Here is a 57,435-nt window from a genome sequence, read left to right as displayed (position 1 = left end):
GGAAAGCTTGCCGACGAACTCCTCCATCGAGGCGGCGCCGATGGCGCCATCGGCAACCAGGCCGGCAACGCTTGCCGGGTTGATGTCGTAGACGACGCATTCATGGCCGTCGCGCATCAGGCGGCGCACCATGTTGGCGCCCATCCTGCCCAGTCCCATCATTCCGATCTGCATGGTCTTGTCCTAGTCGCTTGAGGAAAGAAAATTGCTGGCGAGTTAGTTCTCAATGCCGACGGTGAAGTCGACATTCTCCCAACGGTCGCCGTCGGGCCAGAAAAAAGTGAAGACGATCGTATTACCTCGCGGAATATCGGCCACCGGCAGATCCGCCAGATGGACGCCAAAGACATTCACGGACGTGTTGATTTCTTGGCTGGTCTGCCACTGGTCGCCGCTCCAGCGGATCAGTGCCGGCTGCAGCAGTTCAACCCGCAGCGTCTTGCCGGCTTCCATGGTGCGCAGCCTGTTGTTGAAGCGCCATATCCTCAGCGGCGAGCCGGTCTTGTCCCTGACATAGCGCTTGACGCCTTGCGGCGGCATGTCGAAGACGGCGCCGTCGCGGAGCGAGCGCAACAGCTTGATGTGTTCCGAATGCGCCCAGACCAGCGGCATGGCGCTGCCCGACGGCCTGCCCAGCCACAATTCGCGCTCCGGTATGTCGGCGCGGTCCCAGACCTGTTCCGGCAGCAGACCGCCCACGCCAGCCGAAGCCTCGAATGTCCTGAGCAGGCTTGCCGCCTTGTCCTTGTTACCGGCGGCCAGCTCGTAGTGGGCGCGTTCGCCGGCCAGCAACGGCCAGGGCCGGCCCTGGCCGTTGCCGTCGAAGGGCGCGCCGTCGGCGTGTTCGCCATAACCGTCGCTGGTGTAGCGATACCAGAGAGGCCCTTGCGGCAGGTCGCAGCGCAGTTGCGCGTCTATGATCTTGACCGTGCCGACGATGCGCGGATCGTCCGCGGCCCTGAGGCCGAAGCGGACCAGCGCCAGCGCGTCCGGGCTGACAATCGCTTCGGCCGGCTTGTCGGTATCGCCCGGCGGACGGTTCTTGATCGGTACGAAGCCGTCCTTCGGCGATGCGGCGCCTGAACCGTCGGCCGGCGCGATGCGGATGTAGTAGCCGTCGACGCCAGCCTCGTGGCACTGCGGTGTGCCGTTGACATAGGTCCAGCGCTCGATCTGGTCGTTCCAGCAATCCGCGACCTCGCGCAAATAGTTAGCCGGTTCCGGTTTGCCGTCAACGTCGAACAGATCGGCGGCGCCAAGCAGTGCCGATATTTCGACGGCGAGCGTGAATGGGCTGTAGCCGGCATCCTCTTCCCAGCGGTCCTGCCCGGTGACGGGACCATTGCGCACGACATAGGACGCGGCCTTCTCGATCATCGGCATGAAGGCGGCGAGCTTGGCGCGCGGCAGGTGGCCGGCGCGGTGCAGCGCATCGGCAAGCAGCAGCGGGAAGGCGCATTCGTCCATCTGGATGCCCGGCCAATAGAGCGAGCCGTCGAGCCACACATTTTGTGGCCAGTGGCCGTCCGGCTGCTGGATGGAACAGAGATAGGCGAGGATCTCAAGCGCCTGCGCCGGATCGCCGGCGGCGAGGAAGCCGCCCGCGGTTTCCACAAGGTCGCGCGGCCAGACCAGATGATAGCCGCCAAGGTCGTCGTCGCCCTTGCTGAACCCCCAGGGGATCGACAGGCTGGCGACGGCCGCACCGGGCCTCGCCCCCCAGCGACAGGTGTGTCGCCAGCACCGCTGTGCTGACGCGGTAGGTGTTGAGGCCGGATGCATCATGGTGGTCGAGCGCCGTCAGGCCTGCCTGCCATTTCCGCCATTTCGCGACATAGGCCTTTGCCGCCGGCTCAAAACCGCGTTTCAGGCTGGCGGCGGCGTTTTCGGCCGCTTCATCCGGCGTTGCCCCAAACCCAAGCGCAAGCAAGGCTTTGCTGTTGCGTAAGGAAAAGCCGATCTCGCCGGTCAGCGCGACATTGCCGTCCTCCGCCCTTTGGCAGGCCGGATCGAGCCGGCCGGCGCGGCTGAGTTGCTGCCAGCCGTCGGAAAAGCCTGCATAGCCGGCCGAGCAATCACCCCAGGGCAGCGAGGATGCAAGCGCCAGGCAGGTGCCGCGCCCGGACGCGAACAGCATCGGCCTCCCCTTGTGCTCGTCGGTCCAGGCGGTGTTGCCCATGCCGGCACTGACCAGATGCGGCGCCAGCAGGGCGTAGACGCGGTAGTCCGTGGCCACGCCCTCGAGTGCCGTGAAGCTGGTTTCCTGCAGCAAGGCCGGGCGCGCCGGATCCGCCAGGATGCGCTTTTCGATCTGGTAACGCGCCGTCGCGTTGATCAGCCGGTAGGCGGGCACGCCGTCCTCGAACGGCTCGATGGCATGCGTGGCGTCACGCTTCTCCTCGGAGAACCAGCCGCCGGGACCGGTGACCAGCAGTCCCATGTCGCGCGTGCAGGCGCTGTCGAGGCCGGGATAATAGACCTCGTTGACGATGCCATGGCTGAGCGTGAACCAGACGCGGCTCGCCGGCGAAAGCGCGGCACCTACGCCGCTCTTGGCGCTTGACGTCCAGCGCGCCGGAATTCCGGGGGCGCCCATTCTTTTGGGTGCACTGGGGGGAAGGGTCGGCGGCATCGCTGCCATGCATGGTCTCCTGGACCCTTCCCTAGACCAGCACGCGAAGGCTTTTCAACCGCCGCACCTGAAGTTGATCGTCCAAGCGTGATCGATCGCAGTTGACAAGCGGGCGTATCTGAATTTGTCTGACAATAGATAAAAAACAGGCAGACAACGCCAAAACCATCTGCAACAGTCGGCGGGGCCGACAATCTATGGGAGGATTATGACATGAAGACACTGCTCGTCCTGAGCGCTCTGGCGGCGATGCTCGCCTCGGGCACGGCGCTTGCCGACACCAGCGGCAAGAAGATCGCCTTCTCCAACAATTACGCCGGCAATTCGTGGCGCCAGGCGATGCTCGACAGCTACGGCATCGTCACCAAGAAGGCGGTGGAGGATAAGATCGTCGGCGCCGCCGACATCTTCACCACCGCCGACAAGGAAGTGCCGACCCAGGCTGCCCAGGTGCAGAACCTGATCCTGCAGGGTTATGACGCCATCGTCATCAATGCCGCATCGCCGGATGCGCTGAACGGCGCCATCAAGCAGGCCTGCGATGCCGGCATCGTCGTCGTCTCCTTCGACGGGACCGTCACCGAACCTTGCGCCTACCGCGTCGTCGTCGACTTCAAGGACATGGGCAAGCAGGAAGTCGAGCAGATGGCCAAGTTCCAGCCCAAGGGCGGCAATTTGCTGGAAATCCGCGGCCTTGCCGGCACCTCGATCGACGATGCCATCCATGCCGGTATCTTGGAAGGCGTCGCCGCCCATCCCGAGTTCAAGATCGTCGGTTCGGTGACCGGCGACTGGGACCAGACGACGGCGCAGAAGGCGGTCGCGACGATCCTGCCTTCGTTGCCCGACATCGTCGGCATCGTCGACCAGGGCGGTGACGGTTATGGCGCGGCACAAGCCTTTGCCGCCGCAGGCAAGCCGCGTCCGACCATCATCATGGGCAACCGCCAGGACGAGCTGAAATGGTGGAAGGAGCAGAAGGACAAGGATGGCTACCAGACCTGGTCGGCCTCGATCGCGCCCGGCGTGTCGTCGCTGGCCTTCTGGGTGGCGCAGCAGGTGCTCGACGGCCGCACCGACATTCCGCATGACCTTTTGGTGCCGTATCTCGCCTTTACCCAGGACAATTTCGAGACCGAGCTGCCGAAAATCAAGGAGGGCGGCGTCGCCACCCACGAATACAGCCAGGAAGACGCAATCGCGGCGATCAAAGCCAATATCAAGTGATGCATTGCATTCATTGCCAGCGGCATGACCGACCGGATATCGTTGAGCATGCCTGAGGCCAATACGGACATCATCAGACTGGGCGGCGCCGAAAAACATTTCGGCGCCGCCCATTTGGACATCATCAGGCTGAACGGCGCCGAAAAACATTTCGGCGCCGTTCGGGCGCTTAACGGCGTCGACTTCCATGTTGTATCAGGCGAATGCGTCGGGCTGGTCGGCCACAACGGAGCCGGCAAATCGACGCTGATGCATATGGTGGCCGGTACGCTGCAGCCCGATGGCGGTGAGATCGCGGTGCGTGGCAATGCCGAAACCGACTACTCGGTGGCGCGCGCGCTGAAACTCGGCATACGCTGCGTGTTCCAGGAACTGTCGCTCTGCCCTAACCTCAGTATCGCGGAGAATACGCGCATCAACCATCCGGCGCTCACCGGCTTCGGCTGGCGACGCAAGGCGGCTGCTCTCATTGCCGCCAAGCTGGACGAAATCTTTCCGGATCACGGCATCTCGGCAGACGACATTGCCGGCGATCTCTCCATCGGCCGGCGGCAGATGGTCGAGGTGGCGCGCGCCTTCACGGTGACGCGCGATCCGCTCGACTTGGTCATTCTCGACGAGCCGACCTCTTCGCTGGACGCGCATACTGCGGGCCAGCTGCTTGCCTTCGTGCGCCGTTTCGTAGCCACCGGGGGCAGCTGCATCCTGATCTCGCATGTGCTGGGCGAGGTGCTGCAGAATGCCGACCGCATCGTGGTCATGCGCGACGGCAAGGTGGTCGCCACGGACGTTGCAAAAGCGTTCGACCGCGACCGGCTGGTGGCCACCATGGGCGGCGCGGAAGCGCGCGAGAAGATCGCGGCGGAGATCGCCGCCAGGCCGGCGGCGGGCCCGCTCAGGGTGCGGGCGCGGCCCGAGCGGCAGCAGGACGGCAAGGAGCTTGTCGCCCGCGCCGGCGAGATCATCGGGCTTGCCGGGCTTGCCGGCCATGGCCAGACCGACCTGTTGCTGGCGATCTTTGCCGCCGCGACGCGTAGAAGGCTTGATATCGAGGTGACCGCCCCGGTGGCGCTGGTGGCCGGAGACCGCCAATCGGACGGCATTTTCCCGCAATGGTCTATTGCCGAAAACATCGGCATCCGCTCGCTGGCGCGGCTGCGCAAAGGGCTGCTGATCTCGCCGCAGCGCGAGGCCGAGCTTGCCGAGTTCTGGAAGCAGAAGATCGGCATCCGCACGCCTGACATGACCAACAACATCTTCTCGCTGTCCGGCGGCAACCAGCAGAAGGCGCTGTTTGCCCGCGCACTGGGTTCCGATGCGCAGATCGTGCTGATGGACGATCCGATGCGCGGCGTGGACATCGGCACCAAGCTCGAGGTCTACGATCTCGTGCGCGAGGAGGCGGCCAAGGGCCGGACCTTCCTCTGGTACACCACCGAGACCGAAGAGCTCGACAATTGCGACCACATCCATGTCTTCAAGAACGGCCGCATCGTCGCCAATCTCACGCGCGACGAGCTGACCGAGGAAAAGATCATCCAGTCCTCATTCGGCGACGCGGCCTGAGATGACGGCAGTCGCTCCCGGCCCTACGTCCTCGCCGCGCAGCAGCGCGGCCCGCGCGCGCCTGCTGCGCAGCCTGTTGCCGGCGCTGTCGCTGGCGCTGGTGGTTATCGCCATCGCCTGGCTCAACCCACGCGCCATCAGCTATTTCGGCTTCAGCCTGATGTTGAACCTCGCTATCCCGATCGCGCTGGCGACGATCGCCCAGATGTTCGTCATCGCCGGCAATGAGCTCGATCTGTCGATCGGCACCTTTGTCGGCTTTGTCGGCTGCGTCACCGCGACCTGGCTGAAGGACGCGCCGCTGCTCGGCGTGATCATCCTGCTCGGCTCCATAGGCGTTTATGCGCTGCTCGGCGCACTGATCCATCTGCGCAATCTGCCGTCGATCGTGGTGACGCTGGGCATGAGCTTCGTCTGGCAGGGGCTTGCCATTCTGGTGCTGCCCAAGCCCGGTGGCAAGGCGCCGGACTGGCTCTTGTCGCTGATGGCCTTCAAGCCGCCCTTCATTCCGTTCCCTATCATCGCCGCGCTGGCGATCGCAGCGGTGGTGCATTTTGGGCTGATGCGCACCTCCTATGGCGTCATCCTGCGGGGATCCGGCGGCAATCCGGCGGCGCTCAGGCGCGCTGGCTGGTCGCTGCTTCGAACCAAGATCGTGCTGTTTGCGCTGACCGGCCTATTCGGCGTTCTGTCCGGCATGGCGCTGATCGGCATCACCACCTCGGCCGACGCTAATATCGGCAATGGCTACACGCTGCTGGCGATCGCCGGCGTCATCCTCGGCGGTGGCGAGTTCGTCGGCGGCCGGGTATCGCCGATTGGCGCCGTGCTCGGCGCGCTGACACTGGCGCTGGCGGCATCGCCTCTGCTCACCTTCATGCACATTCCGCCGGATTGGCAGGTCGCCGCCAACGGCGCCATCCTGATCATCGTGCTGGCAGCCCGCGTCCTGATCAGCCGCAGGGAGAGGTAGCGATGACGCTGGTTAAATCGCTGGCCGCCAAACCCTGGATATGGGCGTTCATCGGCGCGATGTTCGTCTGGCTGGCGACCATCGCTTTCACCGGCGGCTATGGCGGCGGTGGCATGGTCACGGCGGCACTGTCGCTGGCGGTGTTCACCGTCATCGTCGGAGTCGGCCAAATGTTCGTCATCACGCTCGGGCCAGGCAATGTCGACCTGTCGCTGCCGGCCAATATCGGGCTCGCCAGTGCCGTCGCCATGAAGGTCATGGGCGGCAGCGATTCCATGATCGTGGTCGGGCTGCTCGCCGCGCTCGCCTGCGGCGCCGCCATCGGTGCCGTCAACTATCTCCTGATCTGGGCGCTGAGGATCCCGCCGATCATCGCCACTCTGTCGGCCAGCTTCATCATCCAGTCGATCGACATCAGCTATGGGCGTGGCCTGCAGATCAAGCCGCCGCCCGGCTTTGCCGATTTTGCGAACTGGCAAATCCTGGGCATTCCAGTGCTGGCGATCCTTACCGTATTGTTCAGCATCGGTGCGGCCATCGCCTTGCAGCGCATGATCTATGGCCGCTCGGTGCTGGCGATCGGCCAGAACATCCGCGCCGCGTGGCTTGCCGGCGTCAATGTCGGCCGCACCCGCTTCCTGACTTACACGCTGTCGGGCGCGCTCGGCGGCATGGACGGGGCGCTGCTCGCCGGCTATTTCCGCGGCGCCAATGTCGATATCGGCAACGAGTACCTGCTGGCCTCGATCGCCGTCGTCGTCATCGGCGGCACCTCGGTCGCCGGTGGCAAGGCCAATGTTCCCGGTGTCTGGGGCGCGGCGCTGTTCCTGGTGCTGCTTCTGACCATGCTCAACACGTTCGGCGTCAGCGCCGGCGTTCGGCTGTTGCTGACCGGGCTGATCATCGTCGGCGTCATCACCGTAGCCGGCGGCGAGAAAGCGCTGCGCTAAAAGGCGTGAGCCCGGCAGCAGTCCCGCCAAATTTGACCATGTGGACAAAAGTCCGCACCCGTTCCATAGTTCCGCGTCTGATTTCGGAACAGTCGGCTCGACACGGCTGTCAAACAGAGGGGCACTAGATGGAAAACCGGAAAAACAAATCGCAATTGACCGGCCTGTCGCGGCGCGACGTGCTGGAACTCGGCGCACTTGGCCTGGCCGCAGCCATGCTGCCGGGTGCAGCCCTCGCCAAGGACAAGAAGCTGAAGGTGGCGGCGATCTTCGCCACGCCGATCGAGGAGCCGTGGGACAACCAGATCCACGTCGCCCTGCAGAAGGCCGAGAAGGAACTCGGCATCGAATACAAATGGTCGGAAAAGGTGCAGACCGCCGATTTCAGCCGCGTCATGCGCGAATATGCGCAAGGCGGGTACCAGCTGGTGCTGGGCGACGCCTTCGCCGCCGAGCGTGAATCGCGCCGCACGGCAAAGCAGTTCCCGAAGACGGCATGGCTGTTCGGCTCGGGCGCCGGCCCGGCCGAGCCCAATTTCGGCGTCTTCGACAACTGGATCCACGAGCCGGCCTATCTGTCCGGCATGATCGCCGGCAAGATGTCGAAGTCGGGCACGATCGGCGCGGTGGCGGCCATGGGCATTCCGGAAGTGAACCGGCTGGTCAACGCCTTCTTTGCCGGCGCCAAGGAGGTCAATCCCAACATCAAGAAGAAGGTCGCCTTCATTGGCTCGTTCTTCGATCCGCCCAAGGCCAAGGAAGCGGCGGTCGCCCAGATCGATGCCGGCGTCGATGTCATCTATGCCGAGCGCTTCGGCGTCATCGAGGCGGCGGTGGACAAGAAGATCCTCGCCATCTCCAACATGTCCGACCAGTCGAGCCTCGGCCCCGACACGGTCATAACCGGGCCGGTCTGGGACATGTACCCGACGGTCGAGCAGGCGATCAAGCTGGTCAAGGCCGGTGTCTTCACCGCGCAGGATTATGGCGATTTCTCGCGCATGGCCAAGGGCGGGTCGTTCCTGGCGCCCTACCATAAATTCGACAAGACGCTGCCGGCGGATGTGAAGGATCTGGTCGAGAAGAAGAAGGCCGAGATCCTGGAAGGCAATTTCCGGGTGGATGTGGATGAGAACACGCCGGTTTCGGATTAGCTCGGCGTACCCTCCCCCTTGAGGGGAGGGTGGCCCGCAGGGCCGGGTGGGGTCCTCCGCGAAGTGCTCCATTCTGCTAAGTCATGGGTTGAGGCAGTTGAGGTGACCCCACCCGCCTCGCTTCGCTCGGCACCCTCCCCTCGAGGGGGAGGGGTATCTCCGCAGGAGCATCCTTGTCCGCCCCTCTCATCGAAATGCGCGGCATCACCAAGAGCTTCGGCGCCGTCAAGGCGAATGAGGCTGTCGATCTAAGCGTCGCCCCAGGTGAGATCCTCGGCCTGCTGGGCGAAAACGGCGCCGGCAAGACGACGCTGATGAATGTGCTGTTCGGCGCCTATGCGCCCGATGCCGGCGAAATTCTTATCCAGGGCAAGACCGTGCGGATCACCAGTTCGGCCGATGCGCTGGCCGCCGGCATCGGCATGGTGCACCAGCATTTTCATTTGGCGCCAAGGCTGACGGTCCTGGAAAACCTTCTGATTGGCATTCCCGGCAAATCCGGCCGCATCGACCGCGCCGGCGGACTTGCCCGGTTGTCCGACATCAGCCGTCAGTATGGGCTGACGCTGGACCCCAACCTGCCTGTCTCCGCGCTGTCGGTCGGCGAGCAGCAGCGGCTCGAAATCGTCAAGGCGCTGTTTCGCGGCGCCAGGCTGTTGATCCTCGACGAGCCGACGGCGGTGTTGGCGCCGAGCGAGGTCGACGGGCTGTTTTCGGCGCTGCGCTCGATGGCGGCGCAGGGGCTCGGCATCATCTTCATCTCGCATAAATTGAACGAGGTGCGGGCGCTCACCCATCGCTGCACCGTGTTGCGGCACGGCCGCGTCGCCGGCCGTGTCGACGATCCGGCGAACACGACATCGGCAGAAATGGCGCAGCTGATGTGCGGCCATGAGATCGTGCCGCCGGCAAGAGGACCTTCGACCCCAGGCGCGGCGGTGCTGACGCTCGACGGTATTTCCACCTCACGGCATTCGGGGACGCCGCTGCGCGATGTATCGCTTGCCGTTCGCGCGGGCGAAATCCTCGGCATTGCCGGGGTCTCCGGCAATGGCCAGCGGGCACTGGCCGAGGTGATTTCCGGCACGCGCGCGCCCGACGCCGGCGCGATGACGATAGCCGGCAAACCTGTGACGCGGTTCTCCCCGCGCGAGGTGCAGGCGCTCGGCCTTGGCCGCATCCCGGAAGACCGTATGACGACCGGGCTGGTCACCAATCTGCCGCTCGCCGATTCCATGGTGTTGCCGCGCATTGGTACTGCGGCTTTCAGCAGCCGGGGCCTGCTCAAGCCAGATGCGATCCGCGCCTTCGCCGAAGAACAGATCAAGGCCTATGACATCAGGTGCCCCGGGCCGATGACCCGCGCCGGCGCGCTGTCGGGCGGCAATCTGCAGAAGGCGCTGTTGGCGCGCGAACTGGCTTTCGACCCGAAGGTGCTGATCGTCTCGCAGCCGACGCGCGGCCTCGACATCGGTGCCGCCCGCTTCATCCACGAAAAATTCCTCGACATGCGTGCCAAGGGCTGCGGGATCATCGTCATCGGCGAGGATCTCGAAGAGCTGCTGGTGCTCTGCGACCGCATCGCGGTGATGTATGAGGGCCGCATCGCCGGCACGCTGGACAGCGCCGATGCGACCATCGCGCGGCTTGGGCTGCTGATGACCGGGGCGGAGGGCCGAGCCTAGATGGACTTTCTCACTCGGTTCCTCGCAGAAACCTCAAATAATACTGCCCGCTTTTGGCTGACTTTAAGCGTCAGCGCTGCCCCTCACCTGCCTGCCGGCATCCTCTCCCCGCATAGAGACGGGGAGAGGGGCTCTCACCCATGGTTTCGCCAATCGCCACAGCTGCAAAGGGGAGCTGCCATAGGGCCCAGATCCGTGTCTATACGGGGAGAAGGTGCCGGCAGGCGGATGAGGGGCGGCGCGACCGTCTGGGCGGCGGAGGGGCATAGCTGATGTTCCGCCTCGAAGCCCGCAGTTCCACCCCCGCCTGGTTCAATCTCGCTTTGCCGCTGCTGGCCATCGGCGCAGCGCTGGTCCTGTGCAGCGGCCTCATCGCGCTGGCCGGCGCCGGCGTGCTTGAGGCCTATGGCGTGATGCTGTCGGCCTCGTTCGGCGACAGCTATGCCATCACCGAAACGCTGGTTCGCGCCGCCCCGATGATCTTCACCGGGCTGGCTGTGGCCGTCGCCTTCCGGGCCAAATTCTGGAACATCGGCGCCGAGGGCCAATTGCTGGCCGGCGCCGTGGCCAGCTGCTTCGTCGGCGCCATCCCGATGCCGGGCGCGCTGGCGATCCTGTCGATGGCGCTGGCGGGCGCTGCTGCCGGTGCCGCGGTAGCGCTGGTGCCCGCGACGCTCAGGGTCAAATTCAAGGTGGATGACGTCGTCAGCTCGCTGCTGCTCAACTCGGTCATCTACTATGCGCTGATGGCGCTGATCGAGGGGCCGTGGAAGGACTCGTTCAGCGGCTATCCGATCTCGCCGCCGATCGAGGATTCGGCGAATTTCCCGGTGCTGCTCGAAGGCACAAGGCTGCATCTGGGTGTCATCGCCGCGTTGATCGCAGCACCGTTGATCTGGTTCCTGATCGTGCGGACCACGCTCGGCTTCCGGATCAGGGTCACCGGCGAAAGCCCGGAAGCCGCCCGCTATGGCGGCATCCACGTCGAGCGGGTGCTGATCTCGACGGCGCTGCTGTCGGGCGCGCTGGCCGGGCTTGCCGGCGTCGGCGAGGTCGGCGGCGTGCATTTCCAGGTGATGAGCGACATTTCGCCGGGCTATGGCTATTCCGGCATCGTCGTTGCCATGCTGGCCAGGCTCAATCCGCTCGGCGTCGTACCGGCGGCGATCTTCCTGGCCGCCGTGATGACCGGCGCCGAAGCGATGTCGCGCGCCACCGGCGTGCCGGCGTTCCTCAGCGATGTCATCCAGGGCACGGCGCTGCTCGCCATGCTGGTGGCGCTGCTGTTCACGGCCTATCGCATCCGCCGCGTCGGCGCCTTATGAGCGCGGTGTTCGAACAGATCTTTCAGGTCGGCTTCCTCGCCGCCATTATCCGCATCGCCACGCCGCTGGCATTTGCCACGCTGGGCGAGATGTTCTCCGAGCGGGCCGGCGTGCTCAATCTCGGTATCGAAGGCATCATGCTGCTCTGCGCGATGACCGGCTTCACCGCCGCCAGCCTCAGCGGCAGCCTGTGGCTCGGCGTGCTGGCCGCGGTGTTGACCGGCATGGCGATGAGCGCGCTGCATGCGCTGTTCACGGTGGCGCTCGGCCTCAGCCAGCATGTCTGCGGCATCGGCGTTACTTTGTTCTCGTCCGGCCTTGCCTATTTCCTCTACCGTCTGACCTTCGGCCAGCAATCGGTGCCGCCCAGCATCAAGGGTTTTCAGACGGTGCCGATCCCGCTGCTGTCGGATATTCCGGTTCTGGGGTCAGCGGTTTTCAACCAGTTTGCGCTGGTCTACTTGGCAATCATTGCCATCCCGCTCGCTGCTTTCGTGCTCTACCGCACGCCTTGGGGGCTGTCGGTGCGGATGGTCGGCGAGAACCCGCGCGCCGCTGATTCCGCTGGGGTCAGCATCATCGCCACGCGCTTCCAGGCGGTCATCCTCGGCGGTGCGCTGATGGGGCTTGCGGGCGCCTTCCTCACCATGGCACAGTTCAACGCCTTCACCTTTGGTGTGGTGTCGGGCCGTGGCTGGGTGGCGATCGCGCTGGTCGTGTTCAGCCGCTGGGACCCGTGGCGCTCTGCGGGCGCGGCGCTGCTGTTCGCCTTCGTCGATGCGCTACAATTGCGCATGCAGGCGAGCGGCCTCGGGCATATTCCCTATGAGGCGTTCTTGATGCTGCCCTTCATTTTCACCATCGTCGCGATGGCCGTGATGTCACGCAACGCGGTTGCGCCGTCGGCGCTGCTGAAGCCGTTTCGACGAGAAGAGCGGTAAGGCGAGTAGGACTTGGCGCCCTTCCTCTCCCTCCGGGGGAAGAGGTGGCGCTGCGAAGCAGCGACGGAGCGGGGAACCACCTCGCCACTGTTGCCAACGGGTGCGCATGAATCTTCCTTGCGCCAAGGGTCGACCCCCACTCCGTCGAGTTGCGCTCGACACCTCTCCCCCGATCGACGGGGGAGAGGAAGGGCGCCAAGCCTGGGATACTCACATCGCCGTAAAACCATTATCGACAAACAGATGCGTGCCATTGACGAAGCTGGACTCATCGCTGGCGAGGTACAGCGCTGCCTTGGCCACTTCCTCCGGCTCACCGATGCGGCCCTGCTGTGCGGCCAATGCGGCGTCCGACACGTCGACGCCGAGCTTGCCGAGATCGGCGACCTCGCGCAGGCCGTGCGGCGTGCGGATGAAGCCGGGACAGACGGCGTTGCAGCGTATGTTGCGGTCGCGGAATTCGACTGCGATGGCGCGCGCGAACATGTGGCAGGCGCCCTTGGTGGTGTCGTAGAGCACCTCCATGGGTGTGGCCGCCACAGCCGAGATCGACGAGGTGCAGACGATCGAACCGCCACCGGCAGCGATCATGCCCGGCAACACGGCGCGCGTCATCAGGAACATCGAGCGGACATTGACCGCATGCAGCCAGTCCCATTCCTGCACTGTCGTCTCCAGGAACGGCTTTATCACGATGGTGCCGGCATGGTTGAACAACACCGTGGCCGGGCCGAGCCTGGCAGTCGCCGCCTTCACTGCGGCCTCGACCTGCGCCTCGTCCGAGACGTCGGCCACTCAGTGTTCGGCGATATGTCCCCGCGCGCGTATCGCCGCCGCAGTGGCTGCCGCCGCCTCGCCATTGCGGTCGATGATCGGCACCTTGGCGCCTTCGGCGGCGAACAATTCCGAGGCCGCTCCGCCCATTCCGGTCGCGCCGCCCGAGATGATTGCAATCTTGCCGGCTAGTCTTGTACCCATGTTCTGTTCCCGTTCCCGATCGAAATGATCCGCATTTGTGCCGGAATGGCGATGCTATCGCCTATGCAGACGTCGGCCAAGCTTGTCGCTCGCTTGTCGCCAGCAGGGGTCCCCCAGCAATCCAAAACCAAATAATAAGGCATACTGAGAAAATCGTTCTACATATCGCCAAAAAATAGCACTCGACAAAGTCTACTGATTTTATAGATTAATCCGCAAGACGGAGGTCGATATGTCCTATATCCAGAACGCCGAGACGGACCGCACCAGCCAGAGGCTGGCCAATAGCCAGGCTTTCCGCCCGGCCTATGCCGGCGCCTTCGCCTATCTCGTCTTTGCCCTTGCGTTCGTGTTCACCGGGGCAGTCGTGCTCGGCTTGATTCCCTGACCCGTTCAGGCCGAAGGGTGGCGACCTATCGCTTTCAGTGAGTGACCGGAGTTGATGAACCGAATGCGGATGCGCTTTGGCGCTGACCGCTTGTTTTTACGCATGTCGTCGTCTCAAAAACCGGGGCCACTTTTGGGCGACATACATCCAACGTGATGGAGGAGATGGCAATGCCGATCGAGTTCACGCATGTTCCCGGTAAAACGCATGCCGCCGACGCCGGTTCGGCCGTTCCGTTCTTCTATGATTTCGTCGAGACGGCGACAAAGCTGTCGCTGATCGAGGATTCCGGCTTCCAGAACATCGTCGTCGACGACCCGGCCGGGCTGTTGACCAATATGGACATCGCCGCCCAGGCGCTGGACCGCACCTCGTCGCTGGAAGTGGTGCTGACGCACTGGGCCGGCGTGATCGCGCCTGCGGTTGCGGCGCGGCAACTGGCGGCGCTCGACGCCAGGAGCGGCGGCCGGCTGGCGCTGAGGATGCTGAGCGAGCCGCTGGATGACGACGATGCCGAGACGCGTCCGGTCGGCCACACCGTGGTCTGGCAGCGCATCGACGAATATCTGGTGCTGCTGAAGCGGCTGTGGTCGAACGACCGGCCCTTCGACCATGAAGGTGCGTTCTACAGCATCAAGGGTGGCTATGTGCCGCGCAAGGGGCCGCATGGCGTCGATATCACCATCCGCATGGGTGGCCAGTCCGGCACGGCGCTGAAGGTCGCCGGCCGCCATGCCGACGTCTTCGAGCTGGCGCCTGGTTCGCCCGACGAGATCCGCCAGCTGATGGAACGGGCGCGCAGCGCCGCCGCCGAGCATGGCCGCGCCGGCAAGCTGCGTTTTGCGCTTCCGGTCCGGGTCCGCTCGGAGGGTGGCGCCTCTACCGTCGGACACAAGGCGGTCGAACTTTCCGGACCACCGGCGCAGATCGCCCTGTCGCTGCTGTCCTATGCGGCGCTGGGCATCAGCGAGTTCATGATCGTTGGCGTCGACAGGCCGCGCGAGATCGCCGGCGTCGGCCGCGAGACGATCGCGCTCTTGCGTAATTCGCTGGCACGCCGTGAGGCGGAGGTGCCGCAGCCCGGCGCGTTTGCCTCGCGGGGCGGGTCGGATATTCACGCAGCTGGGTAGCGAGATCGCGATCGGGAACGCCGGCGGGGACAGCACCCCCCTCTGTCCTGCCGGACATCTCCCCCTCAAAGGGGAAGATTGGCAGCTTGAGCGCCGGCTCTCAACGTTGGTAATTGGCGAAAGCCGACGTGATGTCTGATCGCCCTCCTTGCGGGGGATGCCCGGCAGGGCAGAGGGGTGCTGTCCCGCCAGCGTCTAATCACCACTCAGCACTGCCAGCGCCTCCAACACCGCGTCAGATTCCGTCAGCGTACCAAATACCCCGTCCTCCACCGTCACCATATGCAGCGCCGCGTCATGCGCGTATTGGTCGCCGCTGGCGCAGGCATCGGCGATGGTCAGGCACTGGAAATTGCGGTCGCAGGCCTCGCGCAGCGTCGTGTGCACGCAGACATCGGTCGTGCAGCCGGAAAAGATCAGATGGGTGATGCCGCGTGCGCGCAGCACAAGTTCCAGGTCGGTGTAGGTGAAGGCGCTGTTGCAGGTCTTGTCGACGATGATGTCGTGCGGCGCGACGTCGATGTCGGCGACGATCTGAAAGCCGGGGCCGGAGCGCAGCAGCACGTCGGTGCCTTCGAGACCCGCCCGCTTGCGGCGCCATCTCTCGTACGGCGTCATGTCGGCCATGTCGCCGCGATATCCCTGCCTGGTGTGAATGATGGTGAGGCCGGCCGCGCGTGCCGCTGATATCAGTCGGTTGACTGTCGGCAGGATGGCGCGCAGCGGCGCGGGGTCATAACCCTTCCTGGCGAAATAGCCGGTCGGCGAGAGGAAATCCTCCTGCAGGTCGATGACCAGCAACGCGGTGTTTGCCGGCACCAGCCGGCCGTCATAGGGGAAATCGAACGGTATCGCCTTGATCATCGCAGCCTGCCTCAATTGCTGCCCGGTATCGTGGCCCAGCAACCCTGCGGCCGTCCATCCCTCAGTGCGACGACACCAGGTAGACCGACGCCAGGACGATGTGCCGCTGAGACATCGCGCCGATAATCGTTGGCCAAAAAAGCCATCTTGTTTGTTGACTAGTAAACTCATGTTTTATAGTCAAGCAGGGCACTCGGCCGCCTGAATTGTTTCCAGCGGCTGTGCCGCGTTTGAGAGAAGCCAGAACCAGTGGCTGGATTTCCGGGGTCGACATTCCGTCACCGACCAGCCGATCGTACGTGCAATGACGAAGCGAGGAAGAAGCGTGTCCAGAAATGGTTTGTTGGCGGCGCTGGCCGCGGTCATGCTGTCGGCCGGCAGCGCTGCTGCGCAAGAGCAGCCAAACACGCAGCCCAGGGTGACGACGGAACCCGCTGCAGCTGCCCGGTCGGCGGCCCAGCCTTCCCCGGTCGCAGTCGAACGGCCCGCACCGGCTGCGCCTGTCGCGCCGGCTTCGCCAACTGCCGGGCAGGCGGCGCCGACCGCGCCACAGCCGGCAACCCAGCCCGGTGCATCCGCGCAGGCCGAGCCTTCGGCAATATCGCTGACGCTGCCGCACGATCTGTCGCCCTGGGGCATGTTCATGGCCGCCGACATCATCGTCAAGGCGGTGATGATCGGGTTGGCCTTCGCCTCGCTGGTCACCTGGACGGTGTGGCTGGCCAAATCGCTGGAGATTCTCTTCGGCAAGCTCGGCGCCCGTCGCGCTGCGCGCGCCATCGGCAATGCCGCCACGCTGCGCCAGGCCGGGCGCGCGCTTGGCAACAGTGGCGGCCCCGGTGCGCTTTTGGTGCGGGCGGCCGAGGAAGAGACTGCCCTTTCGGCCGGTGCGCTCGGCCATGTCACCGGCGACGGGCTGAAGGAACGCGTGACGTCGCGCCTGTCGCGCATCGAAGCGGCGGCGGCGCGGCGCATGTCGCGCGGCACCGGCGTGCTGGCGACGATCGGCTCGACGGCGCCCTTCGTGGGCTTGTTCGGCACCGTCTGGGGCATCATGAACGCCTTCATCGGCATCTCGCAGGCGCAGACCACCAACCTCGCGGTCGTCGCGCCCGGCATCGCCGAGGCGCTGCTCGCCACGGCGATGGGCCTGGTCGCGGCCATTCCCGCGGTGGTCATCTACAACGTCTTTGCGCGGTCGATAGCCGGCTACCGGCAGCTCCTTGCCGATGCCTCGGCCGGGGTCGAGCGGCTGGTCAGCCGCGATCTCGATTTCCGCACGGTGCCGCAGGCGCCCGCGCTGGCGGCGGAGTGATGGGCTATGGCGGCTAGAATTCGCGAGGCTATCGATGGCGATCTCGAGGAAAACCACGAGATCAATGTCACCCCGTTCATCGATGTCATCCTGGTGCTGCTGATCATCTTCATGGTCGCTGCACCCTTGGCGACAGTCGACGTCAATGTCGATCTGCCGGGTTCGACGGCGACGCCAGCACCCCGGCCGGAAACGCCGCTGTTCCTGACCCTGAAGGACGATCTGACGCTCGCGATCGGCAATGACAGCGTGCCGCGCCAGGCTTTCGCCGCGGTGCTCGACGGCAGAACCAAGGGCGACAAGCAGACCCGCATCTTCCTGCGTGCCGACAAGGCGGTCGGTTATGGCGAGCTGATGGAGGTGATGAACCTGCTGCGCGGCGCTGGTTATCTGAAGATCGCGCTGGTGGGGCTGGAGACGGTGCCGGCGGACGCATCCGCGGCGCACCGGGGCGCCGCCCCGTGACGCAACTGGCCGCCGCCGCACCCGCGGCCGACCCGCCACGCGCCGGCCTGCGCGAAATTGGCTTGTGGGCGGCTGCGGCCATTGTCATTGTCGGCGCGCATGTCGCGATCGCCTATGCCGTCCAGAGCTTCAGCCTGGCCAACATGGCCGATGGCGGCCCGCCGCCGGCTGTGGCTATCGAGCTGTCGCCGATGATGGTGGCGCCGGCGGTGCAGGAGGACTCGATGGCCGACGTGGTGACGCCTGAGCCGCCGAACCAGATCGAGGAGGCGGTTGCCGAACTGAAGCCCGTCGTGGAGCCCGAGCCCGGTCAGCCGGGGCCGGTCGCCGAGAAGACGGAAGCGGTTCAACCCGCCGCTCCGATCGAGACGGCAGCGGCCGAGCAGCCCGATCAATCGCCGCCGCTGGATGAGGTGGTGCCCGACATCGTCCCGACCATAGCGCCGGATGTGGTCATTCCGCCGCCCCAGACCAAGCCGGCGGAGACCAAGCCGGCGGAGACCAAGCCGATCGAGAAGGCGAAGAAGGCTGCCGAAAAACCCAAGCCGAAAGCAAAGAAAGAGAAGAAGGAAAAGGCCGCGCCGGCGAAAGCGGTCGTGACCGCCAGTGTCGATCAAAAGGCAGCGGCGAAGGCGTCGGCGCCGAAGGCTTCGCAATCGAGTGGATCATCAGTCAGTGCAAGCAAATGGAACTCCCAGCTGATCGGATGGATCAATCGGCACAAGCGCTACCCGAGCGCGGCAAGGTCGCGGCGCGCCGTGGGTACCGCAAATGTGACCTTCGTCGTCAGCGCTTCGGGCAAGGTGACCTCCGTCCGGCTGACCCGATCTTCGGGGGACGCCGATCTCGATCGCGCCGCGCTCGGCANCTTCGGGCAAGGTGACCTCCGTCCGGCTGACCCGATCTTCGGGGGACGCCGATCTCGATCGCGCCGCGCTCGGCATTCTGCAGGGTGCGACGGTGCCCGCGCCACCGCCTGAGAAGGCCGGTACGGCTGTCGTGGCGCCTTTGATGTTCACGCTGCGGAACTAGAAGCAGCCGGACAAGGCCGATCCCATGACCACGTACTTTCCCGCTTGACTGACCCGCCGGACCGAATACGCTAGCGCAAAATACCGGCCTTGGTCGCCGGGCGGCAAATATGCCTCGTATGCCTCGCCCTCCGGCGCTGGCTGCGGGGCATTGTCATTTCTGAGGATCGGTTTGAAACGGCGTATCGAGATCGGCATCCTGTATTCCCGCTCGGGCAGCTACCAGTTGGTCTCCGATGCGTGCCGGATGGGCGCCACGCGCGCCATCGCCGACATCAATGCCGATCGGAGCTATGGCATCGAACTGGTTCCGGTCGAGCGCGATCCGCAAAGTAATGCCGATCGCTACGCGACTTTGTGCGAGGACATTTTCAGGACCAGCAGCGCGCGCCATGTCGTCGGTTGCGTCACCTCGTGGAGCCGCAAGGAAACCATCCCGGTGCTGGAGAAGGCCGGCGGCATGCTCTGGTATGCCTGCCCCTATGAAGGGTTCGAGGCCAACGAGCATGTCGTCTACATGCACGCCTGCCCCAACCAGCATCTGGTTCCGCTGATGGCGCATGTCGTGCCGCGTTTCGGCGCCAACGGCTTCCTGCTCGGCTCGAACTACATTTGGGGCTGGGAGATGAACCGCGTGGCGCGCGACCTGATCGCGGATGCCGGCGGCAAAGTGCTGGGCGAGCGCTATCTGCGCATCGGCGAGACCGACGTGTCGCGGTTGATCGCGGAAATCCGGGCGACGAGGCCGAGCTTCATCCTCAACAATCTGATCGGCACCTCGTCGTATGCCTTCCTGGCGGCTTACCGCGAGTTGGGCGATGAGGATGCGGCATTCAGGCCGGAAAACTGCCCCGTCATCTCCTGCAACCTCACGGAAGGCGAGTTGCCGGCGATCGGCGAGACAGGGAAAGGGCATCTGTCGGTCGGGCCCTATTTCGCGCCCCGGCCGGCTGCCTTCGCTTCGTCCTTCGAGGCCTCCGCCTATGCCTCGGTGCAGGTGATGGCCGACGTGCTGTCGCGCAACACTGATGCCGGCCCGGCGGAATTTTCCAAGGCCTTCGCCGAGCGGCGCTTCTCCACCCGGCTCGGGCCGATCGCCATCGACGCCCACTCCCAGCACGCGACGCTGCCAGTGATCATCGGCCGGATCGCCGATGGCTTCTTCGAGGTCGTCAGCCAGGAGGATGAGGTCGCGCCGGATCCCTATCTGTCGCGCTACGACCCCGCCAAGACATTCGGCCGTCCGCGTCTGAGGGTGGTGTCATGACGCGGACGCGCATCCCCAATCTCGGCGGCGCGCGGGCTTTCATCCTGCATCGCCCGCATCCGACGGTGCAGGCCATCACCAGGCAATTGTCGGCCATCGGCCTGGCTACGATCGACTGCTGGCCGGAATTGCCGCCGGAAGCTCTCGCCGCCGATTTCGTCTTCTTGGATGCCGATCTCGGTTTCGACGAGCAGTTCCCGTGGGAAGCCGGTGAGGCGCCGATGCCGCTGGTGGCGCTGATCGGTTCCGAGGCGCCGGGGCGTATCGAATGGGCGCTGTCGCACAAGGCCGATGCGCAGCTGCTGAAGCCGGTCGGCAATGCCGGTGTGTACAGCGCATTGCTGATCGCAAGGCAGAGCTTCGAGGCACGCAAGCATTTAGCCGGCGAGATAGCGTCGCTGCGCCAGCGCGTCGCCGAGCGCCAGACCATTGTGCGCGCGGTGACGGCGCTGTCGAAAGGCAGCGATGACGAGCGTGCCTATGCACAACTGCGATCGCTGGCGATGAGCTGGCAGATCAGCGTCGAGGATGCCGCGCGCAGGATCGTGGCAATGACGGATGAGGAAGGCGGCGATGACCAGTCCCATCGCGCCTGATCTCCCGGTACGCATGCCGGCAAAACCGCGCGCCGGCGTCTGGCGTCGGCTGGTCAAACGCCGCCTGGCGCTGCTCGGGCTGGTCATCGTCGCCATTGTTGTCGCCGGCGCCGTGCTGGCGCCCCGGCTGACCGGCTACGATCCCAACGAGCAGATGTTCGACGGCCTGACCATCGAGGGCTCGCCGCTGCCGCCCAGCGCCCAGTATTGGCTCGGCACCGACCTGCTCGGACGTGACCTCTTGACCCGCATCCTCTACGGCGCCCGCACCTCGCTGATCATCGGCATCGTCGCCAATGGCGTGGCGCTTTTGATCGGCACTTTGGTGGGCGTCACCGCAGGCTATTTCCGCGGCTGGATCGGCAGTGCGCTGATGCGCTTCACCGATCTGATGATGGCGTTCCCGGCGCTGCTGCTCGCCATCTGCCTGGCGGCAGTGTTTCAGCCGAGTCTGTGGATCGTCGCCATGGTCATCGCGCTGGTCAACTGGGTGCAGACGGCGCGTGTCATCTACACCGAGACCTCATCGCTGGCCGAGCGCGAGTTCATCGATGCCGAGCGCAGCATCGGGGCGAGTGCGCCGCGCATCCTGTTTCGCCACATCCTGCCGCATCTGCTGCCGACCATCATCGTCTGGGGCACGCTCGGCATCTCGACCACGGTTCTGCTCGAGGCGACGCTTTCCTTCCTCGGCATCGGTGTGCAGCCGCCGACCGCGTCGTGGGGCAACATCATTTTCGAGAACCAGACCTATTTCCAGGCCGCGCCCTGGCTGGTGTTCTTCCCCGGCGCCGCAATCCTCGCGTTGGCGCTGGCCTTCAATCTGATCGGCGACGCGTTGCGCGACATCCTCGATCCGACGCAAAGGGGCCGGGAATAATGGGGGGCCGGTCATGATCGCCTATCTCGGCCGCCGGCTGATCCAGTCGCTGCTCATCCTGCTTGGCGTCTCGCTGATCACTTTTGCGCTGCTCTACCTCTTGCCGGCCGACCCGGTGCGGCAGATCGCCGGCCGCAGTGCCACGCCGCAGACGGTGGAAAACATCCGCCAGCAACTCGGCCTCGACCAGCCTTTCGTGGTCCAGTACTGGCACTATCTGACGAAGCTACTCAGCGGCGATCTCGGCCGCTCCTACATCCAGCGCTCGGAGGTCACCGAACTCATCGTCTCGCGGCTGCCGGCCAGCCTGCTTTTGATGGTCGGCGCCATCCTTTGCGAATTGCTGATCGGGCTCTCGATGGGGCTGATCGCCGCCGTCAAGCGCGGCTCCGCCACCGACCAGACCCTGATGGTGGCCTCCTTCGTCGGCGTCTCGGCGCCGCAATTCGTGGTTGGCCTGTTGCTGCTCTACGTCTTTGCCGTGCGGCTAAGCTGGTTTCCGATCGGCGGCTACGGCACATGGCGCCATCTGGTGCTGCCGTCGTTGACCATGGGCGTACTCGGCGCCGGCTGGTATGCGCGCATGATGCGCTCGTCGATGATAGACGTCCTGCGCCAGGATTATGTCCGCACGGCGCGGGCCAAGGGCCTGGCGCGCAGCGCCATCATATTCCGCCACGCACTGCCGAATGCCATCCTGCCGGTCATCGCCATGATCGGCATCGACATCGGCATCTTCATGGGCGGCATCGTCGTCGTCGAAAGCGTGTTCGGCTGGCCCGGCATCGGTCAGCTGGCGTGGCAGGCGATCCAGCGCGTCGACATTCCGATCATCATGGGCGTCACGCTGGTGTCGGCCTTCGCCATCGTGCTCGGCAATCTGCTCGCCGACATCATCGCGCCGTTCATCGATCCCCGCATCAAGCTCAGATGAAAATGAAACAGAGAAAGGGAACACAACAATGAAAAAGTTTCTCGCATCCACAGTCGCGGCATCCGCCTTGGCCCTCATGCTCGGCATGACAAGCGTCCGCGCCGAAGACACGGTCGATCCCAACGCCAAGCAAGGCGGCGCCATCACCATCACCTACAAGGACGATGTTGCGACCCTCGATCCGGCGATCGGCTATGACTGGCAGAACTGGTCGATGATCAAGAGCCTGTTCGATGGGCTGATGGATTACGAGCCGGGCACCACCAATTTGAAGCCCGACCTCGCCGAAAGCTACGAGATTTCGCCCGACGGCCAGACCTTCACCTTCAAGCTGCGCCATGGCGTGAAATTCCACAATGGCCGCGAGATGACGGCCGACGACGTGAAATATTCGCTTGACCGCGTCACCAATCCGAAGACGCAGAGCCCCGGCGCTGGCTTCTTCGGCTCGATCAAGGGCTATGACGATGTCGCCGCCGGCAAGGCCGAAGGCCTTTCCGGCGTCACCGTCGTCGATCCCTACACGGTGAAGTTCGAGCTGACCCGGCCCGACGCCACCTTCCTGCATGTCATGGCCATCAATTTCGCCCATGTCGTGCCGAAGGAAGAGGTCGAGAAATATGGCGCCGATTTCGGCAAGCATCCGGTGGGCACCGGCGCCTTCAAGCTCGCCGAGTGGACACTCGGCCAACGCATCGTCTTCGAGCGCAATGCGGATTACTGGCACAAGGGCCTGCCGCATCTCGACAAGATCACCTTCGAGATCGGCCAGGAACCGATCGTGGCGCTGCTGCGCTTGCAGAAGGGCGAGATCGATGTGCCCGGCGACGGCATTCCGCCGGCAAAATTCCAGGAGGTGATGGCCGATCCCGAGCAGAAGGCGCGCGTCGTCGAAGGCGGTCAGCTGCACACCGGCTACGTCACCATGAACACTACCATGGCGCCGTTCGACAATGTGAAGGTGCGTCAGGCCGTCAACATGGCGCTCAACAAGGCGCGCATCATCCAGATCATCAACGGCCGCGCCGTGCCGGCCAACCAGCCGCTGCCGCCGTCGATGCCGGGCTACGACAAGGAATACAAAGGTTATCCCTATGACGTAGCCAAGGCCAAGGCGCTGCTGGCCGAGGCCGGTCATCCCGATGGTTTCGACACGCAGCTGTTCGCCATGAACACCGATCCCAACCCGCGCATTGCCCAGGCGATCCAGCAGGACCTGGCGGCCATCGGCATCAAGGCCAGCATCCAGTCGCTGGCGCAGGCCAATGTCATCGCCGCCGGCGGTGACAAGGCCGGCGCGCCGATGATCTGGTCGGGCGGCATGGCCTGGATCGCCGACTTCCCCGATCCGTCGAATTTCTACGGCCCGATCCTCGGCTGCGCCGGCGCGGTGCCGGGCGGCTGGAACTGGTCGTGGTACTGCAATAAGGACCTCGACGCCAAGGCGGCCGAGGCGGATTCTGTGGTCGACCCGGCAAAGGCCGGCGAACGCGACAAGATGTGGAGCGCCATCTACGACAAGGTGATGGAAGACGCGCCCTGGGCGCCGGTCTTCAACGAACAGCGCTTCACCATGAAATCCGCCCGAATGGGCGGCGCCGACAACCTCTATGTCGACCCGGTCCATATCCCGATCAACTATGACAATGTGTACGTAAAAGATGTGCAATAGCTGCGACTACACCATCCATGGGCGCCATCACCATTTCGGCTGGGACAATTCCTTTGTCCCGGCCGAGCGGGTGGCGCCCGGCGCGACCATCGAGTTCCAGTGCCTCGATGCCGCCGGCGGCCAGCTGAACGCCGACAGCACGGTCGCCGAAATCGTCAAGCTCGACTTCGCCGGGGTCAACCCGGTGACCGGGCCGATCTTCGTCGAGGGCGCCGAGCCGGGTGACGCGCTCAAGGTGACGATCGAGATGTTCAAACCGTCCGGCTTCGGTTGGACGGCGAACATTCCCGGTTTCGGCCTGCTCGCCGACGACTTCACGGAACCGGCGCTGAACATCTGGAAATACGATGCAGCCGCGCTCGAACCGGCGCTGTTCGGGAAAAACGCGCGCGTGCCACTGAAGCCGTTCGCCGGCACCATCGGCAATGCGCCGGCTGAGATGGGGCTTCACTCGGTGGTGCCGCCACGGCGGGTCGGCGGCAATCTCGACATCCGCGATCTCGCTGCCGGCACGACGCTCTATCTGCCGGTTGAGGTGGCCGGCGCGCTGTTCTCGGTCGGCGATACGCACGCCGCACAAGGCGATGGCGAGGTCTGCGGCACGGCGATCGAGAGCCCGATGGACGTCGTGCTCAAGCTCGACCTTGTCAAGGACGCCAGGCTGAAGACGCCGCGCTTCACCACGCCGGGCCCGGTGACGCGCCATCTCGACGCCAAGGGTTACGAGGTGACGACGGGGATTGGGCCGGATCTGATGGCGGGCGCGAAGGAGGCGGTGGCGCAGATGGTCGATCTGCTCGCTGGGCGTTACCAGATTGATCCGGTCGAGGCTTATATGCTGGCCTCGGTGTGTGGTGATCTGCGCATCAGCGAGATCGTCGACATGCCGAATTGGGTGGTGTCGTTCTATTTTCCGCGTTGCGTGTTTGAATGATGTCAGGTCGGCGCTGCACCCCCACCCCGCTGCTTCGCAGCGACCCTCCCCACAAGGGGGAGGGTAAAGCGCTGCCACCCTACCTCCCCCTTGTGGGGAGGTCGGACCGGAGGTCCGGGTGGGGGTCAGCGCCAAGGTTTGTGCGAATGGTGCGACGGAACCAATCCGTCGCAGGGCTCCACCCACAATGACCCTCGCCGACAACCCCATCCTCTCCATCGCCAACCTCTCCGTCAGCGTGCGCGGCGAGGACGGCGAGCGCGATGTCGTCTCCAACCTGTCGCTGACGCTGGCGCGCGGCGAGACGCTCTGCATTGCCGGCGAATCCGGCTCCGGCAAGTCGATGACCGCGCTGGCGATCATGCAGCTTTTGCCGCAGCCGGCGGCGCGCATATCGTCAGGCATGATCCGTCTTCGGGATGGGAATCGGGGCGACACCGACCTAGCAACCCTCGACGAACGCCAGATGCGGCGCATTCGCGGCGACCGCATCGCCATGATCTTCCAGGAGCCGATGACCTCGCTCAACCCGGTTCTGTCGATCGGCCGGCAGCTGACGGAATCCATCGAGGCGCATACCAGCCTGTCGCGGGCCGAGGCCCGCCAGCGCGCGATCGAGGCGTTGAAGGCGGTGCGCATTTCGGAGGCGGAAAGCCGGCTAAAGCAGTTTCCGCACGAACTCTCCGGCGGCATGCGCCAGCGGGTGATGATCGCCATGGCGCTGGCGCTCGAGCCCGACGTGCTGATCGCCGATGAGCCGACGACGGCGCTCGACGTCACCGTGCAAGGCGAAGTGCTGGAGCTGTTGCGCGACCTGCAGCGCCAGCATGGCACCAGCGTCATCCTGATCACCCACGATATGGGCGTGGTTGCCGAAATGGCCGACCGGGTCATCGTCATGCGCGACGGCCGCATGGTCGAAGAAGGCACGACATCGGATATTTTTGCCCGGCCGCAGGCCGACTATACGCGCGAACTGCTGGCTGCCGTGCCGCGCATCGGCAGTGGTGTCGGTCGACAGAAATCCAGGAATGCGATTGACGTCTTGAAACCGGCCAATGTCGCCGAGGTCAACGACCTGCATGTCCGCTTCGATCTGCGTGGCGGCATCTTTGGCCAGGTCACCCGCCGCGTCCACGCCGTCGAGGGCGTCAGCTTCTCGATCGCGCCCAACGAAACGCTCGCTCTGGTCGGCGAATCCGGCTGCGGCAAGTCGACCACCGCCAAGGCGCTGGCCGGACTGGCGCCGTATAGCGGCGACATCGTCATTGGCGGGCGCAATCTCTCCGTTCTTGGCCGCGACGAACGCAAGGCGGTGCGCCGTGACGTCCAGATGATTTTCCAGGATCCCTTCGCCTCGCTCGATCCGCGCATGCGCGTCGGCGACCTCGTCGCCGAGCCGCTGGTGATCCATGGCATCGCCTCGCAGGACGAGCGCCGGGAACGGGTGGCGGCGCTGTTCGAGCGCGTCGGCCTGTCGGCCGCCCAGATGGAGCTCTATCCGCATGAATTCTCCGGCGGCCAGCGCCAGCGCGTCTGCATTGCACGGGCGCTGGCGCTCCGACCAAAACTGATCATCGCCGACGAAAGCGTCTCGGCCCTCGACGTTTCGGTGCAGGCGCGCGTGCTCGATCTCCTGAAGGAATTGCAGCGCGAATTCGGCGTCGCCTATCTCTTCATCTCGCACGACATGGCGGTGGTCGAGAATATTTCCGACCGCGTTGCCGTCATGTATCTCGGCCAGATCGTCGAGATGGGCACGCGCGACCAGGTGTTTTCCAACCCGCGCCATCCCTACACCAGGCGGCTGATCGACGCCGTGCCGGTGCCCGATCCGGCGAAGCGCAGAACCCGCTTCGCCCGCCTCGACCAGGAGATACCGAGCGCCACCCGCAGGATCGGCGAGGCGCCGCTGAAGCTGGCGCTGAACGATGTCGGCGGCGGCCATCTGGTTGCTGCGGAAAGCTGAGCCCGCACTGGCTGGCAGCTGTTCTTTTACTTTGTTGAGTACAACCAAGAACTGCCGTCTCGGGTTTACCGCGTCTTAGGTGGACGGCGGCCACTATACGGTCGGCGTTCTTGCCACGGGGAAAAATAGTGCTCAAGGCGGTTCTGCAGCTGCTGCCGGGTCGGTTCATGGATGTGCGCATGCGCGTATCCGCCGACTACGAGACGCGCGTCGTGGAGCGGCCCGGGCGCTGGATGAAGGCTGCCGAACTGGAGCAGCTGAGCAGCGATCTGCGGCTGGTAGCGTCCAAGACACTGAAGTTCGGCAGCCTGACCTATGGCGTGTTTTCCGGCGACCGCAGCCGGCTGGAACATTCCATCATCACCATTGTCTACCGGCGCAGCGACCGGCAGCCGATCGCCTTCAACTCGCTGGCGCTGATGGAGATATCGCTCGCCGGCAAGCCCTATGAAGTCTTGCACCTCGGTCTGGTCATGATCGATCCCGACGAGCGCAGCCGCGGGCTGAGCTGGATCCTCTACGGCCTAACCTGCTTCCTGATGTTTTTGCGCAATCAACTGCGGCCGATCTGGATTTCCAATGTCACCCAGGTACCCGCTGTCGTCGGCATGGTCGCGGAGGCGTTCAGCAATGTGTTCCCAGGACCGCATGCCGGCGCGCGCCGCTCGCTTACCCATGTGCTTCTGGCGCGGCAGATCATGGCGCGCCATCGCCATGTCTTCGGTGTCGGCCCCGAAGCTGGTTTCGACGAAGAGCGCTTCGTCATCACCAACGCCTATACGGGCGGCTCGGACGATCTGAAGAAGACCTTCGACGAGGCGGCCAAGCACCGCGTCGAGACCTTTAACGAGTTCTGCCACAAAGAGCTCGACTACACGCGCGGCGATGATGTGCTGCAGATCGGACAGATGAGCTTTCAGTCGGCGCGCACCTATCTCGCCGACGCGGTTCCGCGCGGCTCGCTTGCCGCCCTTGCGGTAGCAGGTGCGGCGGCCACGCTGCAGCGGCTGGTTTTGCCGGTGGTACACTGGGCGGATAGCAGCCGCCAATGGAATGTGCTGAGACCATGGACACGCTGATGGCTTCATCCGTGATGATGCCTGGGTGTGAGCTGATGGGCGCTGACCGATGAACCTCGATGGCACGCTCGTGGCCGACACCATCACCTCGCTGGCGGCGCTGTTCGGGCTGCTGATCGTGATATCGGTCGTCGGCGGGCGCGACACCGGCGATCCGCTGTCGCGGCGTTTTCTGTTCGGTTTGCGGGTGCTGGCGGTGCTGCTCGCCTGCCGAATCCTCGACTGGACTACCGGCCTCGCACTCTTCCGCTTCGTCACCATCGCGGCGGCGGGCCTGCTGCCGCTGGCCGCACTGCTGCTGACCGAGGGGCTGTTGCGCCGGCATGCGCCGTTTGCGCTAAAGTTCTTTGCCGCCGGCGGCGCCCTGCTGTTGCTACTGCTGGCGCCGATCTCGGAACGCTTTGCCGAGCCATGGCGGATGGCGGTACTACTTGCCTTCCAGTTCGGAGGTTTTCTCGCCATCGGCTGGCTGGTGATGACGCGCGATCGCGACAGCCTGTCGGCGGCCGAAAACCGCACGGTCGAGCGCATGGCGCTGTCGCTGCTGTTGATCATTCCGTTCATGGTCACCGACTACCGGCCCGGCCTGTTCGAAGTGCCGGTTCGGCTTGGCGGCATCGCCATCCTGTTCCTGTGCTGGCTTACGATCGGCCTCGGGCGCGCCAGCCTCGGCCATCGCGACACGATCGGCGCCTTTACCGTGATTACGCTGAGCTCGGTTTTCGCCGGGCTGGCGCTGGGCGGCATCGACGATCTCGGCTGGCGCGGCAGCGTGCAGGGCGTGGTGATCGTGCTTTCGGCGACGCTGCTGGCAGTCATCTACAATGACAGCGTCAGCCTCACCGCCGAGAAGCGCCGCGACTCGTTGCTGAAGCATATGGCCGAGGGCGACCTCACCGATTCGGCGCGCTTCCTGCGCGGCCTGCAGAGCCATATCCTTGTCGACGGCGCGCTGATCCTGCCGGCAGGGGACCTCGGCGATTTCGACCTGAAGGTGCTGGCCCGTGCACTGGAGCAGGAGCCCGTGCGCTCGCTCGCCGATGCGCAGCCGGGGGCGCCAGTCGACCAGGATATACGCGAGCAGCTGGCATGGCTGTTCGAGAAATATGAGGCGACCCATGTGCTGCTGGCGACGCTCGAGCCGTTGACCGTGGTGGCGCTCAACATGCCGGCGCTGGCATCGTCGCCAGGCGTGGAAATGGAGCTGCGGGCAGTCCAGCGCATGGCGATGCTGATCTCGCAGCGGCATGCGAAGGGTTGATCTACTGAACGGGCCGGCTCTTGCGTCGGCCCGTTGCCGTAGCCGGGTCAGGCGGCCTTGGTCTTCAAGGCTTCTTCGTCGCGCACCATTTTTGTCACGGCGGCGAAGTCGAGCTTGCCGGAGCCAAGGACCGGTACCTTTGAGACCACCCGCACTTCGGCCGGGACCATCAGGTCCATGGCGCCGTTGGCCTTGGCGTAGGCGAGGAATTCCGCTCGTGTGGCGCCGGGTGCCTCGGTGATGAGGATCAGCTTTTCGCCCTTGCGCGCGTCGGGCACCGTGGCGACCGCCGACAGCGAGCCCTTCCACAATTCGCCGGCCAGCGCTTCGACAGCGGCCAGCGAGATCATCTCGCCGCCGATCTTGGCGAAGCGCTTGGCGCGGCCGCGAATGGTGATGAAGCCGCCTTCGTCGATAGCGACGACGTCGCCCGTATCATGCCAGCCGTCCTCCAGCGGTTCGAGCACGCCGGGCTTCTCGGCCCGGAGATAACCGGCCATGACATTGGGGCCGCGCACGAACAGCCGGCCGCCTTCGTCGACGCCGGGGACCGGATCGAGGCGGTATTCCATGCCGGGCATGATCTTGCCGACGGTTCCGGAGCGATTGTACATCGGCGTGTTGATGGAGATCACCGGCGCCGTCTCGGTGACGCCGTAGCCCTCGAGGATGCGTAGGCCGAACTTCTCCATATAGGTCATGCGCGTCGCTGTCTTGACCGGTTCCGCGCCGGCAAAGCAATAGCGTATCGAGCGGAAGTCGTAGGGGTGAGCGGTGCGCGCATAGCCGGAGAGGAAGGTGTCGGTGCCGAAGATGATCGTCGCGTTCGAGCCGTAGATCAGTTCCGGCACGAGGCGGTAGTGCAGCGGCGAGGGGTAGAAATAGACCGGCACGCCGGAGATCAACGGCAGCACCGTGCCCGCGGTCATGCCGAAGGAGTGGAAGATCGGCAGCACGTTGAACACCTTGTCGCCCGAATGGAAGTCGATACGCGACGCCGCCTGGGCGGCGTTGGCCAGGATGTTGCGGTGGCTCAGAACGACGCCCTTCGGCGTGCCTTCCGAACCCGAGGTGAACAAGATCACCGCCGCATCGCCGGGCTTGCGTTTCGCGCGCGGCGTCGACTTGCGCAGCAAGCCGAGCAGCTTATCCTTGAGACTGATGGTCTTTCTGAGATCGTCGAGCCACACGATGTCGACCGAGCGACCGAGTTCCTCGACCACGGCGCCGAGCTTTGCCTGTTCGACGAACGCGCGGGACGTCAGCACGGTGCGGACTTCGGCGGCCTTGCAGGCGGACAGAATATTGGCAGCACCTGCGGTGAAGTTCATCATCGCCGGAACCTTGCCGGCGGACATGACGCCGAGCAGCGTCGCGCAAGAGCCGTTGGCGTTGGGCAGCATGATGCCCAGCGTCTGCTGGTCGGCATAAAGGTTCTGGAACTTCTCACCAAGCACGGCGGCAGCCGTGAGCAGCTTGCTGTAGCTGAGAGAACCGGTGACCGGATCCTGAACTGCGAGCTGTTTCATGCCGCGTTCGTTCGCCGTCTCGATGATCTTTTCCAGTACGGTCTTGTCGATGTCCTGGGTGCGGAAAACGAGATCCGACATCACCTGGTAGAGCGTGGAACCCGCTGCGGCGCGGCGCTTGCGGCCCTTCAGCTCTTGCGGCACCTCGAGCTTGACCGGTTCCAGAATGGTCACCTTGACCTTCGGGAACAGGCGGCGGCGCACATGCTGCGAGCTCAGCCGCGAGAAGTAGGTCTTCTCCAGCCCGTCGATGCGCACCGGCACAACCATCGAGCCGGTCTTGTCGGCAACCATGGCGGCGCCGTCATAGACCTTCATCAGGCCGCCGGTCACGGTGATGCGTCCCTCCGGGAAGATCACCAGCGGGTCACCGCCCTGCACGATCTTGATCAGCGTGCGGGTCGACATCGGCTTGGCCGGGTTGAGCGGCAAAGCGCGGGCAAGTTTCATGAACGGCTTCATCCACCAGGCCTGGGCAATGGTGTAGTCGATGGCGAAGACCGGCTCCTCATCGGTCAGCGTCAAGGCGAGCGGACCGTCGAGGAAGCTGACATGGTTGAGCGCCAGGATCGGCGCCTTGCCGGCGGCTTTCAGGTTTTCCATGCCCTCGACTTCGAGGCGCAGGAAAGCGCGGAACAGGATGGAGACGAAGTCACGGAAGGGGTTCGTCGGCAAATATTTCAGCATCAGCCAGGCGGCAATCGCATTGGCCGCGGCGAGGCCGAACAGGATGCCGCCGGTCGAGACCTTTGTCTGGATCAGGGCCATGATGATGCCGCCGCCAGTCATGAAGCCGGCATTGACGATACTGACGGCGGCGACAACCCGGGCGCGCCGCGCTTCGGGCGACCAGGCCTGCACGGCGGCGAAGGTCGGCACCACCAGGAAAGCGGCTGCAATGGCCATGCCGGCGAGGTCGATGGCGACGCGGACCGTGTTTGGGCCGGCGAAGAACGCGCGAAGGGTTTCCGCCTGGGGCGACGGCGTCATGCCGGAGATGGTCCAGGCGAGATGCAGGCCGAACAGGGCGAGCAGCGCCGTGCCGACCGGTGCCGGCAACAGCACGATGCGGCCCTGCGACATCCAGGCGGCGATGGCCGAACCGATGGCGATCGAGACGGCGAACACGGCGAGGTAGACGGTGACGGCCATTTCGTTGCCGCCGAGCGAATCCTTGATCAGCACCGGCAGGAGCGAGAGCACGATGGCGCCGATCAGCCAGAACCACGACGTCATCAGGCCGGCGCGCCAGATGCGCGTGTCGGTGCGCAATTCGGCGACCTGGCGCCAGGTCGAGCGGAAGATGTTCTTGTCGATGACAAGGTCGGGCGCCGCCGAACCGGTCGACGGGATGTAGCGGCTGACGAGCCAGCAACCGACGGCGAGCGCCATCATGATCGGTCCGAACACCGCGACACCGATGCCATCGGCGGAAACGACGCCGCCGGCTATGGTGCCGCCGAGAATCGCGGCAAACGTAGCTGACTCGATCCAGGCGTTGGCCTTGGGCAGTTCCTTGCGTTCGAGGTGATCGGGCAGGATGCCGTATTTGATCGGTCCGAACAGCGCCGAGACAACGCCGAACATCAACAGCGCCGTCATCAGCACGGGAATGGACGACAGGGCGATGCCGACGACGGAGACACCCGCCGCCGCGATCTCGGCGAATTTCAGACGCTTGGCTATGAGAGCCTTGTCGAAGCGGTCGGCGAGCTCGCCGCCGAGCGCCGACAGGAGCAGGAAGGGGGCCATGAAGACGGCGCCCGCCAAGGTGACCAGTGATGCCGCCTGGTCCGCCGCCAGCGTGAACAGAATAAGGAACACCAGCGTGTTCTTGAGGAAATTATCGTTGAAGGCGGACAGGAACTGCGTCCAGAACAAGGGCGCAAAGCGCCTGGACGTCATCAGATGAGCTGTCGGTCGGTTGATCGGGGCGATTTCCATAGCGGCGACTTCCATTGGGCAAGACCGATTAAAATCCTGGCTGGATTGATCAGCGGTCTTGCGCGTTGAGCCTTGTTTAGCGGGAACCCGGTTACACTTCGTTACTGCGGCTGACTTCCATCAGCAACTTCTCGGTCTTGGCGTCTTCCAGCCGGTTGATGAAGCGGCTTGCCTCTTCCGAGTCGCGCAGCGTCTTGGTGATGGTGATCGAGGTGTGCACGAGCATGATGGCGGCCATGGCGTAAAACCCCTTGGCGGCGAAGCTCGCCTCCATGAAGTAGATGCCGCCGGCCATCATCATGGCGGCAACGGCGAAACTGGCCATGGTGAAGGTCTTCCAGGCGCTTGAGTCCTTGGGGGAATAGGTGTTCGGGGTCATCGATATGGTCCTTTCGTTTCAAGGTCAGGTTGGTTGGGCGTGGGTCTGTTTCAGGCTGGATACAATCAGGCCGGATACAATCAGACTGGATAACAATCAGGCCGGGTACGATCAGACTGGATAACAATCAGGCCGGGTACGATCAGGCCGGCTTGGTCATGGTCTTCGTGAGCCGTTCGAGCACGGCGTCGGCGCTGCTTCTCAGCGGCGCGCCGCAGCCGGCGGCCGCAAGCTTCTCTGAGACCGCGGCAGGATCGCCCGACTGTTCCATCTCGGCCATGGCGGCCGCGGTGGCGTCGATCTGCTTTTGCCTGGTGCGCAGGCGCAGCAGCGTCTCCTCGGCGTCCCTGAGCGCCGACAGGCTGGAGCCGGGCGCGCTTTCTCGCAGGCGCTGGGTCGAGTCGACCGCGGCAACGATGCGCTGGCCGCGCTGCAATTCGCGCAGGCGCATTTCGGAGACGCGGATAATCCGCTTGAGACGCTCGATCTCGGCGCCGAAGCTTTTCTGCGCCTCGGCGGAGGCGTCGCGTTCGGCTTCCAGCATGGCGATGGTTTCGGCGGCTTCGCGGGCCAGTTCATTCTGTCCCTGCTCGATCGCGGCGATCGTGCGCTTCTCCAAATCGTCGATGCGGAGGCCAAGCTTCTTGTACTGCGCGACTTCCTGTTCATTCTGGGCGATGGCAATTGCAACCGCCCGGCGGGCGGCCGCGATAGCGTCGGCGCAATCGCGGATCTGCTGGCGCAGGATTATCAGCGCGTTGCGGTCGACGACCGCCTCGGCGGCTTCGTAGCTTCGGCCGCGAACGAGAGCAAAAAACTGTTTCAACATTTCCGTTTCTCCTCTATGAACGTTGTTCATGAGGCAAAGTAGCACATTGTGAACGGCGTTCAAGCAGAAAATGAACGGTGTTCATGATTGCGCATAAGAGAAGGTTAATGACCGCAAAACGGGACGCCAAACGCGAGGACCTAAAAGGCAAGCTGATCGAGGCCGCGCAAGCGCGCATCCAGTCCTCGGGGCTCGCCGGTCTGCGTGCGCGCGACATCACGGCCGATGCCGGCTGCGCGCTGGGCGCGCTCTACACCGCCTTCGCCGACCTGGACGAGCTCATCCTGCATGTCAATTCGATCACGCTGGCAAGACTTGGGGCGGCGTTGGAACAAGAGGCGACCGCCGCCGCCGAGCCAAGGGCCAAGCTGAAGGCACTGGCCAAGGCCTATCTCGGCTTCGCCCGCGGCAATCGCATGGCGTGGAAGGCGCTGTTCGAGCATCGCATGGCGCCAGGCGTGGCGGTGCCCGGATGGCATCTGGCCGAACATGCCGTGCTGATCCAGCATCTGGTCGAGCCGCTGGCCCAGCTGCTCCCGGCGGCGGCAACGCCGGAGCTTTTGGCCCGCGCGCGCACGCTGTTCTCCGCCGTGCATGGGATCGTCACCATCTCGCTCGAAGACCGTTTCATTGGCCTGGCGTCCACCGATCTCGAAAGTGAGCTGCTGGGTTTCGTCGACACGCTGGTAAGCGGGCTGAAGGCGGAAAGAGAATGAGCTGCTGCGATCGGCTCTTGCTTCACGGCACTCTGCCCTTATGAAGATCGTGGCGGGGACTGGCCGGTTGATCCAGGCCGGCTGAGACTGTTGGGGATATCCGGTGACAATCGATCAGAACCGTCGGTTTCGACCCGAAATACAGGGGCTGCGCGGCTTGGCGGTCGCGCTTGTCGTGGTCTATCACATATGGCCGGATGTGCTGCCTGGCGGATATGTCGGCGTCGACGTCTTTTTCGTCATCTCTGGCTATCTGATCACGGGCCTGCTGGCGCAGATGGCGCTGCGCGGCGGCCGGATTTCACTGATCGAATTCTACTCGCGACGGGTGCGACGGTTGTTGCCGGCAGCAACCCTGGTGCTGCTGGTGGCATTGCTGGGCACGCTGCTTTTCATCTCAAAGGCGCGCTGGGAGGAAATAGGCAACCAGATCGTGGCGAGCGCTCTTTATGTCGAGAACTGGCGGCTGGCCTCGATTGCGGTCAGCTATCTCGAGGCCGACACCTTGCCGAGCCCGGTGCAACACTACTGGTCGCTTTCCATCGAAGAGCAGTTCTACATCGCCTGGCCGTTGGTGATGATCGGCGTGATCTGGCTGGCGCGCCGCCGTGACCTTCCGCTGAGGGCCTGCTTGATCGGGGCGTTGTCGCTCATTTTCGCGGCATCACTTGTTGCCTCTGTCGTTTTGACGGCGACGGATCCGGCCCAGGCCTATTTCGTCAGCCATACCCGCCTGTGGGAATTGGCGCTGGGTGGTCTGCTGGTGCTGACCGAACACCAGTTTCGACTGGCGGCACTCACTAGACAGTGGCTGGCGATCGCCGGCATCCTGGGCATCGTTGCGTCCGCCTTGCTGTTTTCCGCTGCAACTCCATTTCCCGGCGTCAGTGCGTTGTTGCCGACCTTGGCCACAGTGCTGGTCATCCTGGCTGGCGAGGTTGAAGTCGGCCGGTTTCGTGGGCTCGATTCGTTGCCACTTCGTTTCATCGGCGATCGCTCCTACTCGGTCTATCTATGGCATTGGCCGCTGATCACCATCTCCCAGGCGCAGGGTCATTCGCTGACCCTTGCCGGCGGTTTCGGCCTGATTGCGGCGACCCTGCTTCTATCGGATCTGTCCTATCGATATGTTGAGCAGCGCTACCGGCAAGCTCGGGGCGGCGCCTGGTGGAAGCCGCTGGGATACGGCACCGCGGCGGTTCTCACATGCGTGGCCGCATCCGGCAGCCTGCTGCTCTTTCTGAAGACCGAACGCATCGACACCGCGCTGATCGGCACGCCTTCCTACCCTGGGCCCGCCGCTCTCGTCTCCGGCGCCGTGGTCCCGGACGGTGTGAACCTTCTGCCGCCGCTGGCCCGGCTGAGGCGGGACGTGCCGGTCGTGTATGCAAGGAAGTGCCACCAGGAGGAAAGCTCGGAGCCCAAACGATGCTCTCTAGGCGATCCCACGGGTGCGAAAACAATGGTTCTGGTGGGAGATTCTCATGCAGCCCAGTGGGTGCCGGCACTGGACAAGATCGCAAAGGACCGCAACTTCAAACTGGTTACCTTTACAAAATCCGCCTGCCCATTCACCCGCGTGGCCATCACGGCGGATGGCAAACCCAACGTCTTATGCGCGCAGTGGCACGAAAAGGTGCTGGCCGAGATCCTAAAGCTGAAACCGGATCTGATCTTCACCAGCCAGTCCAATTACGGAGCGGTTCAGCAAGACGTGATGATCGAGGGGCTGCGAAGTCTCTGGGGCGGGCTGACGGACGCCGGCTCGCAAATCGTTGCCATCCGCAACACGCCCTATATGAAATTCGACCCGGGCGAATGCCTGAGTTCGACCCCAACGAAATGCGTCACCAAACTGAGCGATATTGAGCGGAGCAACGTGTTGGCGCTGGCCGCGGAAGGACAGAAAAATGTGCGCGCCATCGATATGCTCGATGCCATTTGCGGGCCGCAACTATGCCCGGCAGTTGTCGGCAACATCATCGTCTGGCGGGACAGTCATCATCTGACCGCCAGCTACTCGCTTGCCCTGGCGCCCTATCTCGCAGCGAAGGCGGGGCTTTGACGAGACGTCTCGGAACTTAGATGTGTCGACAGGCAGGAAAATTCCGCTGGTGGAGCTGAGGAGGATCGAACTCCTGACCTCGTCATTGCGAACGACGCGCTCTCCCAGCTGAGCTACAGCCCCGTCCAGCGGATGCGCATTTATCGAAGGCTGCGGTTTCCTGTCAAGGCGGGGTTTTGCCGAAATCCCTTGTGCCCGATGCTTGTAGGCGACCGGCCCTTGCCGGTTTCGCGCTCAATGGCTACATGTCGGCAACAATCGGAGACCGGCATGCTCGCCCTCATTCAAACAATCGTCATGGCGCTGGACCTGTACTGGTGGGTCATCATCGCCTCGGCGATCTTCTCCTGGCTCTATGCGTTCAACGTCGTCAACTCGCGCAATCAGTTTGTTGGCAGCATCGGCAACATGCTCTACCGGCTGACCGAGCCGGCGCTGCGGCCGATCCGTCGATTCATGCCCGACCTCGGCGGCGTCGACATTTCGCCGATCATCCTGCTTCTGCTCCTGTTCTTTCTCAGGCAGCTCATTCTCACCACGATAGCGCCGCTGGTCCTGTGAACCTGACGATGGCATGAGCGCGCCATTCCGCTTGCGCGCCGACGGCATCGACCTGTTTATCCGGCTGACGCCGAAGTCTTCCGTGGACAGGCTCGGAGGCGTGGAGACGATGGCCGACGGGCGCAGCCATTTGAAGGCGCGCGTGCGCGCCGTGCCGGAGAATGGCGCGGCCAATCAAGCATTGCAAAGACTTGTCGCCAAGGCGCTGGGAGTTCCCGCATCGGCGGTGTCGGTCGTTGCTGGCGGCACGGCGCGGCTGAAGACGGTGCGTGTGGTTGGCGAACCATCGACGCTGGTGAAGAGCATCGAGGCACTGGCCGCCGGATAATCCTCAATCCCCCAGCGGCAACTTTGGATCGTCGACCTTCAGCGTGTTCACGCTCTGCTTGATGCGGCGCAGGTTTTCGAGAACCCTTGGTCCGCGCGTCTCGGCCACCGAGGTGACGATCATGTCGATGATCGACAGCAGCGCATAGCGCGACGAGGTCGGCTTGTAGATGTTGCCGTCCTCCAGCGACTGGAACTGGATGACGGTATCGGCGGCCTTGGCCAGCGCTGATTCCGGCGGGGTTACGGCGATGGTGGTGGCGCCATATTGCTGGGCCACCTGCACGGCGTCGATCACCGAGCGCGCATAGCCGGACACCGAGAACGCGATCAGCGTCGTCTCCGATGTGGCGACCGCGGCATACATGCGCTGCAATTGCCCGTCGATCTGCGCCAGCACCGGCACGCCGAGCCGAAACAGCCGGTTCTGCATCTCGGTCGCCATCATCGAGGAAATGCCGCCGGAGCCGATGCACAGCACATTGCCCGAACTGACGATGCGCGCGGCCACGCCCACCAGCGTCTTCATGTCGAGGTTTTCGCTGGCGCGCTGGATGGCGGCGATTGCCGCTTCGGTGATGGCCGACGCAATGCGCTGCTCGCGCGCGTCGCGGTTCAGCGGCTCGGGCGACAGATACTGGCCGCCAATGGCAATCGCCTGCGCCAGGTAGAATTTGAAGTCGCGCAGACCCTCGCAGCCGAGATTGCGGCAGAAGCGGGTGACCGTCGGCTCGCTGACGCCGACGCGCGCGGCAATCTCGGAGATTGCCGCCTTGGAGGCGAAGTCGAGATCGGTCAGCACGAGGCCGGCCAGGCGGCGGTCCGATTTGGTGCCGTCCTGCGACATCAGTTGCAGCCGCGTGATGATGTCGGCCGGCGTTTTCATTTCTGGGTTGTCGTCTTCATCGTGGTATTTTCGTTTTCATGCCGGCGCTCATAGCGGCAGGCCTGTCGCCGTGTCGAACAGATGGATGTTGCCCGGCGCTACCGAGACCGGCAGCAGTTCACCCGGCTTGACCTGGATCCGGTCGCGGAACACGGCGCGCACCGTGTCGGCACCGATCGCACCATAGACATGGGTTTCCGAGCCGGTCGGCTCGACGACATCGACCTTGATCGCCAGGGCGTCGACAGCCTCGCCGATGACGAAGTGTTCGGGCCGTATGCCGGCCTCGACCGTGCTGCCAGCCGGCACCGTCTTGCTGCCGAGCGCCAGTCGCCCTCCGCCGGCCGATTCGAACCAGCTTTTCTCGGGCGTCGTCTTCAGGGCGCCGGAGACAAAACTCATCGACGGCGAGCCGATAAAGGAGGCGACGAATTTGTTGGCGGGACGGTCGTAGAGCTCCAGCGGTGCGCCGACCTGCTGGATCTTGCCGCGGTCCATCACCACGATGCGGTCGGCCATGGTCATGGCCTCGATCTGGTCGTGGGTGACATAGACGATGGTCGATTTCAGCCGCTGGTGCAGCGCCTTGATCTCGGTGCGCATCTGCACGCGCAATTGCGCGTCGAGATTGCTGAGCGGCTCGTCGAACAGGAACACCGAGGGTTCGCGCACGATGGCGCGGCCCATGGCGACGCGCTGGCGCTGGCCGCCCGACAGTTCCCGGGGATAGCGGTCGAGATAGGAGAACAGGTTGAGGACGCCAGAGGCCTTTTTCACCTTGGCGTCGATTGCCGTGCGGCTTTCGCCGCGGATCTTTGGGCCAAAGCCGATATTGTCGGCCGCTTTCAGGTGCGGAAACAGCGCATAGGACTGGAAGACCATCGCGATGTTACGCTGCTGTGGCGGCAAATCGTTGGCGCGCACGCCGCCGATCAAGAGGTCGCCTGCGGTGATCGGCTCCAGCCCGGCCAGCATGCGCAGCAAGGTCGACTTGCCGCAGCCGGAAGGGCCGACCAGCACGACGAACTCGCCGCTCTTGATGTCGAGGCTGATGTTTTCGAGGATCTTGTGGCGTCCGAAAGATTTCGACAGGTCGCGGAACTCGACATCGGTCATGGTCAGGCTCCCAATATGTCGTCGATGAAGGGCAGGAAGCCGGCGGTCAGTCCGGCGTCGACCGGCACCACCGCGCCGGTTATCCCCGATGCGCGATCCGAAACAAGGAAGGCCACCGCTTCGGCCACTTCCGTGGCGTCGACGATGCGGCCGAGCGGATAGAGCCGCTTGAGCTTGCCGAGAACATCCGGGTTCTTGGCCAGCCGATGGTCCCATGCGGCGGTGCGGATCGAGCCGGGGCAGACGACATTGGCGCGCAGCCCGTTGCGGCCGAGTTCCACAGCGACCGCTTTGGCATAGGCATTGATGCCGGCCTTGGCCGCGGCATAGGCCGGGTTGCCGAAGTGGGCGATGGCGTTGACGGAAGAGATGAAGACGACGCTGCCCGAACCGCGCGCGGCCATTGCCTTGATCAGCGGATCGGCGAACAGCATCACCCCGGTCAGATTGAGGTCGAGTTCATGCGTGATCTTGTCGGGGGTCAGCGCTGCAAGAGTCTCGGCGCGCGTCCAGCCGGCATTGTTGATCAGGATGTCGGGCACGCCGTCTTTCTCGAGGATCGCCGTGATCGCGGCATCGGTGGAGATCCGGTCGAGAAGGTCGAAGACGTGGCGCGACGCCAGATGCGGACTGCCGAGCTGGTCTTGCGACTGGTCGCAGCCGACGACGCGCGCGCCTCGTTCGGCCAGCAGCGCCACAATAGCCGAGCCGAGCCCGCCGCCGGCGCCGGTCACCAGCACGGTCTTGCCTGCGAATTCGGCCGTTGAAACCACGCTGCGCGCCTCCCTGGGATCTACGATAATCGGAAAACGCTATTTTAAGAAATGTAATTAAGCAACAGGATAATCCGCTTGCACAGCGCGAAATCATGGATAATGTAGGAAAGTCACATAAAGCCGTGGCCGCCTCAAAGCCGCAAGAGTGCAGACGCAATCAAATGGGAGAGATCGAATGAAGCTTGCAAAATGGACTGTCGGCGTGATGGCCGGAATGAGCCTGCTCGCCCTGGCCGCGCAGGCAGATGCCGGCGAGGTGCGCGTAACCGTCGCCGAATACAGCGCCAAGACCGGCCCGTATTTCGAAGCGGTGAAAAAGGAATTCGAGGCAGCCAACCCGGGTATCACCGTCAAGTTCGAAGTTGTGCCGTGGGACGTGCTGCTGCAGAAGCTGACCACCGACATCACGGCCGGTACCAATGCCGACCTGTCGATCATCGGCACCCGCTGGCTGATCGATTTCGTCCAGCAGGATGTCGCCGAGCCGCTCGACGCCTACATCAAGCCAGACTTCAAGGACCGCTTCATCGACACCTTCCTGTCGCCGTCGATCATGGAGGGCAAGACCTATGGCCTGCCGATCGCGGCCTCGGCGCGCGCCATGTACTACAACAAGGAATTGTTCGAGAAGGCCGGAATCGCCAACCCGCCGGCAACCTGGACCGAGTTGCAGGAGGATGCGCGCAAGATCAAGGCACTGGGCACCGGCACGTTCGGCTTCGGCCTGCAGGGCAAGGAGATCGAGACCGACGTCTATTATTATTATGCGATGTGGTCGCAAGGCACCGAGATTCTCAACAAGGATGGCACGTCGGGCCTCGGCACGCCGGGCGCGCTCGAAGCCGCCAAGCTCTACAAGTCGATGATCGACGAAGGCCTGACGGAACCCGGCGTCACCTCCAACAACCGCGAGGACGTCCAGAACCTGTTCAAGCAGGGCAAGGTCGGCATGATGATCACCGCGCCCTTCCTGTCCAACCAGATCAAGGACGAGGCGCCGAACCTGAAATACGGCGTGGCCGCTATCCCCGCCGGACCGACCGGCGCGCGCGGCACGTACGGCGTCACCGATTCCATCATCATGTTCAAGAATTCCAAGAACAAGGATGAGGCCTGGAAGCTGCTCGACTTCCTGTTCACCACCGAACAGCGCGCCAAGTTCACGCAAGGGGAAGGCTTCCTGCCGGTGAACAAGGAAGAGGCCAAGATGGACTATTACGTCAACAATGCCGATCTGGCAGCGTTCACCGCGCTGCTGCCCGACGCCCGCTTTGCGCCGGTCATCCCCGGCTGGGAAGAAGTCGCCCAGATCACCTCGGATGCCATGCAGAAGATCTATCTCGGCGGCGACCCCGAGGCAGGCTTGAAGGAAGCGGCTGCCAAGGCCAACGCCGTGATCAAGAAATAGGGCGTATCTCCCTGCGCCCGGCGCGCCCCTGAGATCGGGGCGCGCCACACTTTCCTCTCCCTCCGGAGGGGGAGAGGTGGCTCGGCGAAGCCGAGACGGAGTGGGGGAACCACCTGGCAACCGCCGCGAACGGACATAGGAAGGGCAATAGGGGCAAACATCACCTCGCCTTGCGCCCCAAGGGTCGACCCCCCGAGCTTCGCTCGACACCTCTCCCCTGATCGACGGGGGAGAGGAAAGGCATTCTTCTGAAGCGCTGCTAAAGACCGATATGCAAGATTGATCCGAGCTGGCGTGCCAGCGCCACAGAACCACGGTACAAAACCGGCCGATGCAAAATCGCTTCTTGCCCTATCTGCTGACCTTGCCCAGCCTGTTGCTGGCGGCGGTCGTCATCTTCTGGCCGGTCTGGGACCTGATCCAGATCTCGACGCATGACGTCAGCCGCTTCGGCCAGCTACGCGACTTCAACGATTTCGCCAATTATTCAGCCTTCCTCGCCGATCCCGATTTCCTGGCGGCACTCTGGCGCACCGGCCTGTGGACGTTGCTGGTGGTCGGCGGCGCGCTGCTGTTGTCGGTGCCGGTGGCGATGATCCTCAACACCGATTTCTACGGCCGCGGCATTGCCCGCGTCATCATCATGCTGCCCTGGGCGGTGTCGCTGACGATGACGGCGGTGGTCTGGCGCTGGGCGCTCAACGGTGAAAGCGGCATGCTGAACTCGGCGCTGATCGGGCTCGGCCTGATCCATGAAAACATCCAGTGGCTGGCGCGCGCCGAGACGGCATTCCCGATGCAGGTGCTGATTGGCATATTGGTGACGGTACCGTTCACCACGACCATCTTCCTCGGCGGCCTGTCGTCGATCCCCGACGACCTCTACGAGGCGGCGGCCCTGGAGGGGGCGACGCCGCTGCAGCAGTTCCGCGAGATCACCTTTCCGCTGCTGAAGCCGTTCATCAACATCGCCATCGTGCTCAACACCATCTACGTCTTCAATTCCTTCCCGATCATCTGGGTGATGACGCAGGGCGGGCCGGCCAACTCGACCGACATATTGGTCACCCATCTCTACAAGCTGGCCTTCCGCATCGGCAAACTGGGTGAAGCATCGGCGGTGTCGCTGCTGATGTTCGCCATCCTTTTGATCTTCACCATGATCTATGTGCGGCTTGCCATGCGGGAGCAGCGCACATGACGCCCAAGCTGAAGCGTACGATCATCGCCTGGCTGCTGCTTTCGCCGCTGCTCGTGGTGACGATCTTCCCCTTCGCGGTAATGTTTTTGACCGCGGTCAAGCCGCGGCAGGAGGTGCTGTCGCCGACCTGGTGGCCAAGCGAATTCCACTGGTCGAATTTTGCCGACATGTGGGTGGCGACCGGCTTTGGCCAGGCGCTGGCCAATTCGCTCTATGTCTCTGTTATCGCCACCGTCGGCGCCATCCTGATCTCGGTGCCGGCCGCCTATGCCATGTCGCGGTTTCGCTTTGCCGGCTATGGCGCCTTCCGCCAGTTCCTGCTGATCTCGCAGATGATCTCGCCGATCGTGCTGGTGCTCGGCCTGTTCCGGCTGATGGCGGCCTGGGGTCTGATCGAATCCACGACCGCGCTCGGCGTCATCTACATGGCTTTCAACGTCGCCTTCACCGTGTGGATGCTGCAAAGCTATTTCGACACCATCCCGCGCGATCTCGAGGAAGCAGCGTGGATGGAAGGCGCCGGCCGATGGCTGACCTTGCGAAAAGTGTTTCTGCCGCTTTGCCTGCCGGCAATAGCGGTGACCGCCATCTTCACCTTCATCAACGCATGGAATGAGTTCGTCGTTGCGCTCACAATGCTGCGCAGCCAGGAAAGTTACACGCTGCCTATCCAGGTGTTCTCGCTGGTCGCCGGCCGCTACACGATCGAATGGCACCATGTAATGGCGGCGACGCTGCTGGCGACGCTGCCGGTGGCAATCCTGTTCATGTGGCTGCAGCGCTATCTCGTCCGCGGGCTGGCGCTCGGGGCGGTCAAATAACGGCGCCATTCACAACGGAGCTTTCATGCGCATCTTCACCGCCTCGCTGGCGACCGAAACCAACACCTTCTCGCCGGTGCCGACCGACCGGGCGTCGTTCGAGATGGCGTTCTATGCCGGGCCGGGCAAGCATCCAGACACGCCGACCTTGTGCTCCTCGCCGATGGTCGCGCTGCGCCGGCGTGCGGCTGCCGAAGGGCTGACCGTCATCGAAGGCACCGCCACCTGGGCGGAGCCGGGCGGGCTGGTGCAGCGGCAGACCTATGAGTCGTTGCGCGACGAGATTCTCGGCCAGTTGAAGGCAGCCTTGCCGGTCGACGCCGTCATCCTCGGCCTGCACGGCGCCATGGTGGCGCAAGGCTATGACGATTGCGAAGGCGATCTGCTGGAACGGGTTCGCGCAATCGTCGGGCCCGACGTGGTGATCGCGGTCGAGCTCGACCCGCACAGTCATCTGACCCCAAAGCGCGTCGCGGCATGCAATGTCATGGCCTATTTCCTCGAATTCCCGCACACCGACTTCTATGAGCGCGGCGAACATGTCGTCGAGCTTGGATTGGCGGCGGCGCGCGACGAGATCAAGCCGGTGATCTCGACGTTCGACTGCCGCATGATCCAGGTGCTGCCGACCAGCCGCGAGCCGATGCGCTCCTTCGTCGACCGCATCAAGGCGCTGCACGGCAAGGACGGCGTGCTGTCGGTCTCGGTCATCCATGGCTTCATGGCCGCGGACGTGCCGGAAATGGGCACGCGCATCCTGGTCGTCACTGACAATGACAAGGCCAAGGGCGATGCGCTGGCGGAGAGGCTAGGGCACGAGCTTTACGCCATCCGCGAAAGGACGGCGATGACGATGCTGAACACCGAGGACGGCATCGCGCGGGCACTGGCCGTGCGCAAGGAAAATCCCGGCAAGCCGGTTGTGATTGCCGACATCTGGGACAATCCCGGCGGTGGCGTCGCCGGCGACGGTACGGTCGTGCTGCGCGCCATGCTGGAACAGGGCGTGGACAATTTTGGCGTGGCGACGATCTGGGACCCGATCGCTGTCACCTTTTGCCAGGCGGCAGGCGAAGGCGCCGTCATCGACCTGCGCTTCGGCGGCAAGGCCGGGCCGCTGGCCGGCGAACCGATCGATGCGCGCGTCAAGGTGTTGAAAGCCGTCCCCGAGGGCTGGCAGAGCTTCGGGCCGAGCCGGGTGACGCTCGGACCGACGGCGCTGGTGCGGCTCGAAGGCACCGAAATCGACATCATCCTCAACACCAACCGCACGCAGACCTTCGAGCCGGATGTCTTCTCCAACATCGGTGTCGATCCGTTGTCGAAGGACATATTGCTGATCAAGTCAACCAACCATTTCTACGCCGGCTTTGAACCGATCGCGGCGGAGATCATCTATGTCTCGGCGCCGAGCTCGTATCCGAGCAATCCGGCGGTGACGGATTACAGGAAGCTGACGCGGCCGGTGTGGCCACGGGTGGCGGATCCTTGGCGCTGGTGATCTCCCCCTCGAGGGGGGAGATAAGGCGGCGCTATAGCAATCCCCGCTTCACCATCATCGCTTCCGGCGAAGGCATCTTGCCGCGGAACGCCGTGTACAGCTCCTCCGGATCCTTCGACCCGCCAGCGGCATAGATATTCTTCCGAAGCCGTTCCGCCAGCGCCGGGTTGAAGGGATCGCCGGTCTCCTCGAAGGCGGCGAAGGCGTCGGCGTCGAGCACTTCCGACCACATGTAGGAATAGTAGCCGGCTGAATAACCGTCGCCGGAGAAGATATGGCCGAAATGCGGGGTGCGATGACGCATGGCGATGGTGTCGGGCATATCAAGCTTTTCCAGCGTTTCGGCTTCGAAACGCAGCGGTTCCGCCGGCGCATCCGGCCGCGCGTGATACGCCATGTCGATCAGCGCCGACGCTGTGAACTCGACCGTGGCGAAACCGGCGCCGAACGTGCGGGCGGCCAGCATCTTGTCGAGCAGCGACTTCGGCATCGGCTTGCCGGTCTTAACATGCAGCGCATGCTTTTCCAGCACTGCGGGCACCGTCAGCCAGTGCTCGTAGAGCTGCGAAGGCAGTTCGACGAAATCGCGGGAAACCGAGGTGCCCGCCACCGACGGCCAGGTGACGTCGGTCAGCATGCCGTGCAAAGCATGGCCGAACTCGTGGAACAGGGTCTTGGCCTCATCGACCGACAACAGCGCTGCTTCCCCGGCCGGCGGCTTGGCGAAGTTCATGATATTGTAGATCACCGGCTTGGAGCCATCGCCAAGCTTGTAGCCCGACTTCAGCGCGCTCATCCACGCGCCGGAGCGCTTCGAGGACCGGGCGAAATAGTCGGCGAGGAACAGGCCGCGCTCGCTGCCATCGGCGTTCTTCACCACGAAGACGCGCGCGTCGGGATGCCAGGCGGCGATGCCCTTCTTCTCCTCGAAAGTGATGCCGAACAGTTTTGTGGCGACGTCGAAGCAGGCGTCGATGATGCGGTCGAGTTGCAGATAGGGTTTCAGTTCCGCCTCGTCGAAGGCGAATTTTTCGGCGCGCAATTTCTCCTGGTAGAAGCGCCAGTCCCAGGCGGCGAATTTTTCGTTGCTGCCTGCCTTGGTCGCCAGCCGCTCCAGCTCCTTCTGGTCGGCGGCGGCCTTCTCCAGCGCTTTCTCCCAGACCGGGTCGAGGAGGTCGTGCACCGCCTTCGGCGTCTTGGCCATGGTGTCGTCGAGTTTCAGCGCGGCGAACGAGGCATAGCCTAGCAGCCTGGCCTTTTCGGCGCGCAGTTTCAGCATGTCGCGCACCACTGCGGTGTTGTCGCTGGCGCCGCCATTCTGGCCGCGCATGGTGAAAGCGCGGAAGGCGCTCTCGCGCAGGTCGCGGCGTTCGGAGAAGGTCGTGAACGGCTCATAGATAGAGCGCGACAAGGTGACTGCGTAGCGGCCTTTCTGGCCGCGCGTCTCGGCGGCTTCGGCCATCGAACTCTTCACGAAGTCCGGCAGGCCCGCAAGATCAGCCTCGTCGAGGAAAAGCGCCCAGTCGCGCTCGTCGGCCAGCACGTTCTGGCCGAAGGTCGTGCCGAGCGAGGACAGCTCCTCGCTGATGTTGGCCAGCCGCTTCTTGCCGTCGGCGTCGAGTTTTGCGCCCGATCGCACAAAGCCTTTCCAGGTCTTCTCCAGCACCCGCAGCGTCTCGGCGTCGAGTTTGAGCGTCTCACGGCGCTGGTAGAGATCGTCGACGCGGGCAAACAATTTCTCGTTCATCGAGATCGCCGAGAAATGCCTCGACATTTTTGGCGAGATATCGCGCTCCAGCGCCTGGATCGCATCGTTGGTGTGGGCGCCGGCCCGGCACCAGAAGATCGACGAGACATGGTCGAGCGGCTCACCGGCGAGCTCGAGGGCTGCCAGCGTATTCTCGATGGTCGGCGCATCCTTGTTGCCGGCGATCGCATCGATTTCGGCCTCATGTGCCTTCAGCGCCGCGTCGAACACCGAGGAGAAATCGTCGTCGCCGATGCTGGCAAAATCCGGCAGGCCGAGCGGCCCTTGCCATTTGGTCAGCGGATGGGCGGCGAGATCGACGGTTTTCGTGGACGGCATGGGGGATCTTTCGATGATTGGCGGAGCTTGCTGACCGATGTAGGGCGATGACTGGCGCGGCGCAACAGCGCGGCCGTTCAAGCCCGCGTCAGAAGCCGTCGCAATTTTCCGCGATCGCCGCTTGCGAACTGGCGGTGATGCGGTTGCCGGTGACGGCGAACGTCTCCTGCATCAGCATGTCATTGTTGGGGAAATCATAGCAGGCGATGACAGTTGTGACGCCGGCCTCGCTCTTTTCGACGCGATGCCGGATTGCGGCTCCGGCGACCGCGCCCTTCCATTCGTCGATCGACGCGATGAACTCCTGCTTCGACTGTACGACGCCGAGATCGTCGAGCTTGATGCGGACATCGTCGGCGAGCAGGTCCGACAATTCGGTGCGATCGGCGACCAGCAGCGCCGAATACCAGCGGTCGATAATGGCGCCGTCATCGGAGCGGGCAGGGACGAGCGAAATCAGCAGCGCCGCTACGGCGAAAGCGATCGCAGGCCAAACCCGCATTCTTGCCTCCTCTTATTTGACCATGCCCTTATCCGAAAACCGGTTCCCACTTTTCGGGATCATGGGTCTACGTCAAATCCGGCCGCTCGAAGTCGCCGGTGTCCTTGTTCATCACCCAGAGCTCGCCGGTCGAGATGTCGAACCAGGCGCCATGCAGCGACAGCCGCCCCTTGCCTTCGAGGATGGAGACGCAAGGGAAGGTCCTGAGATTGGCGATCGAATAGCGGATGGAAATCCGCTCCAGCGCCGTCTGCCGTTCGGTTGTCGTCATGAACGTGCTGGACGAAACGGTTTCGGCCGCCGGCGCGATCAGGCTCATCCATTTGCCGATGAAGTCGCCGGGCGACAGCGGCGCCGAATTGGTGTCGAGCGCGGCGCGGATGCCGCCGCAGCGGCCATGGCCCATCACCACGATGTTTTTCACCTTCAGGCTCTGCACGGCGAATTCGAGCGCGGCCGAGGTCGAGTGGAACTCGCCGTCCGGCGCATAGGGCGGCACCAGATTGCCGACATTGCGCAGGACGAACAGTTCGCCCGGACCGGCGTCGAAGATCGCCTCGGGGGCAGAGCGGGAATCGCAGCAGGCAACGATCATGGTTTCGGGCGCCTGCCCCTCGCGGGCAAGCTCGCGATAGCGTCCGCTCTCGGTGAGATAGCGGCCATTCATGAAGTTGCGGTAGCCGGTCCAAAGATGTTCGGGGAGATGGGGCATGGGCTAGGGATGAAGCCTTTCGGGGTTAGCGACGGCAGCTCATTTCAAGTTAGAAAGGCTCTAACGGCAAATGCCCGTCGCGGGCAATGCCGAATTGCGGATGGCTTCGTCGCAAATCGCCATGCCGCACGCATGGCGCCGCTTGCCTCACGCCCAGATCGCCAGGGGAATGCCGAAACGGTCGGCAAGCGGCGGGTCGGGAAACGGCGTTGCCTCCCCGCCGGCAATGCGTCCGGCAATCAGCATCATCGCTGCGGCGTCGAGGAAATCGTCGGCGGCAGCACCGCGTTGCGGCGGCTGGTCAAGGAAAGCTCTGGTATAGCCGTGCCGGCAGAGCAGTGCCTTGCGTTCTTCCATCCCGGCCGGATTGACGGCGCCCTTGATCTTCTTCGGCAGTGTCATCGGTTTTTCGCCGTTCAGCCGGCAGAAGGCCACTTCGGGATGCGATTCGAAGACGCGGCGGCGCAGTTGCGGACGTGCGATCAGCAGCGCGTCGATCTCGCGTATCTTGGCAAAGATGCCGAAGGCCTGGATCGAGACGCCGCGTGGCGGATCGGAGGTCGCCTTGGCCACCTCGCTGGCGCGCCGATGTGCCTCATACCAGGCCTCGACCGTGGTGAAGCCGCTGGTGTCGGCGTAGAGGGCCGGGCGGGACGGGATAGAGAAGACGCTGGATTGCCGTGCTCCGAGCATTGGCCGTACCAAGGTCTCCGGCCCGCGCCCGCCTCTTGCAGGCCGATCGGCATGTCGACGACCACTGTCGCATCGGCGGGCAAGGCGTCGAGCAGGGTCGCAAAGCTGGGAAAGACGCGGACTGACGGCGCGGCATCCAGATCGCGGCGGACGGCGATCCAGCCGGCCTTGCAGCCGTCGACGCCGACGACCACGGTCGAGGTCACGCCCGGCGGTCCCGCCCCGGATGCGTGAGGTGGCGCAGTTGCACCATCGCCATCGGATGCGACAGGCTCTGGGCATCGGTTTCAAGCTGCAACTCGTCGCCGCCACGCTTGGCGGTTCGCGCCAGGATTTCGTAGACGGCGGCGGTGGTCGATTGCAGCGCCTTGATCGGCGGCTGCCCCGACAGGATGCGGGCGAGGTAGACGGCCGCAGTCAGGTCACCGAGGCCATTCGGCGGCTTGTCGATGAGGCGGTGTTCGGCCAGCAGCGCCTGGGTGCCGTCAAGCAGCAGATTGCCGGTGCCGCCGGTCATCATCGACTGTGCCGACGTCACCAGCATTGTTGACGGTCCGGCATGGAGGGCGGCCGAGATCACCGATTTCAGATCGGGCAAAGGCGCGCCGGCCATCCACTCCAGCTCATAGCGGTTGGGGGTGGCGATGTCGGCGATCGGCATCAGCCGGTCGCGCATCGCGGCGGCCGTCGGCTCGGGCACATAGAGCCCGCCGGAATCGCCCATCACCGGATCGCATATATAAATCGCGTCCGGCGTCTTGGCCTTGACCGCCGCAACCAGCGAGGCGACGGCCTCGGCCTGGCCGGCCTCGCCAAGATAGCCCGACAGCACCGCGCCGACCTCACCCAGCCAGGGCGCGCGCTCGAGATCGGCCATCAGCGCCTTGAACTGGTCGAGCGGCGGCACGATGCGCGTGGCGCGGCCATGGCCCGGATGCCAGGGCAAGATGACCGTCGGTACCGCCCACACGGGAAAGCCCAGCGTCTCCAGCGCAAACACGGCGGCGCGGTTGCCGACCGAGCCGCGGGCGACATGGCTGGAAATGACGATGACCGCGCGCGGCGCGTCGGCTTTTTCGCGGTTCATGGAAAATCCTAGATACGGATAATTTTTCGTTGAATCGTCATCCTGATCTATCTCTTTGGTTGGAGGATGATCTCCGGACAAAACGGTTCCCGTTTGTCCGAGAAAACCGGTTCCCACTTTTCAGGATCATGCTCTAGCTGCCCCGGGAGACGTAGTACACGAGCCAGATCAAAAGGCCGAGGGCGACGATGAGCCCAAGTGCGCGACCGATGCGGGTGCCCCAGACCTCGATCGGATCGGATCGGTCGGCCTCCGCTGCGGTAACATGATCGCGCGCGCCTTTCGCTGCCCGTGACACCAGCGATGCGCCGCCAAGGCCGCCCTCGTTCGCCACGCGCTCGATAATGCGGCGCGATTCGCTGTCATCGTCGTGGCGTTCCGCCATGATCCTGTCCTGTTTGCCGGCAACCATACCGTGTTCGCGCGATCAATCACAGGGCCTCGCCGGCGCATGAATGCGCGCCAGGAATGCGCGCCAGCGGCAGACATTTTCTTGAGCGCGGATTGTGCTAATGCTTCGCATGCAACTTCTGTCGAGGGACCTCACCATGTTTGCCCAGCGCCTTGCCTTCCCTTTCCGCAGTCTGCCGGCCGTGCTGATGATGGCCGTCGTGCTGCCTCTGCTCGCCGGCTGCGGCTTCAACACCATCCCGACGGCGGAGGAAAACGCCAAGGCGGCATGGAGCGAGGTGCTGAACCAGTATCAGCGTCGGTCCGACCTCATTCCCAATTTGGTCGAGACGGTGAAGGGCTATGCCTCGCATGAAAAGGACACGCTCGATGCGGTGGTCGAAGCGCGCGCCAAGGCGACGCAGATCACGGTGACGCCGGAAACGCTGAAGGACCCCGAAGCGCTCAAGAAGTTCCAGGATGCGCAATCAGGGCTGACCAGCGCGCTGTCGCGGCTGATCGCGGTGTCGGAGGCCTATCCCGACCTCAAGGCCAACCAGAATTTCCTGGCGCTGCAGGCGCAACTCGAAGGCACCGAGAACCGTATCGCCGTGGCGCGGCGCGACTACATCCTGGCGGTCAAGGATTACAATCTGACGCTGAGGACCTTTCCGTCGGTGCTATGGGCAACCTTCTGGTTCCGCAGCAACGAGCCCTTCGCCAACTTCACCGTCGAAGAAGACAAGATGCAGCCGCCGAAGGTCGATTTCGGCACGAAGCAGGGCGGGTGATGACGTCTGGGTGAGCTTGGCCTTTGCCAGCCTTGCGTTCCTTCACACCCCCCTCTGTCCTGCCGGACATCTCCCCCTCAAGGGGGGAGATCAGCTGTCTTCTGTCCTTGCGCCAAATATCAGCGTTGCCGGCTGAGCGTCGGCAGCGAGATTGCCAATCTCCCCCCTCGAGGGGGAGATGTCCGGCAGGACAGAGGGGGACGCGAAGGAACGCCAACCTTGGTGTTCTTCTCGCCTTTCTGGCCGTCTTCCTGCCCCTCACCGCCTTCGCCGCCGACCTCCCCGCGCTGACCGGCCGCGTCGTCGATAACGCCGGCATTATCGACGCGGGAACCAAAGCCGCGCTCACCCAGAAACTCGCCGACTTCGAGACAAAAGGCTCCGACCAGATCGTCGTCGCCACCATCCCCAGCCTCGACGGCGAGGAGATCGAGCCTTACGCCAACCGGCTGTTTCGCTTCTGGAAGCTCGGCCAGGCCAAGGAAAATAACGGCGTGCTGCTGCTGGTGGCGCCGAACGACCGCAAGATGCGCATCGAGGTCGGCTATGGGCTGGAAGGCACGCTGACCGATTTGCACACCAAGCTGATCATCGAAAACGACATGGTGCCGGCGTTCCGCGCCGGCGATTTCTCCGGGGGCATTTCCAAGGCCGTCGACGACATGGTGATGGTGCTGGAAGGCAATCCGGAGGAATTGGAGGCGCGCGGCGAGCGCAACCAGAAGCCGCCCATCAATACCGACAATCTGTTCTTCGGCGTCTTCATCAGCATCTGGGCAATCATCTTCTTCGGCAGCATGGCCGCCTCCATCCTGCCGCCGATCTTCGGCCAAAAACTCGGTCCCGGCCGCTATCGCTGGCTCGGCATGACATTCGAGCCGGGCCGGCGGTCGTCCAGCGGCGGCTGGTCTTCGGGCGGGGGCGGCTGGTCGTCGGGTTCAAGCGGTGGTGGCGGCTTTTCCGGCGGCGGCGGTTCGTCCGGCGGCGGCGGCTCCTCGGGAAGCTGGTGACGAGATGACAACACGCATCGCCAATCCCTGGCATGGCCGCTTCGCCACGATGACCGGCGCTGCCTTGCTGGTCTTGCTCGTCAGCTTCCCGGCGCTGGCGGCGGAACTGCCCGCCCTCACCGGTCGTGTCGTCGACAATGCAGGCATCATCGATGCCGCGACCGAGGCGGCGCTCACCCAAAGACTGGCCGATTTCGAGACCAAAGGCTCCGACCAGATCGTCGTCGCGACGGTTCCCAGCCTCGACGGCGAGGAGATCGAGCCTTACGCCACCCGGCTGTTCAACGCTTGGAAGCTCGGCCAGAAGGCCAAGAACAATGGCGTGCTTCTGCTGGTGGCCGTGAACGACCGCAAGATGCGCATCGAGGTCGGCTACGGGCTGGAAGCCACGCTCACCAACCAGCACGCCACACGGATCATTGAAGGCATGGTGCCGGCCTTCCGCGCCGGGGATTTCTCCGGCGGTATTTCCAAAGCGGTCGACGACATGATCATGGTGATTGAGGACAGTCATGGTGGTTGAGGGGAACTGGTGACGGCATGACAGTACGCGTCTTCAATCCGCCAAGACCTGGCCGCGCAGCCGCGACGATCGGCATCGCGCTGTTGACGATGCTCACCATGCTGTTTGTAGCTTTGGCGGCAGACCTGCCGGCACTCACCGGGCGGGTGGTCGACAATGCCGGTATTATCGACGCCGCGACCAAGGCGGCACTGACGCAGAAGCTCGCGGATTTCGAGACCAAAGGCTCCGACCAGATCGTCGTCGCCACGATCAACAGCCTCGACGGCGAGGAGATCGAACCCTACGCCAACCGGCTGTTCCGCTTTTGGAAACTCGGGCAGGCCGGCGAAAACAACGGCGTGCTTCTGCTGGTGGCCAAGAACGACCACAAGATGCGCATCGAGGTCGGCTACGGGCTGGAAGGCACGCTGACCGACCTGCACACCAAACTGATCATCGAAAACGACATGGTGCCGGCGTTCCGCGCCGGTGATTTCTCCGGCGGCATTTCCAAGGCCGTCGACGACATGGTCATGGTGCTGGAAGGCAACCCGGAAGAGCTGGAGGCGCGCGGCAAGCGCAACCCGGCCGACCGCAGCACGCCCATCGATCCCGTCGTCGCGGTCTTCCTGATCCTGTGGGCGGCGATGTTCTTCGGCGGCCTGGCGATGGCCTTCCTGCCGCCGATCTTCGGCACCAAGCTGTCGCCGGGCGTGTATAAATGGCTGGGCATGACCTTTCGCTACGGCCAGGGGCCGAGCGGATCGTCCTCGGGCTCCAGCAGCTGGACAACAAGTTCGTCGTCGGGCAGCGGATGGTCATCGGGAAGTTCGGGCAGCAGCTGGTCTTCGGGCTCAAGCAGCGGCGGCGGGTTTTCAGGCGGCGGCGGTTCGTCCGGCGGTGGCGGGTCTTCAGGGTGCTGGTGAGAGAAGATGGCAACACGACCGATCAGCCCGCAGGACCATGAGCGCATCGCCACCGCGATCCGCGCGGCCGAGGCCAAAACCGACGGCGAGATCTACTGCGTCGTTGCGCATGCCAGCGACGGCTATTTCTTTCCCGCCGCCTTCATGGCGACATCAGGCATGCTGATTGCCAGCCTCGCCGTCGCCTATGGGCTGGAAACCTGGTGGCTGTCGATCCGGCTGCCGCATTTCGTCATTGTCCAACTGTCGGCACTGGCCTCGGTGTTGGTGCTTTTGTGGGCGCAGCCTGGCTTGCGTATCCACATGGTGCCGCGCCGACAGCGTTATCAGGCGGCACATGACAATGCGCTCAGGCAGTTCCTCGCCCGCAATGTCCACCGCACCACGGCGCGCACCGGCGTGCTGGTCTTCGTGTCGATCGCCGAGCGTTATGCCGAAGTGGTCGCCGATTCCGGCATCGACAGCAAGGTCGGCCAGCATGTCTGGGACGGCGTGGTGCGCGATCTCCTGCAGCATGCCGGCGACGACCAACTCGCCGACGGCTTCGTCAAGGCGGTCGGGCAGGTCGGCGCGGTGCTGGCCGAGCATTTCCCGGTGACGTCGGGCGACGCCAATGAACTGGACGATCATCTCGTCGAGATCTGAAGAGCCAGCACGCGTTACCCGGACGGGCGCCTGACCGCGCCGGCTGGGCGCGTTTTCCAGGCAGGCTTTGCCCATTGTCAGCAGTGTCGCGATCGGCTCTGAGAAAGCGGTCGGCGGGCTGACCTCGACTCTTGCAAATGGCCGATGCGGGTTTATGGTTAACAAATCATGAATACGCTGAGCATCGACATCAGGAAAGCCGAACCGCGCGACGCTGGCGCCATTGCCGACGTGCACCAGCAAGCTTGGGAGGGCGCCTATTCCGGCATCATCCCGCATCGCTCGCTGACCTCGATGATCAACCGCCGCGGCGCCGACTGGTGGGCCAACGCCATCCGCCGCGCCGCCACCGTTCTGGTGGTCGAGATCGGCGGCACCATTGCCGGCTATGCCACGATCGGCAAGAATCGCGCCCGCGAGCTGAAGCAACAGGGCGAAATCTACGAACTTTACCTGCGTCCGGAATATCAGGGCATCGGCCTCGGCAGCCGGCTGTTCAAGGCGGCGCGGGCGCGGCTTGCCGACCACGGGCTGAAAGGCATGGTGGTGTGGGCGCTGGAAGACAACCAGAACGCACTTTCCTTCTATGCCGGCGCGGGTGGCCGCGACGTCGCCGAAGGCGTCGAGATTTTCGAGCAGAGGGCGCTCAAGAAGGTCGCCTTCGTCTGGGAATGACCGGCCTCGGTTACAAATCATCATAAACTGTGCGCTTCCGTTAGCGCTTCGCACCAATCGCCGCATTGCACCATGCCGCGCCGCCCGCTATCGATCTTGGACATCGAGAGAGGGATTTAAGCATGCGTATCGAAGCCATTGCCATCGGAAAGAACCCGCCCGAGGACATCAACGTCATCATCGAGGTGCCGATCGGTGGCGAGCCGATCAAGTACGAGATGGACAAGGAGGCCGGCACGCTGTTCGTCGACCGTTTCCTGCACACCTCGATGCGCTACCCCGGCAACTACGGTTTCGTGCCGCACACGCTGTCGGGCGACGGCGACCCGATCGACGTTCTGGTCTGCAACACCCGCGCGCTGGTGCCGGGCTGCGTCATCAATGTGCGACCGATCGGCGTGCTGGTGATGGAAGACAATGCCGGCCAGGACGAGAAGGTCATTGCCGTGCCGTCGCCGAAGCTGACGCTGCGCTACGAAAACGTCACCGAATACACCCAACTGCCCGAGATCACCCGCGACCAGGTCCAGCACTTCTTCGAGCACTACAAGGATCTCGAGCCCGGCAAATGGGTCAAGATCGAAGGCTGGCACGATTCCAAATACGCCAAGAAGATGATCGTCGACGCGATCGCACGGGCGAAGGCGGCGAAGTAGCGCCGAGAGAGGCCTGCGTCTCGTTCAAGTAAGCGGCAAACGCCAGCGCGAGGCACCCCCCTCTGGCCTGCCGGCCATCTCTCCCTCAAGGGGGAAGATCGGATGTCGCAACGGCTTTCGTCAATTTTCAGCGCCGAAAGAAAAAGCGCCGCCAGCGAAGCTGCCAATCTCCCCCCTTGAGGGGGAGATGCCCGGCAGGGCAGAGGGGGGTGCCTTGCACCCACGTGGCTAGTTATCCACCCTGCCAAAAGCCGGGACGTTGCCGATGACGGTGTGCTTGTCATTGCCACAGGCGAAACTCTTCGCCTTTTCGTCCGCCAGCTTGCGCGCCTGGTCGTTGGCCTGAGGGTTGCCGGTGGCGAGCACGAGGCCGATGGTGCAGCCGTCGCGGGCTTCCATCTGGGCGACCTTGGCGACGAGCAGCACTTCGGTCGGCTTGTTCTCATCCTCGGGATTGCTGATCGAGCGGCGGTGGATGACGGCGAAGGGAACGGCAACGTCGCCCTTGGTCTCGATGCGCCATTCGACCTTGGCGCCGGACGAGTTGAGGCCGGAAAAGCTCTCCCAGACCGAGGTCATCTCGCCGCCGGGCGGAAACCCGTAAAACAGCGATTCACGCGCATCGTCATAGGCGATCAGCACGGGATAGCCGCGATAGCCGGAGCAGGCGAGTTCGGCCCAGTCGCCATCGCCTTCCTCGGCCTGCGCATAGGTCACGCAATCCTTTTGCGAGTCGAGGTCGGTGTAGACGCTGGATATGCCATCGGCATGGGCTGCCTGGCAGAGGGCGGCGAGGGCGAATGGAACAAGCAGCAGGGTTCGCATGCGGACGTCTCCCGTGAAGTTCGTCCCAGCCTATCGCCAAATCTGCGGCCGGCCTAGCGTGCCAATCTCAACGTTGGCGCCGCCCCACATCGCCCTGCCGGCCGGCCGCGCCGCTGGCGACTCCCTTGCAGCGGTGGCAATTGGCGAAATCGGTAATGAGAGCGTCCCTCGCCCGGTTTACGGCATAGGCGCTAAGATAGCTTTGGCATGGACTGAAACTTGCGCTTTCGTGGTGGTTCGCGCCAGCGATATCGCAAGGCATGGAGATTTTGGCGCAGGGCCGCCAAGGAAGGTTGAGTAAAGATGGTCGCGATCAGAGAGGCGACGATCTGGCGGGTNGAGATTTTGGCGCAGGGCCGCCAAGGAAGGTTGAGTAAAGATGGTCGCGATCAGAGAGGCGACGATCTGGCGGGTTGCGCGCCACAGCAGCGGGCGCCCGTCGCTCAAGGGGGAGAGACACCAACTCCTGCGAGAGGGGTTCGGTCACAAGCGCGATGAGGAAGTGTGCAAGGATCCAAGGCTTTGCGATCCTTGGGTCCTTGGCGGGAGGAGAGCGCAGCCCGATCAGGCTCTTCAGTCGCTTGAAGGCGAGTTCGATGCGCCAGCGCATGCGGTAGAGCTTGAGGACCGTATCGGCGGGAAACTCCTCCCGGTCAA

Annotated in this window: 51 protein-coding genes, 1 tRNA gene and 5 pseudogenes (1 of these 57 only partly in view); 38 read left to right on the top strand and 19 right to left on the bottom strand. The window is 64.0% G+C overall.

Translation table 11 applies throughout. From position 1 onward, the window contains the following. Both gnd and X727_RS01000000164925 read right to left on the bottom strand, forming a co-directional pair. On the bottom strand, nt 1–174 hold the start of the coding sequence (gnd, locus tag X727_RS144850) for a phosphogluconate dehydrogenase (NAD(+)-dependent, decarboxylating) (RefSeq protein WP_023834668.1). Its footprint begins 840 nt before the window's first position; the window shows 174 of its 1,014 coding nt (coding positions 1–174); its start codon is at nt 172–174; the stop codon falls past the left edge of the window. A 42-nt stretch (nt 175–216) separates the two neighbouring features. Further along, nucleotides 217–2,596 (bottom strand): annotated as a pseudogene (locus tag X727_RS01000000164925) (glucan 1,4-alpha-glucosidase). A 249-nt stretch (nt 2,597–2,845) separates the two neighbouring features. Here X727_RS01000000164925 and X727_RS144855 point away from each other — a divergent pair. The 8 genes from X727_RS144855 to X727_RS144890 all read left to right on the top strand — a co-directional run bounded on the left by X727_RS144855 (nt 2,846) and on the right by X727_RS144890 (nt 12,453). Further along, nucleotides 2,846–3,859, top strand: coding sequence for an ABC transporter substrate-binding protein (locus X727_RS144855; RefSeq protein ID WP_023670464.1), 1,014 nt, complete (start codon nt 2,846–2,848; stop codon nt 3,857–3,859). Nucleotides 3,860–3,907: 48 nt separating this feature from the next. Beyond that, entirely contained in the window at nt 3,908–5,425 is a 1,518-nt protein-coding gene (locus X727_RS144860) for a sugar ABC transporter ATP-binding protein (protein WP_023732918.1), read from the top strand. Nucleotide 5,426: 1 nt separating this feature from the next. Beyond that, complete coding sequence (locus tag X727_RS144865) at nt 5,427–6,398, top strand: ABC transporter permease (RefSeq protein ID WP_023694460.1); 972 nt, start codon at nt 5,427–5,429, stop codon at nt 6,396–6,398. A gap of 2 nt (nt 6,399–6,400) precedes the next feature. After that, the gene (locus tag X727_RS144870; protein ID WP_023834667.1) at nt 6,401–7,348 is read left to right on the top strand and encodes an ABC transporter permease; all 948 of its coding nucleotides are present in this window, start codon (nt 6,401–6,403) and stop codon (nt 7,346–7,348) included. Nucleotides 7,349–7,476: 128 nt separating this feature from the next. After that, nucleotides 7,477–8,502 (top strand): BMP family protein, encoded by a 1,026-nt coding sequence (locus X727_RS144875; RefSeq protein ID WP_023834666.1) that lies wholly within the window; start codon nt 7,477–7,479, stop codon nt 8,500–8,502. Nucleotides 8,503–8,675: 173 nt separating this feature from the next. Beyond that, a complete protein-coding gene (locus X727_RS144880) occupies nt 8,676–10,187 on the top strand; it encodes an ABC transporter ATP-binding protein (protein ID WP_023807701.1) in 1,512 nt (503 codons plus the stop codon). A gap of 272 nt (nt 10,188–10,459) precedes the next feature. Next, nucleotides 10,460–11,512 carry an ABC transporter permease gene (locus X727_RS144885; protein WP_023806411.1) on the top strand — a complete coding sequence of 351 codons (1,053 nt, stop codon included), beginning with the start codon at nt 10,460–10,462 and terminating at the stop codon, nt 11,510–11,512. Continuing rightward, nucleotides 11,509–12,453 (top strand): ABC transporter permease, encoded by a 945-nt coding sequence (locus X727_RS144890; protein WP_023834665.1) that lies wholly within the window; start codon nt 11,509–11,511, stop codon nt 12,451–12,453. Before X727_RS144885 ends, X727_RS144890 begins: the two co-directional genes overlap by 4 nt. A 210-nt stretch (nt 12,454–12,663) precedes the next feature. On the opposite strand, the pseudogene X727_RS01000000164920 reads toward X727_RS144890, so the two are convergent. Further along, nucleotides 12,664–13,431: pseudogene (locus X727_RS01000000164920) on the bottom strand (SDR family oxidoreductase). Nucleotides 13,432–13,663: 232 nt separating this feature from the next. Here X727_RS01000000164920 and X727_RS1000000166750 point away from each other — a divergent pair. Continuing rightward, complete coding sequence (locus X727_RS1000000166750) at nt 13,664–13,819, top strand: hypothetical protein (protein WP_023670454.1); 156 nt, start codon at nt 13,664–13,666, stop codon at nt 13,817–13,819. Nucleotides 13,820–13,989: 170 nt separating this feature from the next. Then, entirely contained in the window at nt 13,990–14,949 is a 960-nt protein-coding gene (locus X727_RS144895) for an LLM class flavin-dependent oxidoreductase (protein ID WP_023732922.1), read from the top strand. Between the two features lie 195 nt (nt 14,950–15,144). On the opposite strand, the gene X727_RS144900 is transcribed toward X727_RS144895, so the two are convergent. Next, entirely contained in the window at nt 15,145–15,813 is a 669-nt protein-coding gene (locus X727_RS144900; protein ID WP_023686098.1) for an isochorismatase family cysteine hydrolase, read from the bottom strand. Between the two features lie 325 nt (nt 15,814–16,138). On the opposite strand from X727_RS144900, the gene exbB reads away from it, so the two are divergent. The 13 genes and pseudogenes from exbB to X727_RS144955 all read left to right on the top strand — a co-directional run bounded on the left by exbB (nt 16,139) and on the right by X727_RS144955 (nt 29,216). Then, a complete protein-coding gene (gene exbB, locus X727_RS144905; protein WP_023687757.1) occupies nt 16,139–17,128 on the top strand; it encodes a tonB-system energizer ExbB in 990 nt (329 codons plus the stop codon). A 6-nt stretch (nt 17,129–17,134) separates the two neighbouring features. Further along, nucleotides 17,135–17,593, top strand: coding sequence for a TonB system transport protein ExbD (gene exbD / locus X727_RS144910; protein WP_023710186.1), 459 nt, complete (start codon nt 17,135–17,137; stop codon nt 17,591–17,593). A 143-nt stretch (nt 17,594–17,736) separates the two neighbouring features. Continuing rightward, nucleotides 17,737–18,429, top strand: a pseudogene (locus tag X727_RS1000000169120) (TonB family protein); the annotation flags it as partial. Between the two features lie 43 nt (nt 18,430–18,472). Beyond that, entirely contained in the window at nt 18,473–18,625 is a 153-nt protein-coding gene (locus X727_RS1000000169115) for a TonB family protein (protein ID WP_245267864.1), read from the top strand. 171 nt (nt 18,626–18,796) lie between these two features. Continuing rightward, nucleotides 18,797–19,891 (top strand): transporter substrate-binding protein, encoded by a 1,095-nt coding sequence (locus X727_RS144915; RefSeq protein WP_023693237.1) that lies wholly within the window; start codon nt 18,797–18,799, stop codon nt 19,889–19,891. Continuing rightward, nucleotides 19,888–20,487 carry an ANTAR domain-containing protein gene (locus X727_RS144920; protein WP_023834664.1) on the top strand — a complete coding sequence of 200 codons (600 nt, stop codon included), beginning with the start codon at nt 19,888–19,890 and terminating at the stop codon, nt 20,485–20,487. The genes X727_RS144915 and X727_RS144920 overlap by 4 nt, the downstream gene beginning before the upstream one ends. Further along, nucleotides 20,465–21,367: an ABC transporter permease gene (locus X727_RS144925; RefSeq protein WP_023693235.1), complete on the top strand. Its 903-nt coding sequence runs from the start codon at nt 20,465–20,467 to the stop codon at nt 21,365–21,367. Before X727_RS144920 ends, X727_RS144925 begins: the two co-directional genes overlap by 23 nt. Nucleotides 21,368–21,380: 13 nt before the next feature. Next, nucleotides 21,381–22,301 (top strand): ABC transporter permease, encoded by a 921-nt coding sequence (locus X727_RS144930; protein ID WP_023834663.1) that lies wholly within the window; start codon nt 21,381–21,383, stop codon nt 22,299–22,301. Between the two features lie 28 nt (nt 22,302–22,329). Continuing rightward, entirely contained in the window at nt 22,330–23,973 is a 1,644-nt protein-coding gene (locus X727_RS144935; RefSeq protein WP_023681456.1) for an ABC transporter substrate-binding protein, read from the top strand. Next, nucleotides 23,963–24,907 carry an acetamidase/formamidase family protein gene (locus X727_RS144940; RefSeq protein ID WP_023668593.1) on the top strand — a complete coding sequence of 315 codons (945 nt, stop codon included), beginning with the start codon at nt 23,963–23,965 and terminating at the stop codon, nt 24,905–24,907. The genes X727_RS144935 and X727_RS144940 overlap by 11 nt, the downstream gene beginning before the upstream one ends. A gap of 187 nt (nt 24,908–25,094) precedes the next feature. Then, on the top strand, nt 25,095–26,876 hold the full coding sequence (locus X727_RS144945; protein ID WP_023834662.1) for an ABC transporter ATP-binding protein: 1,782 nt from the start codon (nt 25,095–25,097) through the stop codon (nt 26,874–26,876). Between the two features lie 128 nt (nt 26,877–27,004). Next, a complete protein-coding gene (locus X727_RS144950) occupies nt 27,005–27,955 on the top strand; it encodes a hypothetical protein (protein ID WP_031202896.1) in 951 nt (316 codons plus the stop codon). A 49-nt stretch (nt 27,956–28,004) separates the two neighbouring features. Further along, nucleotides 28,005–29,216, top strand: a complete 1,212-nt coding sequence (locus X727_RS144955; RefSeq protein ID WP_023834661.1) for a hypothetical protein — start codon at nt 28,005–28,007, stop codon at nt 29,214–29,216. A 47-nt stretch (nt 29,217–29,263) separates the two neighbouring features. Here X727_RS144955 and X727_RS144960 read toward each other — a convergent pair whose 3' ends face one another. From X727_RS144960 to X727_RS144970, 3 genes are all read right to left on the bottom strand, one after another. Further along, on the bottom strand, nt 29,264–32,689 hold the full coding sequence (locus tag X727_RS144960; protein WP_023834660.1) for an acyl-[ACP]--phospholipid O-acyltransferase: 3,426 nt from the start codon (nt 32,687–32,689) through the stop codon (nt 29,264–29,266). Nucleotides 32,690–32,780: 91 nt separating this feature from the next. Next, nucleotides 32,781–33,068 (bottom strand): YiaA/YiaB family inner membrane protein, encoded by a 288-nt coding sequence (locus tag X727_RS144965; protein WP_023681450.1) that lies wholly within the window; start codon nt 33,066–33,068, stop codon nt 32,781–32,783. A 142-nt stretch (nt 33,069–33,210) separates the two neighbouring features. Beyond that, nucleotides 33,211–33,897, bottom strand: coding sequence for a PspA/IM30 family protein (locus X727_RS144970; RefSeq protein WP_023834659.1), 687 nt, complete (start codon nt 33,895–33,897; stop codon nt 33,211–33,213). Between the two features lie 107 nt (nt 33,898–34,004). On the opposite strand from X727_RS144970, the gene X727_RS144975 reads away from it, so the two are divergent. Together X727_RS144975 and X727_RS144980 are read left to right on the top strand one after the other, a co-directional pair. Further along, nucleotides 34,005–34,613: a TetR/AcrR family transcriptional regulator gene (locus tag X727_RS144975; RefSeq protein ID WP_023834658.1), complete on the top strand. Its 609-nt coding sequence runs from the start codon at nt 34,005–34,007 to the stop codon at nt 34,611–34,613. Nucleotides 34,614–34,716: 103 nt separating this feature from the next. Beyond that, nucleotides 34,717–36,678 carry an acyltransferase family protein gene (locus tag X727_RS144980; protein ID WP_023834657.1) on the top strand — a complete coding sequence of 654 codons (1,962 nt, stop codon included), beginning with the start codon at nt 34,717–34,719 and terminating at the stop codon, nt 36,676–36,678. A 47-nt stretch (nt 36,679–36,725) separates the two neighbouring features. Here X727_RS144980 and X727_RS144985 read toward each other — a convergent pair. Continuing rightward, nucleotides 36,726–36,801: transfer RNA gene (locus X727_RS144985), tRNA-Ala, on the bottom strand. Nucleotides 36,802–36,948: 147 nt separating this feature from the next. Between X727_RS144985 and X727_RS144990 the strand changes: the two genes are divergently transcribed. Next, nucleotides 36,949–37,239, top strand: a complete 291-nt coding sequence (locus X727_RS144990) for a YggT family protein (RefSeq protein WP_023668602.1) — start codon at nt 36,949–36,951, stop codon at nt 37,237–37,239. A 13-nt stretch (nt 37,240–37,252) separates the two neighbouring features. Beyond that, the gene (locus X727_RS144995; RefSeq protein WP_023834656.1) at nt 37,253–37,567 is read left to right on the top strand and encodes a DUF167 family protein; all 315 of its coding nucleotides are present in this window, start codon (nt 37,253–37,255) and stop codon (nt 37,565–37,567) included. A 3-nt stretch (nt 37,568–37,570) separates the two neighbouring features. On the opposite strand, the gene X727_RS145000 is transcribed toward X727_RS144995, so the two are convergent. From X727_RS145000 to X727_RS145010, 3 genes are read right to left on the bottom strand one after another with little or no spacing between them, the layout of a single operon-like run. Continuing rightward, nucleotides 37,571–38,452: a MurR/RpiR family transcriptional regulator gene (locus tag X727_RS145000; RefSeq protein ID WP_023704979.1), complete on the bottom strand. Its 882-nt coding sequence runs from the start codon at nt 38,450–38,452 to the stop codon at nt 37,571–37,573. A 48-nt stretch (nt 38,453–38,500) separates the two neighbouring features. Next, nucleotides 38,501–39,568, bottom strand: a complete 1,068-nt coding sequence (gene ugpC / locus X727_RS145005; protein ID WP_023824321.1) for a sn-glycerol-3-phosphate ABC transporter ATP-binding protein UgpC — start codon at nt 39,566–39,568, stop codon at nt 38,501–38,503. 2 nt (nt 39,569–39,570) lie between these two features. Further along, the gene (locus tag X727_RS145010) at nt 39,571–40,341 is read right to left on the bottom strand and encodes an SDR family oxidoreductase (protein ID WP_023688835.1); all 771 of its coding nucleotides are present in this window, start codon (nt 40,339–40,341) and stop codon (nt 39,571–39,573) included. A gap of 178 nt (nt 40,342–40,519) precedes the next feature. On the opposite strand from X727_RS145010, the gene X727_RS145015 reads away from it, so the two are divergent. The 4 genes from X727_RS145015 (at nt 40,520) to X727_RS145030 (ending at nt 45,275) form a co-directional block, all read left to right on the top strand. Then, on the top strand, nt 40,520–41,752 hold the full coding sequence (locus X727_RS145015) for a sugar ABC transporter substrate-binding protein (RefSeq protein ID WP_023736814.1): 1,233 nt from the start codon (nt 40,520–40,522) through the stop codon (nt 41,750–41,752). Between the two features lie 331 nt (nt 41,753–42,083). Then, nucleotides 42,084–42,953: a sugar ABC transporter permease gene (locus tag X727_RS145020; protein ID WP_023681441.1), complete on the top strand. Its 870-nt coding sequence runs from the start codon at nt 42,084–42,086 to the stop codon at nt 42,951–42,953. Continuing rightward, a complete protein-coding gene (locus tag X727_RS145025) occupies nt 42,950–43,774 on the top strand; it encodes a carbohydrate ABC transporter permease (protein WP_023834655.1) in 825 nt (274 codons plus the stop codon). Before X727_RS145020 ends, X727_RS145025 begins: the two co-directional genes overlap by 4 nt. Nucleotides 43,775–43,799: 25 nt before the next feature. Continuing rightward, complete coding sequence (locus tag X727_RS145030) at nt 43,800–45,275, top strand: M81 family metallopeptidase (protein WP_023688837.1); 1,476 nt, start codon at nt 43,800–43,802, stop codon at nt 45,273–45,275. A gap of 31 nt (nt 45,276–45,306) precedes the next feature. Here X727_RS145030 and X727_RS145035 read toward each other — a convergent pair whose 3' ends face one another. The 6 genes and pseudogenes from X727_RS145035 to X727_RS145055 all read right to left on the bottom strand — a co-directional run bounded on the left by X727_RS145035 (nt 45,307) and on the right by X727_RS145055 (nt 50,740). Further along, a complete protein-coding gene (locus X727_RS145035; protein ID WP_023688838.1) occupies nt 45,307–47,361 on the bottom strand; it encodes a M3 family metallopeptidase in 2,055 nt (684 codons plus the stop codon). A gap of 88 nt (nt 47,362–47,449) precedes the next feature. Continuing rightward, complete coding sequence (locus X727_RS145040; protein ID WP_023688839.1) at nt 47,450–47,863, bottom strand: hypothetical protein; 414 nt, start codon at nt 47,861–47,863, stop codon at nt 47,450–47,452. A 67-nt stretch (nt 47,864–47,930) separates the two neighbouring features. Then, the gene (locus X727_RS145045; RefSeq protein ID WP_023668613.1) at nt 47,931–48,575 is read right to left on the bottom strand and encodes a carbonic anhydrase; all 645 of its coding nucleotides are present in this window, start codon (nt 48,573–48,575) and stop codon (nt 47,931–47,933) included. 147 nt (nt 48,576–48,722) lie between these two features. Further along, a pseudogene (locus tag X727_RS01000000164910) lies at nt 48,723–49,474 on the bottom strand (DUF429 domain-containing protein). Continuing rightward, complete coding sequence (gene pdxY, locus X727_RS145050) at nt 49,471–50,355, bottom strand: pyridoxal kinase PdxY (protein WP_023688841.1); 885 nt, start codon at nt 50,353–50,355, stop codon at nt 49,471–49,473. The pseudogene X727_RS01000000164910 and the gene pdxY overlap by 4 nt, the downstream one beginning before the upstream one ends. A gap of 133 nt (nt 50,356–50,488) precedes the next feature. Next, entirely contained in the window at nt 50,489–50,740 is a 252-nt protein-coding gene (locus X727_RS145055; RefSeq protein ID WP_023693217.1) for a hypothetical protein, read from the bottom strand. A gap of 163 nt (nt 50,741–50,903) precedes the next feature. Between X727_RS145055 and X727_RS145060 the strand changes: the two genes are divergently transcribed. The 7 genes and pseudogenes from X727_RS145060 to ppa all read left to right on the top strand — a co-directional run bounded on the left by X727_RS145060 (nt 50,904) and on the right by ppa (nt 55,953). Further along, a complete protein-coding gene (locus tag X727_RS145060) occupies nt 50,904–51,536 on the top strand; it encodes a LemA family protein (protein ID WP_023681434.1) in 633 nt (210 codons plus the stop codon). Between the two features lie 239 nt (nt 51,537–51,775). Beyond that, nucleotides 51,776–52,546, top strand: a complete 771-nt coding sequence (locus X727_RS145065) for a YgcG family protein (protein ID WP_196813610.1) — start codon at nt 51,776–51,778, stop codon at nt 52,544–52,546. Between the two features lie 49 nt (nt 52,547–52,595). Beyond that, a pseudogene (locus tag X727_RS145070) lies at nt 52,596–53,051 on the top strand (YgcG family protein); the annotation flags it as partial. A 35-nt stretch (nt 53,052–53,086) separates the two neighbouring features. After that, nucleotides 53,087–53,977, top strand: a complete 891-nt coding sequence (locus X727_RS145075; RefSeq protein ID WP_023834653.1) for a YgcG family protein — start codon at nt 53,087–53,089, stop codon at nt 53,975–53,977. 6 nt (nt 53,978–53,983) lie between these two features. Beyond that, nucleotides 53,984–54,622, top strand: a complete 639-nt coding sequence (locus X727_RS145080) for a TPM domain-containing protein (protein ID WP_023834652.1) — start codon at nt 53,984–53,986, stop codon at nt 54,620–54,622. 168 nt (nt 54,623–54,790) lie between these two features. After that, on the top strand, nt 54,791–55,297 hold the full coding sequence (locus X727_RS145085) for a GNAT family N-acetyltransferase (RefSeq protein WP_023668622.1): 507 nt from the start codon (nt 54,791–54,793) through the stop codon (nt 55,295–55,297). A 122-nt stretch (nt 55,298–55,419) separates the two neighbouring features. Then, complete coding sequence (gene ppa, locus X727_RS145090) at nt 55,420–55,953, top strand: inorganic diphosphatase (RefSeq protein WP_023668623.1); 534 nt, start codon at nt 55,420–55,422, stop codon at nt 55,951–55,953. A gap of 228 nt (nt 55,954–56,181) precedes the next feature. Here the strand turns inward: ppa and X727_RS145095 are convergent, their stop codons facing one another. Both X727_RS145095 and X727_RS1000000166735 read right to left on the bottom strand, forming a co-directional pair. Beyond that, nucleotides 56,182–56,778 (bottom strand): hypothetical protein, encoded by a 597-nt coding sequence (locus X727_RS145095; protein WP_023834651.1) that lies wholly within the window; start codon nt 56,776–56,778, stop codon nt 56,182–56,184. Between the two features lie 313 nt (nt 56,779–57,091). Continuing rightward, the coding region (locus X727_RS1000000166735) for a transposase (RefSeq protein ID WP_155923595.1) at nt 57,092–57,435 on the bottom strand (344 nt) is incomplete at its 5' end.

This window comes from Mesorhizobium sp. L103C105A0 (genome assembly GCF_000502215.1).
Lineage (GTDB): Bacteria > Pseudomonadota > Alphaproteobacteria > Rhizobiales > Rhizobiaceae > Mesorhizobium.
This window is presented reverse-complemented; position numbering and strand designations above follow the sequence as displayed.

Coding starts and splice junctions, on each gene's coding strand:
- X727_RS144855 (WP_023670464.1), top strand. CDS start 2,846: ATGAAGACACTGCTCGTCCTGAGCGCTCTGGCGGCGATGCTCGCCTCG.
- X727_RS144860 (WP_023732918.1), top strand. CDS start 3,908: ATGCCTGAGGCCAATACGGACATCATCAGACTGGGCGGCGCCGAAAAA.
- X727_RS144865 (WP_023694460.1), top strand. CDS start 5,427: ATGACGGCAGTCGCTCCCGGCCCTACGTCCTCGCCGCGCAGCAGCGCG.
- X727_RS144870 (WP_023834667.1), top strand. CDS start 6,401: ATGACGCTGGTTAAATCGCTGGCCGCCAAACCCTGGATATGGGCGTTC.
- X727_RS144875 (WP_023834666.1), top strand. CDS start 7,477: ATGGAAAACCGGAAAAACAAATCGCAATTGACCGGCCTGTCGCGGCGC.
- X727_RS144885 (WP_023806411.1), top strand. CDS start 10,460: ATGTTCCGCCTCGAAGCCCGCAGTTCCACCCCCGCCTGGTTCAATCTC.
- X727_RS144890 (WP_023834665.1), top strand. CDS start 11,509: ATGAGCGCGGTGTTCGAACAGATCTTTCAGGTCGGCTTCCTCGCCGCC.
- X727_RS1000000166750 (WP_023670454.1), top strand. CDS start 13,664: ATGTCCTATATCCAGAACGCCGAGACGGACCGCACCAGCCAGAGGCTG.
- X727_RS144895 (WP_023732922.1), top strand. CDS start 13,990: ATGCCGATCGAGTTCACGCATGTTCCCGGTAAAACGCATGCCGCCGAC.
- X727_RS144900 (WP_023686098.1), bottom strand. CDS start 15,813: ATGATCAAGGCGATACCGTTCGATTTCCCCTATGACGGCCGGCTGGTG.
- exbD (WP_023710186.1), top strand. CDS start 17,135: ATGGCGGCTAGAATTCGCGAGGCTATCGATGGCGATCTCGAGGAAAAC.
- X727_RS144920 (WP_023834664.1), top strand. CDS start 19,888: ATGACGCGGACGCGCATCCCCAATCTCGGCGGCGCGCGGGCTTTCATC.
- X727_RS144925 (WP_023693235.1), top strand. CDS start 20,465: ATGACCAGTCCCATCGCGCCTGATCTCCCGGTACGCATGCCGGCAAAA.
- X727_RS144930 (WP_023834663.1), top strand. CDS start 21,381: ATGATCGCCTATCTCGGCCGCCGGCTGATCCAGTCGCTGCTCATCCTG.
- X727_RS144935 (WP_023681456.1), top strand. CDS start 22,330: ATGAAAAAGTTTCTCGCATCCACAGTCGCGGCATCCGCCTTGGCCCTC.
- X727_RS144940 (WP_023668593.1), top strand. CDS start 23,963: ATGTGCAATAGCTGCGACTACACCATCCATGGGCGCCATCACCATTTC.
- X727_RS144945 (WP_023834662.1), top strand. CDS start 25,095: ATGACCCTCGCCGACAACCCCATCCTCTCCATCGCCAACCTCTCCGTC.
- X727_RS144955 (WP_023834661.1), top strand. CDS start 28,005: ATGAACCTCGATGGCACGCTCGTGGCCGACACCATCACCTCGCTGGCG.
- X727_RS144960 (WP_023834660.1), bottom strand. CDS start 32,689: ATGGAAATCGCCCCGATCAACCGACCGACAGCTCATCTGATGACGTCC.
- X727_RS144965 (WP_023681450.1), bottom strand. CDS start 33,068: ATGACCCCGAACACCTATTCCCCCAAGGACTCAAGCGCCTGGAAGACC.
- X727_RS144970 (WP_023834659.1), bottom strand. CDS start 33,897: ATGTTGAAACAGTTTTTTGCTCTCGTTCGCGGCCGAAGCTACGAAGCC.
- X727_RS144975 (WP_023834658.1), top strand. CDS start 34,005: ATGACCGCAAAACGGGACGCCAAACGCGAGGACCTAAAAGGCAAGCTG.
- X727_RS144990 (WP_023668602.1), top strand. CDS start 36,949: ATGCTCGCCCTCATTCAAACAATCGTCATGGCGCTGGACCTGTACTGG.
- X727_RS144995 (WP_023834656.1), top strand. CDS start 37,253: ATGAGCGCGCCATTCCGCTTGCGCGCCGACGGCATCGACCTGTTTATC.
- X727_RS145000 (WP_023704979.1), bottom strand. CDS start 38,452: ATGAAAACGCCGGCCGACATCATCACGCGGCTGCAACTGATGTCGCAG.
- ugpC (WP_023824321.1), bottom strand. CDS start 39,568: ATGACCGATGTCGAGTTCCGCGACCTGTCGAAATCTTTCGGACGCCAC.
- X727_RS145015 (WP_023736814.1), top strand. CDS start 40,520: ATGAAGCTTGCAAAATGGACTGTCGGCGTGATGGCCGGAATGAGCCTG.
- X727_RS145020 (WP_023681441.1), top strand. CDS start 42,084: ATGCAAAATCGCTTCTTGCCCTATCTGCTGACCTTGCCCAGCCTGTTG.
- X727_RS145025 (WP_023834655.1), top strand. CDS start 42,950: ATGACGCCCAAGCTGAAGCGTACGATCATCGCCTGGCTGCTGCTTTCG.
- X727_RS145030 (WP_023688837.1), top strand. CDS start 43,800: ATGCGCATCTTCACCGCCTCGCTGGCGACCGAAACCAACACCTTCTCG.
- X727_RS145035 (WP_023688838.1), bottom strand. CDS start 47,361: ATGCCGTCCACGAAAACCGTCGATCTCGCCGCCCATCCGCTGACCAAA.
- X727_RS145040 (WP_023688839.1), bottom strand. CDS start 47,863: ATGCGGGTTTGGCCTGCGATCGCTTTCGCCGTAGCGGCGCTGCTGATT.
- X727_RS145045 (WP_023668613.1), bottom strand. CDS start 48,575: ATGCCCCATCTCCCCGAACATCTTTGGACCGGCTACCGCAACTTCATG.
- pdxY (WP_023688841.1), bottom strand. CDS start 50,355: ATGAACCGCGAAAAAGCCGACGCGCCGCGCGCGGTCATCGTCATTTCC.
- X727_RS145055 (WP_023693217.1), bottom strand. CDS start 50,740: ATGGCGGAACGCCACGACGATGACAGCGAATCGCGCCGCATTATCGAG.
- X727_RS145060 (WP_023681434.1), top strand. CDS start 50,904: ATGTTTGCCCAGCGCCTTGCCTTCCCTTTCCGCAGTCTGCCGGCCGTG.
- X727_RS145075 (WP_023834653.1), top strand. CDS start 53,087: ATGACAGTACGCGTCTTCAATCCGCCAAGACCTGGCCGCGCAGCCGCG.
- X727_RS145080 (WP_023834652.1), top strand. CDS start 53,984: ATGGCAACACGACCGATCAGCCCGCAGGACCATGAGCGCATCGCCACC.
- X727_RS145085 (WP_023668622.1), top strand. CDS start 54,791: ATGAATACGCTGAGCATCGACATCAGGAAAGCCGAACCGCGCGACGCT.
- ppa (WP_023668623.1), top strand. CDS start 55,420: ATGCGTATCGAAGCCATTGCCATCGGAAAGAACCCGCCCGAGGACATC.
- X727_RS145095 (WP_023834651.1), bottom strand. CDS start 56,778: ATGCGAACCCTGCTGCTTGTTCCATTCGCCCTCGCCGCCCTCTGCCAG.